Annotated in this window: 52 protein-coding genes and 1 rRNA gene (1 of these 53 cut by a window edge); 34 read left to right on the top strand and 19 right to left on the bottom strand. The window is 73.0% G+C overall.

The genetic code is table 11. From position 1 onward, the window contains the following. From rrf to IF27_RS11355, 6 genes are all read left to right on the top strand, one after another. A 5S ribosomal RNA gene (rrf, locus tag IF27_RS32135) occupies positions 1–70 on the top strand; the annotation flags it as partial. A gap of 96 nt (positions 71–166) precedes the next feature. Further along, complete coding sequence (locus IF27_RS11370) at positions 167–1,336, top strand: acetoin utilization protein AcuC (RefSeq protein WP_052849338.1); 1,170 nt, start codon at positions 167–169, stop codon at positions 1,334–1,336. Between the two features lie 608 nt (positions 1,337–1,944). Beyond that, on the top strand, positions 1,945–2,151 hold the full coding sequence (locus IF27_RS11365) for a helix-turn-helix domain-containing protein (RefSeq protein WP_052849337.1): 207 nt from the start codon (positions 1,945–1,947) through the stop codon (positions 2,149–2,151). A gap of 187 nt (positions 2,152–2,338) precedes the next feature. Continuing rightward, the gene (locus IF27_RS30140; protein ID WP_003948845.1) at positions 2,339–2,437 is read left to right on the top strand and encodes a 30S ribosomal protein bS22; all 99 of its coding nucleotides are present in this window, start codon (positions 2,339–2,341) and stop codon (positions 2,435–2,437) included. Between the two features lie 87 nt (positions 2,438–2,524). Beyond that, a complete protein-coding gene (locus IF27_RS11360; RefSeq protein WP_052849336.1) occupies positions 2,525–3,568 on the top strand; it encodes an NAD-dependent epimerase/dehydratase family protein in 1,044 nt (347 codons plus the stop codon). Next, positions 3,561–4,529 (top strand): lysophospholipid acyltransferase family protein, encoded by a 969-nt coding sequence (locus tag IF27_RS11355; protein WP_052849335.1) that lies wholly within the window; start codon positions 3,561–3,563, stop codon positions 4,527–4,529. The genes IF27_RS11360 and IF27_RS11355 overlap by 8 nt, the downstream gene beginning before the upstream one ends. A 4-nt stretch (positions 4,530–4,533) precedes the next feature. On the opposite strand, the gene IF27_RS11350 is transcribed toward IF27_RS11355, so the two are convergent. Further along, positions 4,534–5,295 carry an SDR family oxidoreductase gene (locus tag IF27_RS11350; RefSeq protein WP_052849334.1) on the bottom strand — a complete coding sequence of 254 codons (762 nt, stop codon included), beginning with the start codon at positions 5,293–5,295 and terminating at the stop codon, positions 4,534–4,536. 139 nt (positions 5,296–5,434) lie between these two features. On the opposite strand from IF27_RS11350, the gene IF27_RS11345 reads away from it, so the two are divergent. Next, positions 5,435–6,280 (top strand): helix-turn-helix transcriptional regulator, encoded by an 846-nt coding sequence (locus tag IF27_RS11345; protein ID WP_052849333.1) that lies wholly within the window; start codon positions 5,435–5,437, stop codon positions 6,278–6,280. 6 nt (positions 6,281–6,286) lie between these two features. Here the strand turns inward: IF27_RS11345 and IF27_RS11340 are convergent, their stop codons facing one another. From IF27_RS11340 to IF27_RS11325, 4 genes are all read right to left on the bottom strand, one after another. After that, positions 6,287–6,739, bottom strand: a complete 453-nt coding sequence (locus IF27_RS11340; protein WP_052849332.1) for a hypothetical protein — start codon at positions 6,737–6,739, stop codon at positions 6,287–6,289. Between the two features lie 147 nt (positions 6,740–6,886). Further along, positions 6,887–8,140: a DUF5667 domain-containing protein gene (locus IF27_RS11335; RefSeq protein WP_052849331.1), complete on the bottom strand. Its 1,254-nt coding sequence runs from the start codon at positions 8,138–8,140 to the stop codon at positions 6,887–6,889. A gap of 240 nt (positions 8,141–8,380) precedes the next feature. Beyond that, the gene (locus tag IF27_RS11330; protein ID WP_052849330.1) at positions 8,381–9,253 is read right to left on the bottom strand and encodes an ECF subfamily RNA polymerase sigma factor, BldN family; all 873 of its coding nucleotides are present in this window, start codon (positions 9,251–9,253) and stop codon (positions 8,381–8,383) included. 352 nt (positions 9,254–9,605) lie between these two features. After that, a complete protein-coding gene (locus IF27_RS11325; RefSeq protein ID WP_110945758.1) occupies positions 9,606–10,634 on the bottom strand; it encodes an HAD family hydrolase in 1,029 nt (342 codons plus the stop codon). Between the two features lie 74 nt (positions 10,635–10,708). Here IF27_RS11325 and IF27_RS11320 point away from each other — a divergent pair, with 74 nt between their 5' ends. From IF27_RS11320 to IF27_RS11280, 9 genes are all read left to right on the top strand, one after another. Beyond that, positions 10,709–11,023 (top strand): glutaredoxin family protein, encoded by a 315-nt coding sequence (locus IF27_RS11320; RefSeq protein WP_110945757.1) that lies wholly within the window; start codon positions 10,709–10,711, stop codon positions 11,021–11,023. A 235-nt stretch (positions 11,024–11,258) separates the two neighbouring features. Continuing rightward, the gene (locus tag IF27_RS11315; RefSeq protein WP_052849329.1) at positions 11,259–11,984 is read left to right on the top strand and encodes a redox-sensing transcriptional repressor Rex; all 726 of its coding nucleotides are present in this window, start codon (positions 11,259–11,261) and stop codon (positions 11,982–11,984) included. Continuing rightward, positions 11,981–13,444 (top strand): glutamyl-tRNA reductase, encoded by a 1,464-nt coding sequence (locus IF27_RS11310; protein WP_110945756.1) that lies wholly within the window; start codon positions 11,981–11,983, stop codon positions 13,442–13,444. The genes IF27_RS11315 and IF27_RS11310 overlap by 4 nt, the downstream gene beginning before the upstream one ends. Beyond that, a complete protein-coding gene (gene hemC, locus IF27_RS11305; protein WP_052849328.1) occupies positions 13,441–14,418 on the top strand; it encodes a hydroxymethylbilane synthase in 978 nt (325 codons plus the stop codon). The genes IF27_RS11310 and hemC overlap by 4 nt, the downstream gene beginning before the upstream one ends. After that, entirely contained in the window at positions 14,415–16,085 is a 1,671-nt protein-coding gene (locus IF27_RS11300; protein WP_052849327.1) for a bifunctional uroporphyrinogen-III C-methyltransferase/uroporphyrinogen-III synthase, read from the top strand. The genes hemC and IF27_RS11300 overlap by 4 nt, the downstream gene beginning before the upstream one ends. 42 nt (positions 16,086–16,127) lie before the next feature. After that, the gene (gene hemB / locus IF27_RS11295; protein ID WP_052849326.1) at positions 16,128–17,117 is read left to right on the top strand and encodes a porphobilinogen synthase; all 990 of its coding nucleotides are present in this window, start codon (positions 16,128–16,130) and stop codon (positions 17,115–17,117) included. After that, positions 17,114–17,449: a YnfA family protein gene (locus tag IF27_RS11290; protein WP_052849325.1), complete on the top strand. Its 336-nt coding sequence runs from the start codon at positions 17,114–17,116 to the stop codon at positions 17,447–17,449. The genes hemB and IF27_RS11290 overlap by 4 nt, the downstream gene beginning before the upstream one ends. 18 nt (positions 17,450–17,467) lie before the next feature. After that, positions 17,468–18,226, top strand: a complete 759-nt coding sequence (locus tag IF27_RS11285) for an SDR family NAD(P)-dependent oxidoreductase (protein ID WP_052849324.1) — start codon at positions 17,468–17,470, stop codon at positions 18,224–18,226. After that, positions 18,223–19,347 carry a serine hydrolase domain-containing protein gene (locus tag IF27_RS11280; RefSeq protein WP_052849321.1) on the top strand — a complete coding sequence of 375 codons (1,125 nt, stop codon included), beginning with the start codon at positions 18,223–18,225 and terminating at the stop codon, positions 19,345–19,347. The genes IF27_RS11285 and IF27_RS11280 overlap by 4 nt, the downstream gene beginning before the upstream one ends. Before the next feature lie 38 nt (positions 19,348–19,385). Here IF27_RS11280 and IF27_RS11275 read toward each other — a convergent pair whose 3' ends face one another. Together IF27_RS11275 and argS are read right to left on the bottom strand one after the other, a co-directional pair. Next, entirely contained in the window at positions 19,386–20,591 is a 1,206-nt protein-coding gene (locus IF27_RS11275) for a S8 family peptidase (RefSeq protein ID WP_052849318.1), read from the bottom strand. Positions 20,592–20,832: 241 nt separating this feature from the next. After that, positions 20,833–22,596, bottom strand: coding sequence for an arginine--tRNA ligase (argS, locus tag IF27_RS11270; RefSeq protein ID WP_052849315.1), 1,764 nt, complete (start codon positions 22,594–22,596; stop codon positions 20,833–20,835). Positions 22,597–22,731: 135 nt separating this feature from the next. Between argS and lysS the strand changes: the two genes are divergently transcribed. Next, positions 22,732–24,450 carry a lysine--tRNA ligase gene (lysS, locus tag IF27_RS11265; RefSeq protein WP_052849313.1) on the top strand — a complete coding sequence of 573 codons (1,719 nt, stop codon included), beginning with the start codon at positions 22,732–22,734 and terminating at the stop codon, positions 24,448–24,450. 35 nt (positions 24,451–24,485) lie between these two features. On the opposite strand, the gene IF27_RS11260 is transcribed toward lysS, so the two are convergent. The 4 genes from IF27_RS11260 to IF27_RS11245 all read right to left on the bottom strand — a co-directional run bounded on the left by IF27_RS11260 (position 24,486) and on the right by IF27_RS11245 (position 28,129). After that, positions 24,486–25,808, bottom strand: a complete 1,323-nt coding sequence (locus IF27_RS11260) for a DUF2637 domain-containing protein (RefSeq protein WP_223291007.1) — start codon at positions 25,806–25,808, stop codon at positions 24,486–24,488. A 126-nt stretch (positions 25,809–25,934) separates the two neighbouring features. Further along, positions 25,935–26,738 (bottom strand): hypothetical protein, encoded by an 804-nt coding sequence (locus IF27_RS30980; RefSeq protein ID WP_052849311.1) that lies wholly within the window; start codon positions 26,736–26,738, stop codon positions 25,935–25,937. A 67-nt stretch (positions 26,739–26,805) separates the two neighbouring features. Further along, positions 26,806–27,492, bottom strand: coding sequence for a DUF3558 family protein (locus IF27_RS11250; protein WP_052849309.1), 687 nt, complete (start codon positions 27,490–27,492; stop codon positions 26,806–26,808). A gap of 52 nt (positions 27,493–27,544) precedes the next feature. Then, positions 27,545–28,129, bottom strand: a complete 585-nt coding sequence (locus IF27_RS11245; protein WP_110945754.1) for a hypothetical protein — start codon at positions 28,127–28,129, stop codon at positions 27,545–27,547. Positions 28,130–28,255: 126 nt separating this feature from the next. On the opposite strand from IF27_RS11245, the gene hemL reads away from it, so the two are divergent. The 6 genes from hemL (at position 28,256) to ccsB (ending at position 34,707) form a co-directional block, all read left to right on the top strand. After that, a complete protein-coding gene (hemL, locus tag IF27_RS11240; RefSeq protein ID WP_420821997.1) occupies positions 28,256–29,560 on the top strand; it encodes a glutamate-1-semialdehyde 2,1-aminomutase in 1,305 nt (434 codons plus the stop codon). Between the two features lie 142 nt (positions 29,561–29,702). Continuing rightward, a complete protein-coding gene (locus tag IF27_RS11235; RefSeq protein WP_223291011.1) occupies positions 29,703–30,347 on the top strand; it encodes a histidine phosphatase family protein in 645 nt (214 codons plus the stop codon). 102 nt (positions 30,348–30,449) lie between these two features. Next, a complete protein-coding gene (locus tag IF27_RS11230; protein ID WP_052849306.1) occupies positions 30,450–31,040 on the top strand; it encodes a TlpA family protein disulfide reductase in 591 nt (196 codons plus the stop codon). A 6-nt stretch (positions 31,041–31,046) separates the two neighbouring features. Further along, positions 31,047–31,790 carry a cytochrome c biogenesis CcdA family protein gene (locus tag IF27_RS11225; RefSeq protein ID WP_052849305.1) on the top strand — a complete coding sequence of 248 codons (744 nt, stop codon included), beginning with the start codon at positions 31,047–31,049 and terminating at the stop codon, positions 31,788–31,790. 5 nt (positions 31,791–31,795) lie between these two features. Further along, positions 31,796–33,604, top strand: a complete 1,809-nt coding sequence (gene resB, locus IF27_RS11220; RefSeq protein ID WP_052849304.1) for a cytochrome c biogenesis protein ResB — start codon at positions 31,796–31,798, stop codon at positions 33,602–33,604. Continuing rightward, complete coding sequence (gene ccsB, locus IF27_RS11215) at positions 33,601–34,707, top strand: c-type cytochrome biogenesis protein CcsB (RefSeq protein WP_052849303.1); 1,107 nt, start codon at positions 33,601–33,603, stop codon at positions 34,705–34,707. Before resB ends, ccsB begins: the two co-directional genes overlap by 4 nt. An 80-nt stretch (positions 34,708–34,787) precedes the next feature. Here ccsB and IF27_RS11210 read toward each other — a convergent pair whose 3' ends face one another. Further along, complete coding sequence (locus tag IF27_RS11210; protein ID WP_052849302.1) at positions 34,788–35,198, bottom strand: PLD nuclease N-terminal domain-containing protein; 411 nt, start codon at positions 35,196–35,198, stop codon at positions 34,788–34,790. Between the two features lie 88 nt (positions 35,199–35,286). Between IF27_RS11210 and IF27_RS11205 the strand changes: the two genes are divergently transcribed. Further along, positions 35,287–36,738: a menaquinone biosynthesis decarboxylase gene (locus IF27_RS11205; protein ID WP_052849301.1), complete on the top strand. Its 1,452-nt coding sequence runs from the start codon at positions 35,287–35,289 to the stop codon at positions 36,736–36,738. Next, a complete protein-coding gene (gene mqnP, locus IF27_RS11200) occupies positions 36,735–37,643 on the top strand; it encodes a menaquinone biosynthesis prenyltransferase MqnP (RefSeq protein WP_052849300.1) in 909 nt (302 codons plus the stop codon). The genes IF27_RS11205 and mqnP overlap by 4 nt, the downstream gene beginning before the upstream one ends. A 43-nt stretch (positions 37,644–37,686) precedes the next feature. On the opposite strand, the gene IF27_RS11195 is transcribed toward mqnP, so the two are convergent. From IF27_RS11195 to IF27_RS11175, 5 genes are all read right to left on the bottom strand, one after another. Further along, complete coding sequence (locus IF27_RS11195) at positions 37,687–38,847, bottom strand: PQQ-dependent sugar dehydrogenase (protein ID WP_110945753.1); 1,161 nt, start codon at positions 38,845–38,847, stop codon at positions 37,687–37,689. A gap of 3 nt (positions 38,848–38,850) precedes the next feature. Next, positions 38,851–39,153, bottom strand: coding sequence for a hypothetical protein (locus tag IF27_RS11190; protein WP_110945752.1), 303 nt, complete (start codon positions 39,151–39,153; stop codon positions 38,851–38,853). A gap of 140 nt (positions 39,154–39,293) precedes the next feature. Beyond that, a complete protein-coding gene (locus tag IF27_RS11185; RefSeq protein WP_190232904.1) occupies positions 39,294–39,776 on the bottom strand; it encodes a hypothetical protein in 483 nt (160 codons plus the stop codon). A gap of 92 nt (positions 39,777–39,868) precedes the next feature. Further along, positions 39,869–41,653, bottom strand: coding sequence for an alpha/beta hydrolase (locus tag IF27_RS11180; RefSeq protein ID WP_052849296.1), 1,785 nt, complete (start codon positions 41,651–41,653; stop codon positions 39,869–39,871). Further along, the gene (locus tag IF27_RS11175) at positions 41,650–42,102 is read right to left on the bottom strand and encodes a hypothetical protein (protein ID WP_052849295.1); all 453 of its coding nucleotides are present in this window, start codon (positions 42,100–42,102) and stop codon (positions 41,650–41,652) included. Before IF27_RS11175 ends, IF27_RS11180 begins: the two co-directional genes overlap by 4 nt. A 146-nt stretch (positions 42,103–42,248) precedes the next feature. On the opposite strand from IF27_RS11175, the gene IF27_RS31545 reads away from it, so the two are divergent. From IF27_RS31545 to IF27_RS11160, 3 genes are all read left to right on the top strand, one after another. After that, entirely contained in the window at positions 42,249–43,841 is a 1,593-nt protein-coding gene (locus tag IF27_RS31545) for a serine/threonine-protein kinase (RefSeq protein WP_223291006.1), read from the top strand. A 48-nt stretch (positions 43,842–43,889) separates the two neighbouring features. Continuing rightward, complete coding sequence (locus tag IF27_RS11165; protein ID WP_052849293.1) at positions 43,890–44,879, top strand: C40 family peptidase; 990 nt, start codon at positions 43,890–43,892, stop codon at positions 44,877–44,879. A gap of 173 nt (positions 44,880–45,052) precedes the next feature. Then, entirely contained in the window at positions 45,053–45,742 is a 690-nt protein-coding gene (locus IF27_RS11160) for a phosphatase PAP2 family protein (RefSeq protein WP_110945751.1), read from the top strand. A gap of 44 nt (positions 45,743–45,786) precedes the next feature. Here IF27_RS11160 and IF27_RS11155 read toward each other — a convergent pair whose 3' ends face one another. Further along, on the bottom strand, positions 45,787–45,972 hold the full coding sequence (locus IF27_RS11155; RefSeq protein WP_052849292.1) for a hypothetical protein: 186 nt from the start codon (positions 45,970–45,972) through the stop codon (positions 45,787–45,789). An 80-nt stretch (positions 45,973–46,052) separates the two neighbouring features. Here IF27_RS11155 and IF27_RS11150 point away from each other — a divergent pair, with 80 nt between their 5' ends. Continuing rightward, entirely contained in the window at positions 46,053–46,889 is an 837-nt protein-coding gene (locus IF27_RS11150) for an SCO4651 family lipoprotein (RefSeq protein ID WP_052849291.1), read from the top strand. Between the two features lie 27 nt (positions 46,890–46,916). Here the strand turns inward: IF27_RS11150 and IF27_RS11145 are convergent, their stop codons facing one another. After that, positions 46,917–47,279 carry a metal-sensitive transcriptional regulator gene (locus IF27_RS11145; protein WP_052849290.1) on the bottom strand — a complete coding sequence of 121 codons (363 nt, stop codon included), beginning with the start codon at positions 47,277–47,279 and terminating at the stop codon, positions 46,917–46,919. 196 nt (positions 47,280–47,475) lie between these two features. Here IF27_RS11145 and pstS point away from each other — a divergent pair, with 196 nt between their 5' ends. The 5 genes from pstS to IF27_RS11120 form a co-directional block, all read left to right on the top strand. Further along, positions 47,476–48,579: a phosphate ABC transporter substrate-binding protein PstS gene (gene pstS, locus IF27_RS11140; protein WP_223291005.1), complete on the top strand. Its 1,104-nt coding sequence runs from the start codon at positions 47,476–47,478 to the stop codon at positions 48,577–48,579. Continuing rightward, a complete protein-coding gene (pstC, locus tag IF27_RS11135; RefSeq protein WP_052849288.1) occupies positions 48,576–49,535 on the top strand; it encodes a phosphate ABC transporter permease subunit PstC in 960 nt (319 codons plus the stop codon). Before pstS ends, pstC begins: the two co-directional genes overlap by 4 nt. Continuing rightward, positions 49,532–50,608 (top strand): phosphate ABC transporter permease PstA, encoded by a 1,077-nt coding sequence (pstA, locus tag IF27_RS11130; protein ID WP_052849287.1) that lies wholly within the window; start codon positions 49,532–49,534, stop codon positions 50,606–50,608. Before pstC ends, pstA begins: the two co-directional genes overlap by 4 nt. Before the next feature lie 69 nt (positions 50,609–50,677). Beyond that, positions 50,678–51,457, top strand: coding sequence for a phosphate ABC transporter ATP-binding protein PstB (gene pstB / locus IF27_RS11125; protein WP_052849286.1), 780 nt, complete (start codon positions 50,678–50,680; stop codon positions 51,455–51,457). A 114-nt stretch (positions 51,458–51,571) separates the two neighbouring features. After that, on the top strand, positions 51,572–52,209 hold the 5' portion of the coding sequence (locus IF27_RS11120; RefSeq protein WP_052849285.1) for an aldo/keto reductase. Its footprint extends 235 nt past the window's final position; only the first 638 of its 873 coding nucleotides appear in the window; its start codon is at positions 51,572–51,574; its stop codon lies beyond the right edge, outside the window.

Raw genomic sequence — 52,209 nt, 5'->3', positions numbered from 1 at the left:
GGAAGCTAAGCTCTCCAGCGCCGATGGTACTGCATGGGGGACCGTGTGGGAGAGTAGGACACCGCCGGACAATTATTGAAAGAGTAGGGCCCGTTGAACATCAACGGGCCCTACTCGTATGTGTGCCGCCGTTTTTGCGGGAGCCGTCGGACGATAATGTGTCGTCATGAGCGGCAGAACGCGACTGATGTGGCATCCCGCGGTGACGGGGTACGACTTCGGTCCGAACCACCCCATGAACCCGGTCCGGCTGGCGCTGACCATGCGGTTGGTCGAGGCGTTCGGGCTCGACGGCAAGGTCGAGGTGGCCGCCGCCCCCAGGGCCGGCGAGTTCACGCTCGGCCTGGTCCACGAGGCCGACTACGTCGCCGCCGTGAAGCGCGCCGGAGCCGAACCCCGCGCCGCCGACGAGACGTTCGGCCTCGGCACCGAGGACACCCCCGCCTTTCCCCGCATGCACGAGGCGTCCGCGCTCATCGCGGGACAGACCGTGGCCGCCGCCGAGGCCGTCTGGCGCGGCGAGGCCACGCACGCCGTGAACTTCGCCGGCGGCCTCCACCACGCGATGCCGGGCGCCGCGTCCGGCTTCTGCGTGTACAACGACGCCGCCCTCGGCATCGCCCGCCTCCTGGAGCTGGGCGTCGAACGGGTCGCGTACGTGGACACCGACGCGCACCACGGCGACGGCGTCCAGGCCGCGTTCTGGGACGACCCGCGCGTCCTCACGATCTCCGTCCACGAACATCCGCGCACCCTCTTCCCGGGCACCGGGCTGCCCTCCGAGACCGGCGGCGGCGACGCGGACGGCACGGCCGTCAACGTCGCCCTGCCCGCCGGAACGTCCGACGGGGAGTGGCTCCGCGCTCTCCACGCGACCGTCCCCGAGCTGCTCGCGGCGTTCCGTCCGCAGGTCCTCGTCAGCCAGCACGGCGCCGACACCCACTTCGAGGACTGGCAGAGCAACCTCACCCTCAGCCTCGACGCCCAGCGCGCCGCCGCCGACGCCTGCCACTCCTGGGCCCACACCCACGCCGACGGCCGGTGGCTGGCCCTGGGCGGCGGCGGGTACGCCGTGGTGGACGTCGTGCCGCGCAGCTGGACCCATCTCGTCGCCATCGCCGCGCATGCGCCGATCCCGCCGGAGACCCTCGTCCCCGAGGAGTGGCTGCGGACCGTCTACGCGCTGACCCGCCAGCAGGGCCCCCGGCGCATGACCGACGGGCGCAGCCCCGCGCCACGTCCCTGGGCGGCGGGCTACGATCCCGCCAGCGTCGTCGATCAGGCGATCCTGGCCACACGGGCCGCCGTCTACCCCGCACATGGGCTCCTGCCCTGACGCGTCCGGACGGCCCACGCTCGCCCGCCCGGCAGGACCGGCGGGAATGCGCAGACAGCATCCCCCCGATGCACGGGTTTTCTATCGACATAGCGACCCTATTCGGCCTACGCAGCGGGGAGTTGTCCGCCCGGTTCTGTGAAGTGCGGGTTATGCGGAAGGCATATGCCATCGGTTGCCCGTGCGCCGGTGCGCCGGTCGGCCTTTCCGGGGAATGCGGCCGTCGGCCCGAGCGGGAGGGGCGGGTGGGCCGGACGTGGGGCGCGGCCGAGCGGCGCGGTGGATGCGCAGGTCAGCGGCGTCGGCGGGGCTCGTGCACGCGGGTGTCGGCAGGTGTCGCCTCGTCAGGCGATCTCCGGTGCAGCCGAGTTGTCGCCGTTGTGTGAATGGTATGGACGGCGCACGGCGGTTCTTCGCGAGCCCCCACGCGCTATGTGCTCAATCAGGCTTCTCTGTCACGGTAAGAACCCCCTCGCAGTAAAAGGGTGGTTGCGGCACCTCTTCCCCACTCGCATCACCCGCCCCTAATCTGGGGAGGAGCGCACATGCGAGAGGGAGTCACCGGAGGGGAAGCCGGTGTCCGACATGTGCGGAAGGTCAGGTGTGGCATGGCTGCTGAAAGGCTTCTGAGCGAGGCCAAGTTCCTGACCGTGGCGGAGGTCGCCGCGGTGATGCGAGTCTCCAAGATGACTGTGTACCGTCTGGTGCACGCCGGTCATCTGCCCGCGATCCGGGTGGGAAGGTCCTTCCGGGTACCCGAGCAGGCCGTCCACGAGTACCTCCGGGAGTCCTTCGTGGGCGTCGAAAGCGCCTGAACACGGAATACCTCCGGCCCGCGGTGACCGTGGAAACCCCGCGCGCGGCGTGACGCGGCGCCGCGGCCGGAGCTCTCCTCGACCCCTCGATTAACCCGTATCACTCGGTGACCGGTAGGCTGGGCGCATGTAGGTCGTGTGGGCTCCGACGCCCCGCACCGGGAAAGCGAAGTGAGCGAGGGTAGTCGTGGGCTCTGTTATCAAAAAGCGGCGCAAGCGAATGGCGAAGAAGAAGCACCGCAAGCTTCTGAAGCGCACGCGCGTCCAGCGCCGCAACAAGAAGTGAGCGAGCGCCGCTGACCGGCCCTCCCGTCCGAACGGCGACGGGAGGGCCGTAGGCTTGGTGCCCGGAAGCCTGGGGCAGGGGGGTTTCATGGGCAGAACCGTGCTCGTGACGGGCGCCGCCCGGCAGCTCGCCGGCCGGTTCCTGCGGCGGCTCGTGAAAGAGCCGGACGTGGAACGGGTCATCGGCGTGGACGCCGTGCCGCCGGATCGGCTTCCCGGGCGAGCGGAATCGTTCCGCTTCGTCCGGGCCGACCTCCGGCAGCCGTCGATCGTCGCCGTCCTCGCCCAGCACGCGGTGGACACCGTCGTGCACCTCGACGTGCACGCCACGGCCGGGCCGCACGGCGGCGGCCGGGCGGCCGTCAAGGAGATCAACGTCCTCGGGACGCTCCAACTGCTCGGCGCCTGCCAGAAGATCCCCACCCTGCGCCGCGTCGTCGTCGCGTCCAGCACCCTGGTCTACGGGAACTCCCCGCGCGACCCGGCCGTGGCGGACGAGACCAGCCGCCTCGCGGCCCCCGCCGGTGGCGGCTTCGCACAGGACGTCGTCGAGATCGAGGGGTACCTGCGCGGCTTCGCGCGCCGCTGCCCCGACGTGGCGGTGACCGTCCTGCGACTCGCGCACGTCCTCGGGCCTGGCGCCGAAGGACCGCTCGCCGCGTACTTCAGGCTCCCCGTGCTGCCGACCGTGTTCGGCTTCGACCCGCGCCTCCAGTTCGTGCACGAACAGGACGCGGTGGACGTCCTGTGCCGGGCCGTACGGGGCCAGGGCCGCGGCGCGTTGGCCCCCGGCACGTACAACGTGGCCGGGGACGGCGTGCTGTTGCTCTCCCAGGCCGCCCGCCGTCTCGGACGGCCGACCGTCCCGGTGGCGCGGCCCCTGACGCCCTGGCTGGGGCCGGGACTGCGCGCGCTGGGCGTGCACGGCCTGTCCGGCGAGCTGTTCAGGACGCTGACGCACGGCCGCGTCGTCAGGACCGACGCGCTGCGGGCCGCGACCGGCGGTCCGCTCGAATACACCACCGCCGAGGCGTTCGCCGACTTCGCGGCGGTCCACGGCCCCGGGCTCCTGCCGCCCGCCCTGCTGGGACGGGCCGTCGAACGTGCCGAGGAGGCGCTGCGCCGTGGCTGACGCGAAGGTCATCCCCTTCGAGGAGGGCGCCCGCAGGACGCGGGAGCGCGCCGCGGGCGGGGCCGTGCCCCGGCAGGCGGACGGCGAGGGCGCCGGGGGCGCCGCGGCCCCCGCGGAGGCGGGCGGGCTCGACCGGGCGGTGGCGCGCGGTCTCGCGTTCCTGCGCCGCCGCGTCACCGGCGACTACGAGGTGGACGACTTCGGCTTCGACCAGGACCTCACCGACGAGGTCCTGATGACGCTGCTGCGGCCCCTGTTCGAGAAGTACTTCCGCGTCGAGGTGCGCGGCATCGAGAACATCCCGGCGGACGGCGGCGCCCTGATCGTCGCGAACCACTCGGGCACGCTGCCCTGGGACGGGCTGATGCTCCAGGTCGCCGTCCGCGACACGCACCCGGCGCAGCGGCACCTGCGGCTGCTGGCCGCCGACCTCGTCCTCCAACTGCCCGTCGTCAACGGGTTGGCGCGCAAGGCCGGGCACACGCTGGCCTGCGCCGAGGACGCCAGGGAACTCCTCGACAGGGGCGAGCTGGTCGGCGTCATGCCCGAGGGCTTCAAGGGGCTGGGGAAGCCCTACGCCGAGCGCTACAAGTTGCAGCGCTTCGGGCGCGGCGGCTTCGTCGCGACGGCGCTGCGCGCGGGCGTCCCGATCGTGCCGTGCGCGATCGTCGGCGCCGAGGAGATCTACCCCATGCTGGGCAACTCGCGGGTGCTCGCACGGCTGTTGGGCCTGCCGTACTTCCCGGTGACGCCGACGTTCCCGTGGCTCGGGCCGCTGGGCGCGGTGCCGCTGCCGACGAAGTGGACGATCCAGTTCGGCGAGCCGGTCGAGACCAGGGACCGGCCCGCGGAGGCGGCCGAGGACCCGATGCTGATGTTCCAACTGACCGACCAGGTGCGCGAGACGATCCAGCACACGCTGTACAAGCTGCTGGTCGGGCGGCGTTCCGTCTTCTTCTGACGGGTCACGCCTGGCGGGTGGGCAGGGCGACGATCTGCCGCAGGTTGACGTGCCGGGGCCGGCTGACCGTGTAGGTGACGAGGTCCGCGATGTCGTCGGCCGCCAGGGTGCCGAACGCGTCGGCCATGCCGTCCAGTTGCCCGGCCAGGGCGGCGTTGTCCACGTGCCCGGCGAGCTCGGAGTCGGTCAGGCCCGGCTCGATGTTGGTGACGCGCACGTCGCGCGGGCCGAACTCGGTGCGCAGCGACTGCGCGAGGTAGGTGAGGGCGGCCTTGGTGGCGCCGTAGACGGCGTAGTCGGCGAAGGGGATGTGCGCGCCGATCGAGGAGACGGTCACGACGTCGGCGGGCGCGCCGTCGGCCGCGGCGGCGACGAGGTCGGGGGTGAGGGCGCCGATGACGTTGAGCGCGCCGGTGAGGTTGGTGTCGATCATGCGCCGCCACTCGTCGGCCCGTCCGGCGGCGATGGGGTTGGGCAGCATGACACCGGCGGCGGCGACGACCAGATCGACGCGGCCGAACGCGTCGTGCGCCCGGTCGGCGGCGGCCCGTACGGCGTCCGCGTCCGTGACGTCGGCGGCGACGGCCAGGGCCCTGCCGCCCGCCGCCTCCAGCTCGGCGGCCAGGGCGGTCAGCCGCTCGGCGCGGCGGGCGGTGAGGACGACGCGGACGCCGTGGGCCGCCAGGGCGCGCGCGGTGGCGGCGCCCATGCCGCTGGCGGCTCCGGTGACGAGGGCGGTGCGGCCTGCGAGGTCTGCGTAGGACATGGCGTGCTCCGTGTGCGGTGGGTGCGCCGGGGGTGTTCCGCCCGGCGTGGACCACCCTCGTACGCCGCGCCCGGCCGAGGCAGGGGGACGGTTTTCCTGGGTCTGCCGGAACCACCCTGGCCCGTCTACGCTCGGGCGTATGCCTACGGACGCACACATCGGGGACTTCCTGCGCTCACGCCGCGCGCGCCTGCTGCCCGGGGACGTGGGGCTGCCGGAGCACGGCAGGCGGCGGGTGCCCGGCCTGCGCCGCGAGGAGGTGGCGCAACTGGCCGGGGTGAGCGTGGACTACTACGTGCGCCTCGAACAGGGGCGCGGGCCCAGCGTCTCGGACGCGGTGCTCGACGCGATCGCGCGGGTGCTGCGGCTGGACGGCGCGGAGCGTGAGTACCTGTACGCGCTGGCCCGTCCCGCGCGGCGCGGTGGCGTGCCGCCGGGCGCCGAGGAGGTGCGGCCGGGGCTGCGGCTGCTGCTCGACGGGATGGCGGGGACGCCCGCGTTCGTCCTGGGGCGCCGGATGGACGTGCTCGCGTGGAACGCGGCGGGGGACGCCGTGATGGGCTTCTCGGGGATGGGCCCCGGCACGCCCGACATCCCCCGGCACTGCTTCCTCGATCCCGCGTCCCGCGTCCTCTACCCGGAGTGGCCGCTGGTGGCGGCGGAGTGCGTGGCGTTCCTGCGGCTGGCGGCGGGGCGGCATCCGCAGGACGGGCGACTCGCCGCGCTGGTCGATGAACTGGCCGTGCTGAGCGAGGACTTCAGACGGCTGTGGGCCGACCAGGGCGTGACGGAGAAGACGTTCGGCGTGAAGCGGCTGCGGCATGCGACGGCGGGCGACCTGACGTTCGCCTACGAGACGCTGCGCGCGCCCGCGGACGAGGACCAACTCCTCGTCGTCTACACGCCCGAGCCGGGCACGGGCACGGCGGAACGGCTCGGGGCGTTGACCGTACGGACCCCGGCCGCCGCGGAACGGCTCGCCTGAGCGGCGTCAGGCCGGACGTGCCGCGGTGAGGGCCGTCCTGCCGTCCGTCCAGGTCGGCAGGCGCGCGGCGAGCTTCCGCAGCGACGGGCCCCTCACATGGTGGAGGTGCACCGCGAGCGGCGTGCCGAACAGGGCTGTCAGGTGCACCGCGAGACCTGGCCCGACGCCGGTCCACAGCTCTCCTGGCGCGATGGCGGGCCCGGGTAATTCGTGGAGCGGGTACACGCACAGGGCGGAACGGCCCTCGACCGGTCCTGGCAGGACGGCGACCGCCCGGACGTCGTTCCAGCTCAGGCGGGTGGTCGGGCCGCGTCCGTACGACTCGTGGTGTTCGACCCCTTCGGGGGAGAAGCACACGGCGGGGTCGTCGCCGCGGCTCGGTGTCGGCCCGCCCAGGTAGGCGCGGATGGTGGTCGCCAGCGAGTTCCTCGGTCGGTAGAACAGTGATTCCCCACCCACGGGACAACTCCTTCGCGAAGCCGGTCCTACGAGTCTCGACGGCGAGGCGGCGTCGGCTCAAGGGGTCAGGGACGCGGGCGTGCGGACGCCCTCCCCGGGGGAAGGCCCGGGGAGGGCGCGCCGCGCGGGCCAGTACTGCAACACGCTTCAGTCCTGGTCGCGCTCCCCGACGTCCAGGCCGAGGCCGGGCAGCAGGTCGTCCACCAGTGGGGGGATGGTGATGTCCGGCTGCGGGAGTTGGGCGCGGGGTGTCGTGGGACGGCTGCTCGGTGCCTCCTCGGTGGATTCGCCCGGTGTGCCGGGCTCCGGGTCGAGGAGATCGACTCCGCCGAGGAGCCCGTCCCGTTCCGCCGGGGTGCGCCGTTCGTCCGGGCCGGCCGCCGGGCTGTCGTCACCGCTCGGGGGGGTGGGTGACGACGGGGTGGTGGACGCGGAGGCGTCGGCGTCGGTACCGGCGGGCGGGCCGGTGCCCGCGTCGGCGGCTGCCGCGCGCCGTGGCTCGGCGGGCAGCAGGGACTGGAGCGGTGCGATGTCGTCGTCCATGCGGTCGAAGACGTGGCTGACCTCGGTGCCGACGTCCCGCAGTTCTGGCGGGAGCTGGCGGCGGATCAGGGTCCAGGTGTTCCGGTGGCCTTCCGAGAAGGCGGACAGCGACTGGATCGGCCCGAGCGAGCCGTCCGCCGCGTACGCCTGGGAGAGCAGCCGGTGGCCCGCGGCCACGTCGTCGCACATGCTGGACAGGGCACGGCGGATCTCGGCGAGGTCGTCGAGGTCCAGCGGGCCGGACCGTCCGCGCTCCAGGAGGCGGCGGGCCTCGCTCATCCGGGTGGAGGCGAGGTCGAGATGGACGCGGCCCCGGTCGGTGTCGCCGTCGGCGAAGTCGAGCCGGAGGTCCTCCATCCCGCGCTTGAGGCCGTAGAGCGTGTCACCGGGGAGCGCGTCGGTGCTGGCGGCGGCGACACCGCCGAAGGCACCGGCCGCGACCCCCATGGTGAGCCCACCGGCCGCGAGCCCCTTCGTCAGGCGGGATCTCGGCCGCAGTCTGGCCAGCGCGCCGCCCTGGACGGCGCGGTGGAGTCCTCGGCCGCCCCGCGGGCGCCGCTGGGCGGGGACCTGCTCGGCGCGCGGCGGGCTCTCGGCCGCCGTCCCATCGGCGAACGCCTCCTGCATCGCGGCGAGCAGTCCGGCGCGCTGGGCCACCTTGGTCTCGGGGGCCAGCTCCGGCCGTGGCAGGGCCGCCAGCCGGTCCGCGACCGCCAGCAGCGCGGTCTGGTCGCGGGCGTCCGCCGGGATGTCCGCCGCCGTCGCCGGATCCCCTGACCGCGGCTCGGCGAGCCGCGGTTCGTCGAGGAGATGGGCGAAGGCGTTGGCCCGGCGGTTCGCCGACACGGAACCGATCACGGGCGGCACCTCCTCTCGTCACAGGCTTCTCATCACAAGAACGACTCCCTACACAGGACAGAGGTTTCGGGTCCTGGCCATGTCCACCCGGACGGGTGAAAGCCATGGCCAGGACCCGGCTGTAGGAAGCCCACGAACCCGACAACGAGCGGACAGGCACTCGGGTTACGGCTGGCAGATTATGTGACTGATTGGTAGAGCTTGCTCACCAAGCGTGGGAAGGTGTGGCGGAAACGTCGCTCAGCGGGCGTCGTCGGGCAGCAGGCGGGCGAGGGTGCGGACGGCGCGGTACTGGAGCGTCTTGATGGCGCCCTCGTTCTTCCCCATGACCCGGGCCGTCTCGGCGACCGAGAGCCCCTGGAGGAAGCGGAGGGTGACGCACTCCTGCTGCTGTGGGTTGAGCTTGCGGACCGCGTCGAGGAGGGCGGAGTTGGCGAGGGATTCGAGGACGGACTCCTCGGGGCTGCGCTCGACCTCGTTCGCGTCGAGCATCTCGCCGGTGGTCACTTCGAGCCGGAAGCGGCTCGACTTGAAGTGGTCGGCGACCAGGTTGCGGGCGATGGTGACCAGCCAGGCGCCGAAGTCGCGGCCCTGCCAGGTGAACGTGCCGATGCGGCGCAGCGCGCGCAGGAAGGTCTCACTGGTGAGGTCCTCGGCCGTGGCCCGGCCGCCGACGCGGTAGTAGATGTACCGGTAGACGGTGTCGGCGTAGTGGTCGTAGAGGCAGCCGAACGCCTCCGCCTCGCCGCCCTGGGCGCGTTCGACCAGGTCCATCATGCGGCGGCTGTCGCTGTCGGCCGCCGGCCTGCGCGCGGTGGAGGTGCCGGCGGCTCCGGCGCGGGCACGTCTGCCCGCGGTGCCGGTGGCTGCGGTGTCCGCCGGGGCGGGGGCCGGGGTGCCGGTGTCCGCCGCCTGGTCGGCGAGCGCGTAGGCGGGGACGACGGGTGCGGGGGGTGCGGCGGGTACTGCGGGTACGGCTGGGATTGCGGCGATGGGTGTGGCGGCGAGGGGGGGGACGGCATACGCGGTGGGGACGAGGGCGCGCAATCGGTCGAGGACCGTTGAGCGCGGCGCAGCCAGGCCCGAGGCGTCAACCCCGACGTGTGGGTACACGGGACTCCCAGAGGCTTAAGCTTCCAACACGTGCAGTGGCGGGTCCGTCACCCGTCTCCTGGAGGGGAACGGCTGGGGACCGGATTGCGTCTGAGGAGAATAACGCTTCGTGCTGACGGTGCTACGCGTAGTTGCGAAAATCGCCGAATAGCTTTGAACTGTGACACGTTGTGTTCACATCGCCACGCATTCGCCATGCCATACCTGATCATTCAGTGATCGCAGGCGTGATCGGATGACCGAGATTGATCAATGGCGGTGGGGAGGTCTGCCGGGCGCCGCCGTGGGGTAAGGCACTCGGAATGCGGGGAAGCGCGGTGCGCGCGGCCCCCGGGCGGGCGGCGGACAGCCGCTACCGGCGGCGCCGTTGCAGGGCGAGCGCCGCCATCGCCCCACCGGCCACGGCACCCGCTCCCGCCGCCGCCGGAACCCCGACACGGACGGCCTTGCGGCCCGTGCGGTAGTCGCGCAGGCGCCAGCCCATTTCGCGGGCGTGCGCGCGCAACTTGCTGTCAGGATTGATCGCGTAGGGATAACCGACAAGCGACAGCAGCGGGATGTCGTTCGCCGAGTCGCTGTACGCGGCGCAGCGCGACAGGTCCAGGTCCTCGGTCTCGGCCAGCGACCGCACGGCGATCGCCTTGGCCGGGCCGTGCAGCGGTTCGCCGACGAGGCGGCCGGTGTAGACGCCGTCCACGGACTCCGCGACCGTGCCGAGCGCGCCGGTCAGGCCGAGGCGGCGGGCGACGATGCGGGCCGTCTCGACCGGCGCGGCGGTCACGAGCCAGACGCGCTGCCCCGCGTCGAGGTGCGCCTGGGCGAGGGCACGGGTGCCGGGCCAGATGCGGGCGGCCATGTACTCGTCGTAGATGTCCTCGGCGATGGCGGTCAGTTCCTCGACGCTGTGGCCGCGCACGATGGACAGGGCGCTGTCCCGCGCGTCCTGCATGTGGCCCGCGTGCTCGGCGCCCGCGAGGCGGAAGTACGCCTGCTGCCAGGCGAACTTCACCAGCTCGCGCTTCTGGAAGAACTTCCGCTTGTACAGGCCGCGGCCGAGATGGAAGATCGCCGCGCCCTGCATGACCGTGTTGTCGAGGTCGAAGAAGGCGGCGCCCCTGGTGTCCCCGGGGTCGGGGAAGGCGGACGCCGCGTTCTCGGCGACCTCGGCGTCCTGCGTCGCGAGTTGTTCACGCGCCGCCTCGGCGGACGCCTCGCCCGCGAGCTCCTGCCTGGCCCTGCGGGGGGCGGGCGGCGCGGAGTGGGGCCGCGCGGCGTCGTGGGCCGGTGTGCCGTCCGTGTCCGCGCGCCTGCGGAGGGTGAACCAGCCGCTCCGGGCGGCGGACCGGGAGGTGCGCGGCTCGATGGGGCGTGGCCTGGCCATGCGTCGAGCATAGCCACCGCCCCGGGAAGTCCTGGTTGCGTGGGCATGACCATACGGGGCTCCCGCGCGGCACAATGGGCCCCATGACTCCCTTGCTCCGCCCGCGCCGCGACCGTTCCACCGGCGCCACGCGTCCCGCCGTGGCGCCCGCAGACCGGCTCGTCACCCTGATCGGCCGCCCCGGCTGCCACCTGTGCGACGACGCCCGCGCCGTGGTCGCGGCGGTGTGCGCCGAGACGGGCGCGGCCTGGGAGGAGAAGGACATCACGGCCGACGCGGAGCTGCACCGGCTCTACCAGGAGCAGATCCCCGTGGTCCTCGTGGACGGCGAGCAGCACGACTTCTGGCGGGTGGACGCGGGGCGGTTGCGGCGCGCTTTGGCGGCTTGACCCGGTTTGGATTACGCTACGACGTCGTTTTATCCGCCCGTGAGGCAATCGTGAGGAGAGTGGCCCGGTGTCCCCGTTGATCCGTGTGGCACCGGTCACTTTGGGCGGACAAAATGGACACCATCTTTGTGCACGCGTTCACAAAGACATAGCCTGGTCACGACGGAACGGCCCCGGTGCACGCTCGCGCGCCAGGGGCGCCCGCCCTCCGCTTGGCCCGACCGGCAGGAGCACCGTGGCAACTGGCCGACAACACCGACCGGCGACCCGTAGCCGGGGAATCCCCGAGGCTACCGTCGCCCGGCTCCCGCTGTACCTGCGGGCACTGACCGCGCTCTCGGAGCGTTCGGTCCCCACGGTGTCCTCGGAGGAACTGGCGAGCGCCGCGGGCGTCAACTCGGCCAAGCTCCGCAAGGACTTCTCCTACCTCGGCAGCTACGGCACCCGGGGCGTCGGCTACGACGTCGAGTATCTCGTCTACCAGATCTCCCGCGAACTCGGGCTCACCCAGGACTGGCCTGTCGTCATCGTCGGCATCGGCAACCTGGGCGCCGCCCTAGCCAACTACGGCGGCTTCGCCTCCCGCGGCTTCCGGGTCGCCGCGCTGATCGACGCCGACCCCGCGATGACCGGCAAGCAGGTCGCGGGCATCGCCGTGCAGCACGTGGACGACCTGGAGACGATCATCCACACGGGCGGCGTCTCCATCGGCGTCATCACCACACCGGGCGGCGCCGCCCAGCAGGTGTGCGAACGGCTCGTCGCGGCCGGGGTGACGTCGATCCTCAACTTCGCCCCGACCGTGCTGACCGTGCCCGAGGGCGTGGACGTGCGGAAGGTGGACCTCTCCATCGAGCTCCAGATCCTCGCCTTCCACGAGCAGCGCAAGGCCGCCGAGGAGATGGGCGGGCAGGTCGGCCGCGAGCCCGGGGACGGCGAGCAGGCGGTGATGCCCGCATGACGCTGCTGGTCATCGGCATCAGTCACCGCAGCGCGCCCGTCAGCCTGCTGGAGCGCGCCGCGCTCGCGCCGGGGGAGCGGCCCGCGCTGCTGCACGCCGCGCTGGGCGCGGGGACGGACACGCCGCCCGCCGTCGAGGCCGCGGTCCTGTCCACCTGCAACCGCATCGAGCTGTACGCGGTGGTGGAGCGGTTCCACCACGGCGCCGACGGCCTCCTCGCGCTCCTGGCGCGGCACAGCGGCGTCCCCGCGGAGGACCTGGCGCCCTACCTCTACCGGCACCACGAGGACGACGCCGTCCAGCACCTGTTCGACGTCGCCTGCGGGCTCGACTCGATGGTCATCGGCGAGGGGCAGATCCTCGGCCAGATCAAGGCGGCCCTCGCCCTCGCGCAGGACGAGCACTCGGCGGGCCGTCTCCTCAACGACCTCTTCCAGCAGGCGCTGCGCGTCGGCAAGCGGGCCCACAGCGAGACCGCCATCGACCGCGCCGGGCAGTCGCTCGTCACCGTCGGCCTCGACCAGCTCGCGCCGCGCGGCGGCGGCGACTGGCCGCGTGGGCGCCGCGCCCTGGTGATCGGCGCCGGTTCCATGTCCTCCCTGGCCGCGACGACCCTGGCCCGCGCCGGTGTGTCCGAACTGGTGATCGCCAACAGGACCCTGGAGCGCGCCGACCGCCTCGCCACCGCCCTGAGCGCGGGCGAGGACGCCACCCGCGCCCGCGCCGTCCCCATCAACGCGATCTCCGTGGCCGCCGAACTGGCCCTGGCCGACATCGTCGTGTCCTGTACGGGCGCCACCGGCCTCGTGCTGACCGCCGACGCCGTCGCCGGAGCCCTGCGCGAACGCGCCCGCCGCGCCGCCGCCCGGCCCTGCCCCGCCGTCGAGGGGCACGCCGACCCGGCGCCGGAACTGGCCGTCCTCGACCTCGCGATGCCCCGCGACGTGGACGCCGACGTGCACGGCCTCACCGGCGTCCGGCTCGTGGACATCGAGTCGCTCGCCGCCGCCTCTGCCGACGCGCCGATGGCCGCCGACGTGGACGCCGTGCGGCAGATCGTCGCCGAGGAGGTCGCCGCCTTCCGCGCCGCCCGGCACGCCGCGCACATCACGCCCACCGTCGTCGCCCTGCGCGCCATGGCCGCCGACGTCGTCGCCGCCGAGCTGACCAGGCTGCACGGCAGGCTGCCGGGGCTCGACGACAAGGAGCGGGCCGAGATCACCAGGACCGTCCGCCGCGTCGTGGACAAACTCCTGCACTCGCCGACCGTGCGCGTCAAGGAACTGGCGGGCGAGCCGGGCGGCGCCTACTATGCGGCGGCCCTGCGGCAGCTGTTCGACCTGTCGGGCGCGGACAGCGTCACGGCCGACCCCTTCGGCGCGGACACCCTCGGCGCCGACATCCTCGCGGGACACGTCCCGTTCGCCCACCACGCTCACCCGGAACAGGAGCGGTCATGAACGCGACGCACCGGCCCCTGCGGCTCGGCACGCGGCGCTCCCAGCTCGCCATGGCACAGTCGGGGGGCGTCGCCGAACAGGTCTCCCGGCTCACCGGCCGCCCCGTGGACCTGGTCGAGATCACCACCTACGGCGACGTCTCCCGCGAGGCGCTCGCCAGCATCGGCGGCACCGGCGTCTTCGTCTCGGCGCTGCGCGACGCGCTGCTCGCCGGTGAGATCGACCTCGCGGTGCACTCCCTGAAGGACCTGCCCACCGCCGAGCCCGAGGGCCTGACGCTCGCCGCGCTGCCGACGCGCGCCGACCCGCGCGACGTCCTCGTCGCCCGCGACGGCCTGACGTTCGAGCGGCTCACCGCGGAAGGCCCCGTACGCATAGGCACCGGCTCGCCGCGCCGCGCGGCGCAGCTGGCCGCCTGGGCGCGCTCCCTCGGCAGGGCCGTGGAGACGGTCCCGATCCGCGGGAACGTCGATACGCGGATCGGGTACGTACGCTCCGGCGAACTCGACGCCGTCGTGCTCGCCGCCGCGGGGCTGCACCGCCTCGGACGCGCGGGGGAGATCAGCGAGGCGCTCTCCCCCGACATCATGCTGCCCGCCCCCGGCCAGGGGGCACTGGCCGTCGAGTGCGCCGCGTCCGACGCGGACCTCGTCACACGTCTCGCCGCTCTCGACGACCCGCACACCCGGATCGCCGTGACGGCCGAGCGCACCGTGCTCGCCACCCTCGAAGCCGGCTGCAGCGCGCCCGTGGGCGCGTACGCGGACGTGCTCCCGGGGGACGGCGGGCGATACGTCACCGAACTGCGCCTGCGCGGCGCCGTCGGCACCACCGACGGCACGACGCTGGTCCAGCTGTCCACCACCGGTCCCCTGCCGGCGTCCCCCGGGGAGGCGGCGGCCGTCGGCCGCGCGCTCGCCGAGGAGATGCTCGCGAAGGGCGCGGCCGGTCTGATGGGGGAGCGAGAACATTGAGCCCCACCGCCGCACGCACCACACGCGCCCAGCCGCACGTCACCGCGAAGCCGGCAGGCGAAGTCCACACGGCCCTCGGGCACGTCACCTTCCTCGGAGCGGGACCCGGTGACCCGGGTCTGCTGACGTTGCGCGCCGTTGACGCGCTGCGGCAGGCCGACGTGCTGATCGCGGACCCCGAGGCGTTCGAGGTCGTCCGCGAGCACGTACGGCCGGAGACGGCCACGCCGTTGCAGGCCGCGGCGGCCGTCGCCGGTGATGTCGCCGATCTTGTCATGCGGGCCGCGCGCTCCGGCAGCCGGGTCGTCCGTGCGGTCGCCGGTGACCCCGGCCTCGACACGGACACGGCCGCCGACATGCTGGCGCTCGCCGCCGAGGGCATCGTCTTCGAGGTCGTCCCCGGGATCTCCCACGCGGTGGGCGTGGCCGCCTACGCGGGGGTGCCGCTGCGGCACCCCGAGGGCGGCGACGTGCGCTTCGTGGACGGCCCCACGGCGGACGACCGCTGCTGGAACGAGGTCGGCGCCTCCGACGCGACCGTCGTCGTCAGCACCTCGCTGGAGGCGGTCGGCGTCACGGCGGCGCGGCTGATCGCGGCCGGACGCAAGCCCGACACCCCGCTGTCCGTCACCGTCGCGGGCACCACCACACGGCAGCGCACCTGGTCGGCGACGCTCGGCACGGTCGAGCGGACGCTGAAGTCCGCCAAGGTGCTGCCCTCGCCCGAGGGCGACCGGCCGGTGATAGCGGTCGTGGGCGCCGGGGGCGCGGCCGACCGCCGTGAGCGGCTGTCGTGGTTCGAGTCCAAGCCGCTCTTCGGCTGGCAGGTCCTCGTGCCGCGCACCAAGGAGCAGGCCGCGTCGCTCTCCGAGCAGCTGCGCTCCTACGGCGCGGTGCCGAGCGAGGTGCCGACGATCGCCGTGGAGCCGCCGCGCACGCCGCAGCAGATGGACCGTGCGGTCAAGGGCCTGGTCACCGGCCGCTACGAGTGGATCGCCTTCACCTCGGTCAACGCGGTGCGGGCCATCCGCGAGAAGTTCGAGGAGTACGGGCTCGACGCGCGGGCGTTCGCCGGGATCAAGGTGGCGGCCGTCGGCGAGCAGACGGCGCGGGCGCTGCGGACGTTCGGCGTACGGCCCGACCTGGTGCCGAGCGGCGAGCAGTCGGCCGCCGGGCTGCTGGAGGACTGGCCGCCCTACGACCCGGTCTTCGACCCCATCGACCGTGTGTTCCTGCCGCGCGCCGACATCGCCACCGAGACGCTGGTGGCGGGCCTGGTCGAGCTGGGCTGGGAGGTGGACGACGTGACCGCCTACCGGACGGTGCGCGCCTCGCCGCCGCCCGCCGAGACGCGGGAGGCCATCAAGGGCGGCGGCTTCGACGCGGTGCTGTTCACGTCGTCGAGCACGGTGCGCAACCTCGTCGGCATCGCGGGCAAGCCGCACAACGTGACGGTGATCGCCTGCATCGGCCCGGCGACCGCGCGGACCGCGGAGGAACACGGCCTGCGCGTCGATGTGATGGCGCCCGAGCCCTCGGTGCACAAGCTGACCGAGGCCCTGGCACAGTACGGTGCGGACCGGCGGCTCGCGGCCCTTGAGGCCGGTGAGGCGCTGAAGCGGCCGAGCGAGAAGCGCCCGCAGCGCAGGCGTACCCGTACCCCGTGACACGGGGTGCGGGCGCGCCGCGCGGGCGCGTGAGAGGACGTCATGAACTACCCCCAGGCGCGGCCACGGCGGCTGCGGACCACCCCCGCGATGCGGCGGATGGTGGCCGAGCACCGGCCGGACGCGGCTGATCTGATCCTGCCCGCGTTCGTGCGGGAGGGGATCGCCGAGCCGGTCGCCATCTCCACGATGCCGGGGGTGCGCCAGCACACCCTGGACTCGCTGCGGAAGGCGGCGGCCGAGGCGGTTGCGGCCGGGGTCGGCGGGATCATGCTCTTCGGGGTGCCGGAGGAGGCGAAGAAGGACGCGGTCGGCACGCCGGGCACCGATCCGGACGGCATCCTCCAGCGGGCCCTGCGGGCCGTGCGCGAGGAGGTCGGGGACGACCTGGTCGTCATGTCCGACGTGTGCCTGGACGAGGTGACCGACCACGGGCACTGCGGTGTGCTGGACGCGCGGGGCCGGGTGGACAACGACGCGACGCTGCTGCGGTACGCGGAGATGGCCGTCGTGCAGGCCGAGGCGGGCGCGCACGTGCTGGGCCCCAGCGGCATGATGGACGGCCAGGTCGGCGTGATCCGGCGGGCGCTGGACGCGGCCGGGCACCAGGACGCGGCGGTGCTGGCGTACACGGCGAAGTACGCGTCGGCGTTCTACGGGCCGTTCCGCGAGGCCGTCAACTCGTCGCTCAAGGGCGACCGCAGGACGTACCAGCAGGACCCGCCGAACGCGCGGGAGGCCCTGCGGGAGCTGGATCTCGATCTCGCCGAGGGCGCCGACATGGTGATGGTGAAGCCCGGCCTGCCCTACCTCGACGTGCTGCGGCGGATCGCGGACGTCTCGCCCGTGCCCGTGGCGGTGTACCAGATCTCCGGGGAGTACGCGATGGTCGAGGCGGCGGCGGAGCGCGGCTGGCTGGACCGGGAGCGGGCGATCGAGGAGACGCTGACGGCGTTCCGCCGGGCAGGGGCCGGGATGGTCCTCACCTACTGGGCCACGGAGTTCGCGCAGCGGCTGCGGGCCGCCGGGTGAACGTCGCGCGGTCGGTCGCGCTGTTCGTGCTGGCCGCGCTGTGCGAGATCGGCGGGGCGTGGCTGGTGTGGCAGGGCGTGCGGGAGCACCGGGGCTGGCTGTGGATCGGCGGCGGGCTGGTCGCGCTCGGGGTGTACGGCTTCGTGGCGACGCTCCAGCCGGACGCCGAGTTCGGCCGCATCCTCGCCGCGTACGGCGGGGTGTTCGTCGCCGGGTCGCTCGCCTGGGGGATGGTGGCCGACGGGTTCAGGCCCGACCGGTGGGACGTGGTCGGGGCGTTCATCTGCCTGATAGGTGTCGCCGTCATCATGTATGTGCCACGGGAGCACTGAGGTACGGGAGGCACACAGGTGACCGACACACCCATCGCCGTCGTCACGGGAGCGAGCAGCGGCATCGGCGCCGCCACGGCGCGGCGGCTCGCCGCCGAGGGGTACGAGGTGGTGCTCACCGCCCGGCGTGCCGAGCGGATCGAGGCGCTGGCCGCCGAGCTGACGGACGCGGGCCGCGCGGCGCGCGCGCACGCGCTGGACGTCACGGACCGGGCGGCGGTGGACGCGTTCGCCGCCGCGCTGGGGCGCTGCGACGTGCTCGTGAACAACGCGGGCGGCGCCCTCGGCATGGACCGCGTCGCGGACGCCGACCCGGGCGACTGGCGCACGATGTACGAGGTCAACGTCCTCGGCGTCCTGAACGTGACGCAGGCGCTGCTGCCCGCGCTGACCGCCTCGGGCGCCGGGACGGTCCTGGTGGTCTCCTCGACCGCCGGGCACGGCACGTACGAGGGCGGCGCGGGGTACGTGGCGGCCAAGCACGGGGCGCACGTCCTCGCGGAGACGCTGCGCCTGGAGATCGTGGACCGGCCGGTGCGGGTGATCGAGATCGCGCCGGGGATGGTGCGCACCGAGGAGTTCTCGCTGGTGCGGTTCGGGGGCGACGCGGAGAAGGCCGCGAAGGTGTACCAGGGCGTCGCGGAGCCGCTGACGGCGGACGACGTCGCGGACACGATCGCGTGGGCCGTGACGAGGCCGCCGCACGTGAACGTCGATCTGCTGGTGCTGCGCCCGCGCGCGCAGGCGTCCAACACGAAGGTGCACCGGGAGGCATGACGGAGCTGCGGTACGGGACGCCGGACGAGGCGGGGCTCGACGCGGCGGGGGTGGCGCGGATCGTCCCGGCGGCGCGGTCGTTCCTGACGGGCGGCGGCGAGGGGGAGGGCGGCGGCGAGCGCGGGGGCGCGTACCCCGGCTTCGTCGTCCTGGCCGCGCGGCACGGCGTGGTCGTCGCGCACGAGGCGGGCGGATCGGCCGTGCGGTACGGCGGCGAGGACGTCCCGGCGCGGCGCGGCACCGTCTTCGACCTGGCGTCCGTCTCCAAGCTGTTCACGGCGGTGGTGGCGGTCGCGCTCGCGGAGCGCGGCGCGCTGGACCTGGACGCGCCGGTGGCCCGCGTCCTGCCGGGCTTCCCGGACGCGCCGGGGATGACCGCGCGCGGGCTGCTGACGCACACGAGCGGGCTGCCGCCGGTGATCGACCTGGCGCCGTTCCCCGGCCGCGCCGGGTGGCTGGGCGCGATCGCCGCGCAGCCGCTGCGGCCCGGGTACGCGTACTCCGACCTCGGGCTGATCGCGCTCGGCGCCGTCTGCGAGACGGTCACGGGGCGGGGGCTCGACGCGTTGGTGGCCGAACTGGTCACCGGGCCGCTGGAGTTGAGAGACACGGGCTACCGGCCGTCTGCGGGGCTGCTGCCGCGCGTCGCCGCGACCGAGGTGCAGCCGTGGACCGGCAGGGGCCTGGTGCGGGGCACGGTGCACGACGAGAACGCGTACCACCTCGGCGGGGTCGCCGGGCACGCCGGGCTCTTCTCGACGGCCTGGGACGTCGCGGTCCTGGCGCAGGCGGTCCTGAACGGGGGCGGGTACGGCGGGCGGCGCGTCCTGGCGCCCGCGTCCGTACGGGAGATGCTGCGGCAGCAGAACGCCGGTCTCGGCCCCGAGGCGTCGCGCGGCCTGGGCTGGCAGCTCGACCAGCCGAACTGGATGGGGGAGTTGGCGTCGCCCACCGCGTTCGGCCACTCGGGGTTCACCGGGACGAGCGTCGTGGCCGACCCGGCGACCGGCGTGCTCCTCGTGCTGCTGACCAACCGCGTGCACCCGACGCGTGAGCAGGGCGCCGGGCACGCGTACCGCCGCGCCCCCGCGCGCGAGCTGGCACGTGCCGTGCAGCTCTGACGCGCGGGGGCGGGCGGCCCCTGCGGGGCGGTCGGGCGTCAGCTCACCTGGAGGAGCGTGGCCGTGGTGCTCGCCCCCGGGTTCGTGACGGTGTTGGGCTCGGACTGGGCGACGATCGCGTTGCGCACGGCCGCCGGGGTGGCGTTCGGGTTGGACGCGAGGTAGATGGCGGCGACGCCCGCGACGTGCGGCGTGGCCATGGAGGTGCCGGAGATGGTGCTCGTGGCGGTGTCGGAGTTGTTCCACGCCGAGGTGATGCCGGTGCCGGGGGCGTAGATGTCCACGACCGCGCCGATGTTGCTGAACGAGGAGCGGGCGTCGTTGCTCGCGCTGGAGGCCACGGTGATGGCCTCGGTGACGCGGGCGGGGGAGTAGTTCGCCGCGTTGGCGCCGTAGCTGTTGCCCGCGGCGACCGCGTAGACGACGCCGGAGGCTATGGAGGCGCGGACGGCCCGGTCGATGACCGGGTCGGGGCCGCCGCCCAGGCTCAGGTTGGCGACCGAGGGACCGTCGGCGTTCTCGGTGATCCACTCGACGCCGTTCGCGACGGTCTCGGTGGTGCCGTAGCCCGAGTTGTCGAGGACGCGGACCGAGACGAGGTCCGCGTTCTTCGCGACGCCGTAGCGGGTGCCGGCCGCGGTGCCCGCGACGTGCGTGCCGTGGCCGTAGCCGTCGCTGCCGTTGCCGCCGAAGGCGTCGTAGCCGAAGCTGGCCTGGCCGCCGAAGTCGCTGTGCGAGTAGCGGATGCCGGTGTCCACGACGTAGATCGTCACCCCGGCGCCGCCGTTGTCCGGGTAGCTGTAGGACTGGTTGAGCGGCAGGTCGGGCTGGTCGATGCGGTCCAGGCCCCAGGACGGCGGGTTGGGCTGGACGGCGGCGACGCGGTGGACCTGGTTCTGCACGACCTCGGCGACGGCGGGGTCGGCGGCGAGGGCCAGGGCCTCCGCCTCGGTGGCCTCGACGGCGAAGCCGTTGAGCACCGTGTCGAACGTGCTGGTGATCTCCGTGGAGTAGGAGTCGGCCAGCCGCTCGGCGCGGGGCGAGTCGGCGAGCAGGGCCGTCTTCTTGAGCAGGACGATGTAGCTGTCGTCCACGGTGCCGGGCGCGCCCGCGTTGGCGATCAGGGCGCGGGCGCCGGTCGCGGTGGTGTCCTGCTGGACGCCCGCCTCGGCGGGGAGGGTGAACGCGGCGCCGAGCGCGAGGGCGGCGGCGGCCAGTGCGGTGGTGCGGAGGGTGGTACGCATCACTGCCATTCGAGGGGTCTCCTCCTCATAGGTGGTGCGTTGCGGGGGGACGTGCGGGCGGGTACCGCACGGCTGCATGGCATGGGCATGACATTCCGGAGGCCGTTCCCGGGGTCCTGTACGCCTGTTCGCCGTTCGTTCGCCTGTCGGAAGGATTGACCGGCCGACAGGTCCCCTGCAAGGGGGCCTCCCGGCCGGTCATGGGAAGTTCATGCGGATCTGACGCTGAGCAACACGGCCGTTACAGCCGCTCGGGCGTCTCGATCCCCAGCAGCGCCATGCCCTGCGCCAGCGTCCGCGCCGTCAGCCCGCACAGGAACAGCCGGTTCGCCACCGTCGCCGCGTCCTCCGCGCGCAGCACGGGGCACTGGTCGTAGAACGTCGTGAAGTGCGAGGCCAGCGCGTACAGGTAGCCCGCCAGCTTGTGCGGCTCGTAGCTCGTCGCCGCCGACTCCACCGTCTCGCCGAAGCCGTCGAGGTGCAGCCCGAGCGCCCGCTCCGCCGGGGCGAGCGGCAGCTCCCGGTGCGCGACCGCGGGACCGGCCGACGCCTCCGCCGCGCGGCGCAGGATCGACTGGATACGGGCGTACGCGTACTGGAGGTAGACGCTCGTGTCGCCGTTCAGCGACACCATCCGGTCGAGGTCGAAGACGTAGTCACGCGCGCGGGACGTGGACAGGTCCGCGTACTTGACCGCGCCGATCCCGACCTCGCGCGCCCGCTCGGCGACCTCCTCGTCCGGCAGGTCACGCGCCTTGGACCGCACGACCTCGGTAGCCCGCTCGACCGCCTCGTCCAGCAGGTCCATCAGCCGCACGACCTCGCCCGAGCGCGTCTTGAACGGCTTGCCGTCCTTGCCGAGCACCGTGCCGAACGGCAGGTGGTGCGCGACGCCCTCCGGCAGCCAGCCCGCGCGCCGCGCCGTCTCGAAGACCATCTTGAAGTGCAGCGCCTGCCGGGCGTCCACGATGTAGAGCATGGTGTCCGCGCCGAGCACGCCGACCCGGTTGCGGATCGCCGCCAGGTCGGTGGCCGCGTACCCGAAGCCGCCGTCCGCCTTGCGCACGATCAGCGGCACGGGCTCGCCGTCCTGGCCGCGCACGTCCTCGAAGAACACGCACAGCGCGCCCTCGGAGCGCACGGCGACCCCGGAGCGCTCCAACTCGTCGGACAGCGCGGCCAGGTCGCTGTTGTACGCCGACTCGCCGACGATGTCGTCATCGGTCAGCAGGACGTCGAGCCGCCGGTAGACCGCGTTGAAGTAGACCGTGGACTCCTCCACGATCCGCCGCCACAGCGCCAGCGTCTCCGGCTCGCCCGCCTGGAGGTCCACGACGCGGCGCCGCGCCCGCTCCTTGAACTCCGGGTCGCCGTCGAAGATCGCGCGCGAGGCGCGGTAGAGCCGGTTCAGCCGGGACATCGCGGCGCCGCCCGCGTCCTCGTCGCCCGCGTGGTCCAACTCGCCCGGGTGCTCGATCAGGTACTGGATGAGCATGCCGAACTGCGTGCCCCAGTCGCCGATGTGGTTGCGCCGGATCACCTTCTCGCCGCGGAACTCCATGATCCGCACGAGCGCGTCCCCGATGACGGTGGAGCGCAGGTGGCCGACGTGCATCTCCTTGGCGACGTTCGGCTGGGAGTACTCGACGATCATCGTGCCGGGCGCGGCGGCCAGCGGGACGCCGAGCCGTTCGTCGGCGGCGCGCGCGGCGAGCGTCGAGATCAGGGCCTCGTCGGTCACCGTGACGTTCAGGAAGCCGGGCCCCGACACCTCGATGCCGCCGATGATCCCGTCACGCCCCACCCCGGCGGCGACCGTGGCGGCCAGCTCGCGCGGGTTGCCCTTCAGCCGCTTGGCGAGGGCCAGCAGGCCGTTCGCCTGGAAGTCCGCTCGGTCGCTCGGTCGCAGCAGCGGATCGGCGCCGGCCGCGTCGGGCAGGGCGGCGTCGATGGCGGCGGACAGGAGCCGGTGGACTGAGGCGCTGAGGGAGGGGACCGCGGTCATGGGCGCCAGTATCCCATGGGCGTCCCGGGCTCCACGGGTGGAAGAATGGGGGCCGTCGGCGCGCGCCGGGCACCCCAGGTCCCGAGCCTGTCCGCCGACCCCACCGCTCATCCCAACCGAGGAAGTGTTCCCACCGTGGCCCAGACCACCCCGGAGACCGCAGACTGGGTCTCCCGACTCGCGGACGAGGTCATCGCCGAGGCGGAGCGACGTGCCCCCGGCAAACCCGTCGTCTGCGCCTCCGGGCTGAGCCCCTCGGGCCCCATCCACCTCGGCAACCTGCGCGAGGTCATGGTCCCGCACCTCGTCGCCGACGAGATCAGGCGCCGCGGCATCCCCTGCGACCACCTGCTCTCCTGGGACGACTACGACCGCTTCCGGAAGGTCCCTGCCGGGGTCGGCGTGGACGCGTCCTGGAGCGAGCACATCGGCAAGCCGCTGACCGCCGTCCCGCCGCCGCCCGGCAGCCCGTACGCGAGCTGGGCCGAGCACTTCAAGGCGCCGCTGGTCGCCGCGCTGGACGAACTGGGCATCGACGTCCGCGCGATCAGCCAGACCGAGCAGTACACCTCGGGCGCCTACCAGGAGCAGATCCTCTTCGCCATGCGCGAGCGGCGCCGGATCGACGCCGTCCTGGGCCGCTACCGCACCAAGCAGGCCAAGGAAGGCCCCGAGGCGTCAGGCGACGCGGCCGAACAGGCGGCGGTCGAGGGCTCGGGCGCCGCCGTCGAGGACGACGGCAGCGGCGGCAGCGGCGACTACTACCCGTACAAGCCGTACTGCTCCGTCTGCGGGCGCGACACGACCACCGTCACCGCCTACGACGACGCGACCACCGAGCTGTCCTACGACTGCGCCTGCGGCCACCACGAGACCGTGAAGCTCGCCGAGCACACGCGCGGCAAGCTCGTGTGGAAGGTCGATTGGCCCATGCGCTGGACGTACGAGGGCGTGATCTTCGAGCCCGCGGGCGTCGATCACCACTCGCCCGGCTCGTCCTGGGTCGTCGGCGGGCAGCTCGTCAAGGAGATCTTCGGCGGCGAGCGGCCCCTCGGCCCGATGTACGCCTTCGTCGGCATCACCGGCATGGCGAAGATGTCCAGCTCGCGCGGCGGCGTGCCGACGGCGGCCGACGCCCTGGAGATCATCGAGGCGCCGCTGCTGCGCTGGCTGTACGCGCGACGGCGGCCCAACCAGTCGTTCAAGATCGCCTTCGACGGCGAGATCCAGCGCACCTACGACGAGTGGGACGCGCTGGACCGCAAGGTCACGGACGGCACGGCGCAGCCCGGCGACCTCGCCTCCTGGGTCCGCGCCGTCGGCACGGCGGCCGGTGAACTGCCCGCGACGCCGCGGCGGTTGCCGTACCGCACGCTCACGTCCGTCCTCGACATCACCACGGGGGACGAGGAGCAGACGCTCCGCATCCTCGCCGACCTCGACCCGGAGCACCCCGTCCGCGCGCTCGCCGAGGTCAGGCCGCGGCTCGACCGGGCGGCGCGCTGGGTCGCGACGCAGATGCCGCCCGAGGCACGCACCCGCGTGCGGACCGAGCCGGACGAGACCCTGCTCGCGTCGCTCGACCACCGGGAGCGCGAGTCCCTGGGGCTGCTGCTCGCCGGGCTGGGGAGCCACTGGTCGCTCGACGGGCTCACGTCGCTCGTCTACGGCGTGCCGAAGGTGCTGGCCGGGCTCACGCCCGACGCCAGGCCGACGCCCGAACTCAAGGCGGCCCAGCGGGCGTTCTTCGCCCTGCTGTACCGGCTGCTGGTCGGCGGCGAGACGGGGCCCCGGCTGCCGACGCTGCTGCTCGCCGTCGGCGCCGACCGGGTCAGGAGGCTGCTCGGCGGCTGACCGGCCGCCGGGGGTGGGCGCCGGCGCGGCGTACGTCAGACGCCGGTGCCCATCTCGCCGCTGTAGCGCTCCTTGAAACCGCGGGTGAACTCGCGCAGGTACTGCTCGCTCAGCAGCGCGCCCCGCTCGTCCGTGACGCTGAAACGTTCGTTCAGGAAGCGGGAGAGGAGCCGCGCGTTCGGGAACTCGCCGTTCTCCAGCGCGTACTGGCGGTAGGCCGTGTAGTACAGCTCGACGTCGGCCGTGGTCGCGGGCGCGGGCTCGGTGGCCGGTTCCTGGGCCTCCGGCTGCGCGACGGGCGGCGGCGCGGGCTGCTCGAACCGCTCCTGCGCCACGACGTGCTCCGGCCGCCGCTCCACGGGCTCGGCCTCGGGACCTGCCGCCGGACGGTAGTACTGCGCGCGGCCGTTGACCGGCACGCTGCCCAGCGGGCGCGTCCGGCCGCCCGAGCCCACCGGCACCGCCACCGGCGGCTGGTTGTCCACCCACCACGGCTCGCCGGGACCGCCCTCCTCCACGGGCGCGGGCGCCGGGGCGGGGGCGTCGGCGGGCGTCGGCGCGGGCTCGGCCGGGGCCGCCTGCGCGTGCGGCACGGGCGGCCCGTACGTCCGCTGCTGCGGTACGCCCGCGCCGCCCGCGGGCAGCGCCTCGCGCTCCACCGCAGCCGCCGGGGGCAGCCCGGCCGCCGCGAGGCCCACCGGCGCCGTCTCGTGCAGCGGCACGCCGTACCGCGCCAGCTTCAGCGGCATCCTGGCCTCGACGGGTGCCCGCCGCCGCCAGCCCCGCCCGTAGTCGGCCCGCAGCCGCGCCTGGTACACGAGACGGTCGCGCTCCATCCCGATGACCTCCTCGTAGCTGCGCAGCTCCCACAGCTTCATGCGCCGCCACAGGCGGAACGTCGGCAGCGGCGAGAGGAACCAGCGCCAGACGCGGACGCCTTCCATGTGCTTGTCCGCCGTGATGTCCGCGATGCGCCCGATGGCGTGCCGCGCGGCCTCCACGGTGATGACGAACAGCAGCGGGATGATCGCGTGCATCCCGACCGCGAGCGGGTCGCCCCAGGCCGCGGCGCCGTTGAACGCGATCGTCGCCGCCGTCAGCAGCCACGCCGACTGCCGCAGCATCGGGAACGGGATGCGCAGCCACGTCAGCAGCAGGTCGAGCGCCAGCAGGACGACGATCCCCGCGTCCACGCCGATCGGGAAGAAGGGCGAGAAGGCGCCGAAGCCCTTGCGTTCGGCGAGGTCACGCACCGAGGCGTACGACCCCGCGAAGCCGATCGCCGCGATGACGACGGCGCCGGCCATGACGATGCCGACGAGTATGCGGTGTGCGCGTGTGAGCTTGATCGCGGCCACCCGCGGTCCCTCCCGAGTCGAATGGGCGTCTGAACGACCGGAGCGAACTCCGGCCGCCAGACTGGCACATGCGTCAAGAGGGAGCGGCGGCGCATCCGCACATCTGAGCGAATTCGGGCCAGGGCGTCACCCGTTGTCGCCGCCACCGTCCTCGGCGGGGGCGTCCTGCTCGTTGCCCGGCGGCTCGTCGCCGCCGGACGTGTCGTCGCCGCCTTCGGCCTCCGCGCCCGTCCCGTCGCCCGAGGCGTCCAGCGCCGCCACGGCCTCGCGCGCCACCGCGATCGCGCCCGAGGCGATGCCGTCGGCGCCCGGCATGTCGTCGCCCTCCAGGCCCGCGCCGTTGTAGTCCACGGTCACGACGACGTTGCCGAGGCGCGCGACGACGCGGTGCTGCCGGTAGTCCTGCTCCTGGTCGTCGTCCGTCTTGGTGACGGTCCAGGCGAGGGAGGTGGCCTCCTCGCCCGTCTCGTCCAGCGGGCCCGCGTCCACGTCCTGGTTGGCGTCGTCGCCGGTGATCTCCTCGACGACCTGCTCCGCGTACCCGGCGGCGCGCTCGTCGCCGCTGCCGATGGCGAGGTCGGAGTCGTAGCGCCGCAGCGCGACCGTCAGCGAGCGGTACTGGTAGCCGTCGAGGCCGTTCCACAGGCAGGTCGCCGAGCTGGTGACGTCGGAGGAGGTGAGCGTCTGACCCGCCACCGGGTCCGCCTCCGGCACGAACTCCTCGACGGTGCTCTCCCTGACCGTCGCGCAGGACTCGGGCAGCGTGGTGAACCTGACCGGCTCCGGCGTCGGCGCCGCCTCGGCCGAGGTCTCGGCGCCCGCGTCGTCGTCCGGTTCTGACGCGTCCGAGGAACAGCCGGCGGCCAGCAGCACGGGCACGGCGGCCCAGGCCATCGCCCGCGCGGCGCGGCGCTTGGGGTTTCGGTCCATGAGGTGTCTCGCTCCTGTGGTTCGGTGGCGGGCCGGTCCGCGGCGGCGGGCCGCCGGACGTGACGCGTCAGGCGTCGAGGCCCTCGGCGAGCCGCCGGGCGACGCCACCGGCGCGCTGCTGGAGCAGCCCGCTCTCCGGCACGGCGTCCGGTGTGCTCGTCGCGACGGCGTACTTCACAGCGACGATAACGTTCGCGGTCCTGAAGGTCAGATCGATCTCGCGCGCCGGGCCGCCGTCTGACGCGATCAGCCGGTCGTCGAGGAACGCGGCCTGGCCGACGCCGTCGAGCATCCGCGGCCCGGTCGCGCCGTCCGCCGGGGGCTGCGCGGGGACGCCCGCGTCGGCGGCGCGTTCCCCGAAGTCCTCCTCGGCCTGGGCCTCGTCGCTGACGGCGGGGTCGTAGGAGACGACGCGCAGGAGGTCCACCGTCAGCCGGTACGTCTCGGCGCCGTCCGCCGTCCCCCAGGAGCAGCCGACGCGGCGGCCCGTGTCGTACGTCACGCGGCTGCGGCCCGCGTAGTCCTCCTCGGCGCCGCCGGGCAGCAGCTCGCGGAGCGTCTCGGGCGGCACGGCGCCGCAGGGCTCGGGCAGGCCGGTGAACCGTCCGGGGGCGGGCTCGGGGGCGGTGGAGGCGGCGGGCGCGTCGCCGCTCTCCGGCGTCTCGTCACCGCCGAGGCCGGGCGAGCACGCGGCGAGGCCCACGGCCGTCAGGCCCGCGAGGACCGCCTTCGTGATGGTCGCGGCGCGCTGCACCGGTCGCCCCCCTCGGTCGCATCGGCAGGGCCACCATGTCTACCGCATGGCGTCAGGGCCAGACCAGGCAGTACGGCTGGTGCCCGGCCTCGTGCAGCCGCCGGGAGAAGTCCTGCCACTCGTTGAGGAGCCGGTAGACGCCGAACGCGTCGCTGGGGCCGCTGCGGTCGGGGACCGTGGACCAGATGAACGCCGCGGCGCCGACCGTCTCGTCGCCGATGCCGCGCAGGGGGTCAACCGCCGTTGTGGGCAATTTCACGACCGCGTAGTCGGGGTGCAGCACGACCAGTTCCAGCGGGGGGACGCGGTGCAGCGGGATGCCCTCGATGCCGGTGAGGACCATGGCGGCCATCGTCTCGGGCTTGATGCGGGTGAACATGCCCTGGCCCAGCTCGTCGCCGCCCAGTTCCTCCGGCCGCATCGACAGCGGCACGCGCGCGGCGGTCGCGCCGTCAGGGGCGCCGAAGTACTTGTAGGTCACGGACATCCGCGCGCTCCGGCCCCGCAGCTCGAACTCGCCCGTGGCGCCGTCCGCGGCCTTGCGGCGATGACGGCCCCGGCGGCCCCGCGCGCGCGGTCCGGCAGGCTCCGGCCCCAGGTCCCCGGTTCCCTCGCCCACTTCGCCACCGCGCTGCATGTCACCACCTGACTACTCGCGACCCCCGCCGCGCGACCCGATCATCGTTTCGGAAGACCTCCCCCGTCAGACCGCGGCGAAACGCCCTGAGACGGACCTGTACGCGGCTCTGTCACCATGGATCGCGTGACGCCATCCTACGCAGAAGCCCCAGTCTCGCAGACGCTGTTCGCCCGCGCCTCCGCCGTGACGCCGGGCGGCGTGAATTCGCCGGTCCGCGCCTTCGGGGCGGTGGGCGGTACGCCCCGGTTCATGGCGTCGGGTGCCGGTCCCTACCTCACGGACGCGGACGGACACGAGTACGTGGACCTCGTCTGCTCCTGGGGGCCGATGATTCTCGGCCACTCCCACCCCGAGGTCCTGGCCGCCGTACGGGAGGCCGTCGGACGGGGCACGTCCTTCGGCACGCCCACCGTCGGCGAGGTCGAGCTGGCCGAGGAGATCACCGCCCGGGTGACGCCCGTGGAGAAGGTCAGGCTCGTCTCCTCGGGCACCGAGGCGACCATGTCGGCGATCCGGCTCGCACGTGGGTTCACCGGGCGGGCCAAGGTCGTCAAGTTCGCGGGCTGCTACCACGGGCACGTGGACGCGCTGCTCGCCTCGGCCGGTTCCGGCGCCGCGACGTTCGCCCTCCCGGACACGCCCGGCGTCACCGGCGCGCAGGCGGGGGAGACGGTCGTGCTGCCGTACAACGACCTCGACGCCGTGCGGGCGGCCTTCGCCGCGCACCCCGGGGAGATCGCCTGCGTGATCACCGAGGCGGTGCCGGGGAACATGGGCGTCGTCCCGCCGCTGCCCGGCTTCAACCAGGGGCTGAAGGACCTGTGCGCGGCCGAGGGCGCGCTGCTCGTCTCCGACGAGGTGATGACGGGGTTCCGGCAGAGCCGCGCGGGCTGGTTCGGCGTCGAGGGCGTCGTCCCCGACCTGATGACGTTCGGCAAGGTGATGGGCGGCGGCTTCCCCGCGGCGGCGTTCGGCGGCCGGGCGGACGTCATGGCCAGGCTCGCGCCCGAGGGGCCGGTCTACCAGGCGGGCACGCTGTCGGGGAACCCGGTGGCCACCGCCGCCGGGCTCGCGCAGCTGCGGCTGCTCGACGACGCGGCGTACGCGCGGCTCGACGCCACCGCAGCGGAACTGCGCGGCCTCGCGGGCGCGGCGCTCACCAAGGAGGGCGTGCCGCACGTCGTGTCGGCGGCGGGCAACATGTTCTCCGTCTTCTTCTCCGACGCGCCCGTCACCGACTTCGAGGGGGCGAAGGCCCAGCGCACCGACCGCTACACGGCCTTCTTCCACACGATGCTGGAACAGGGCGTGTACCTGCCGCCGTCCGCGTTCGAGGCGTGGTTCGTCTCGACGGCGCACGACGGGCAGGCGATGGAGCGCGTCGCCGCCGCGCTGCCCGCCGCCGCGCGAGCCGCCGCAGAGGTGTGAGCGGAGGACGACGGTGCGGAACGAGAACGGAATACCGGACGAACAGATGAGCACAGCAGAAGAGCCCACAGCGGAAGACCAGGCGGCACCGGAGAGCACGGCGCCGGAGAGCGCGGTGCGTGAGCGCACCGTCGTCCACGTCATGCGCCACGGCGAGGTGGAGAATCCGACCGGCGTCCTCTACGGGCGCCTCCCCGGCTTCCACCTCTCCGCCCTCGGCGTACGGATGGCCGAGCGCGTCGCGCAGCACCTCACCGGCCGCGACATCACCGTCGTCGTCGCCTCCCCCCTGGAACGCGCGCAGGAGACCGCCGCCCCCATCGCGGCGGCCCACGACCTGCCGGTCGGCACCGACGCGCGGCTCGTCGAGGCGGCCAACGTCTTCCAGGGCAAGACCTTCGGCGTCGGCGACGGCGCCCTGCGCCGCCCCGGCAACTGGCGCCACCTCCGCAACCCCTTCCGCCCCTCCTGGGGCGAGCCGTACGTCCAGCAGGCCGCCCGGATGCGTGACGCGCTCGACGCCGCCCGCGACGCGGCGCGCGGCCACGAGGCCGTCCTCGTCAGCCACCAGCTGCCCGTGTGGGTGCTGCGCTGCCAGGTCGAGCACCGCAAGCTGTGGCACGACCCGCGCTCCCGCGAGTGCACCCTCGCCTCGCTGACCAGCTTCCTCTTCGAGGGCGACGACCTCGTCGCCGTCACCTACGCGGAGCCGGCCGCCGACCTGCTGCCCGCCCACCTAAGGGCCGGAGCGCGCCCCGTCAAGGGGGCCAAGGGCTTCGGCGCCTGACGCGCCCTGGCCCGACCTCTCGGACAGCCCCTCCCACCTGGGCAAACATCCGGACAAGGGGGGCGCCAAAGATCGCCCGTCCCCGCATGGGAAACTTTTCACATGATCCAGTTCCGGTCCCTGGCCATGGGCGCCGCCGGTCTCGCGGCCGGTGCGCTGACGCTCACGGCCTGCACGGGCGAGCAGGCGGGTTCCTCCGGTGACAACACCAACATCGTCCACGGCACGGGCGAGGTCATCCAGGTCGCCGAGTCCGACCGGCAGGAACTGCCGGACATCGGCGGCGAGACCGTGGACGGCGATCAGCTCGACCTCGCCGACTACCGGGGCGACGTCCTCGTGCTGAACGTGTGGGGCTCCTGGTGCGCCCCCTGCCGCGCCGAGATGCCGCACCTCGTGAGCGTCGCCAACGACACCGCGGACCAAGGCGTCTCGTTCGTCGGGCTCAACCTCCAGGACCGCTCCAAGGACCAGGCCAACGCCTTCGAGGAACGGTTCGACGTGCCCTACCCGAGCCTGTACGACCCGGACGGCCAGATCCTCCTCGACTTCCCAGAGGGCAGCCTCAACCCGCAGGGCGTCCCGTCCACCCTCATCGTGGACCGCGAGGGCCGCATCGCCGTCCGCGCGCTGAAGGCCCTCACCGAGCAGGAACTGCGCGACGCGCTCGACCCGATCATCGCCGAGGGCTGACCGGCCATGGACCCGAACGAGACCATCGTCACCGGCGCGCTGCTCCTGGCGATCCCCCTGGCGGCGTTCGGCGGCCTGGTGTCGTTCTTCTCACCCTGCGTCCTCCCGCTCGTGCCCGGCTACCTCTCCTACGTGACGGGCGTCGGCGGCGCCGACCTGGAGAACGCCAAGCGCGGCCGGATGGTCGCGGGCGCCTCGCTCTTCGTCCTCGGCTTCTCCGCCGTCTACATCTCCTCGGGCGCCCTGTTCGGCGAGTTCAGCCGCAACCTGCTGCGCCACCAGACCGGGCTCCAGCAGATCTTCGGCGCCCTGACGATCGTGCTCGGCATCATCTTCATGGGCGTCCTGCCGCGCCTCGGACAGCGCGAGTTCCGCCTCCACCGCAGGCCGTCGATAGGGCTCGCGGGCGCGCCGATGCTCGGCGTCGTCTTCGGCATCGGCTGGACGCCCTGCATCGGGCCGACGCTCAGCAGCGTCCAGTTCCTCGCCCTCCAGCAGGGCACGGCAGAGCGCGGCGCGCTGCTCACGTTCGCCTACTGCGTCGGCCTCGGACTGCCGTTCATCCTCACCGCGCTCGCCTTCCGCCGGGCGCTCGGCGCCTTCACCTGGATCAAGAAGCACTACGTGTGGGTGATGCGGATCGGCGGCGGCATGCTCATCGTCACAGGGCTGCTGCTCGTCACCGGGATCTGGAACGACGTGACGTCAGAACTGCGCTACTGGACCAGCAACTTCACCCCAGGGGTCTGACCGCCATGACCGACGACGCCACCCCGCCGCCCGGCCGCAAGGGCCCCGAGACGGCCGCCGACGCCGACGAGACCACGGCGGGTGGCGGGCTGAGCACCGCGCCCGCCGAGGAGGAGGCGACGTCCGTCCCCGGCTCGTTCGGCGGCGCCCGCGCCCCCGGCGCCGGAGGGGCGCTCGCCTGGACCGCGCGCGAGGCCGTCGGCTGGGCCCGCTGGTTCTGGCGGCAGCTCACCTCCATGCGCGTCGCGCTGATACTGCTCTTCCTCCTCGCGCTCGCCAGCATCCCCGGCTCCCTCATCCCCCAGCAGGGCACCGACGAGCTGGGCGTCCGCGACTTCCGGCAGCGCAACCCCGGGCTCTCGGACGTCTACGACACCCTCCAGCTGTTCCACGTCTACTCGTCCGTGTGGTTCTCGGCGATCTACCTGCTGCTGTTCATCTCCCTGGTCGGCTGCATCCTGCCGCGCTCCTGGCAGTTCGTCGGCCAGCTCCGCGCCAGGCCCGCCCGCGCGCCCCGGCGGCTGGACCGCATGCCCGCGTACACCACGTGGCGCACGGACACCGCGCCCGAGCAGGTCCTCGACGCCGCGCACGGCCTGCTGCGGGGCCGCCGCTTCCGCGCCGACCGGCACGTGGGGGCGGCGGGCCGCCCCCACGTGGCCGCCGAGAAGGGCTACCTGCGCGAGGTCGGCAACCTCGTGTTCCACCTGTCGCTCGTCGTGCTGCTCGTCGCCTTCGCCATCGGCCGCCTCTTCTACGCGGAGGGCGGCAAGCTCGTCGTCGAGGGCACCAGCTTCGCCAACAACATCACGATGTACGACGACTTCGAGTCGGGCACCCTCTACGACCTGGACGACCTGGAGCGCTTCGGCCTCACGCTGAACGACTTCCAGGCCACGTTCGCCCGCTCCGGCCCCGACCTCGGCACCCCCACCGAGTTCACCGCCGACGTCACCTACCGCACCGACGACGGCCGCGAGCACGACACGACGATCGACGTCAACACGCCGCTGCGCATCGGCGACTCCCGCGTCCGGCTCATCGGCCACGGCTTCGCGCCCGACGTCACCGTCACCGACGGCCAGGGCGACGTCGTCTACAGCGGCCCCGTCCCGTTCATCCCGCAGGACTCGGCGCTCACCTCCACCGGCGTCATCAAGGTCCCGGACGCCGTCGGCCCCGACGGCGAACCCGACCAGCTCGCGTTCCAGGGCTTCTTCAACCCGACGTACAACGTGGACGAGGTGCGCGGCCCGCACTCCACCTTCCCCGAGCCCGACTTCCCCGTCCTCACGCTCAACGCCTTCCACGGCGACCTCGGCGTGGACTCCGGCCTGCCGCAGAACGTCTACCAGCTCGACACCACCAACATGGAGCAGTTCACCGGCCCCGACGGCGACCTGCTGCGCTTCGACATGCAGCCGGGCGACACCGTGGACCTCCCGGACGGCGTGGGCTCCATCACCTTCGAGGGCTTCGACCAGTGGGCCACCTTCCAGGTCGCCTCCCGGTCCGGCAACACCTGGGCGCTCGTCGGCTCGCTCGCCGCCATCGTCGGCCTCGTCGGCTCGCTCATGCTGCGCCGCCGCCGGGTGTGGGTGCGTGCGTGGACGGGCGACGACGGGCGTACCGTCGTCGAGATGGCCGCGCTGGGCCGCACCGAGTCGGCACGCGTGCCCGCCGAGCTGGCGGCGCTCGCCGACGCCCTGACGCGCGACGCGCCGCTCCTTCCGGACGACGCGCCGGACGGCGGCCCCGACAGTCCCGACGACCCCACCCCCGAGTCCGCCGCTGCCGAAGGAGCACGCACATGACTCTCGCCGCCGCCAACGAAGGGCTGGCCGACCTCAGCAACACGCTGGTCTACGCGGCCATGGCCGTGTACGCCCTGACGTTCCTCGCCTACACGGCCGAGTGGATCCTCGGCAGCCGCAGCAAGGTGGCGAGAACGGCGACGGCCCTCACCGCCGAGCGCGCCGGGCAGGACGACGCCGAGGCCGCCGTGCCCGCGCAGCGCCCCGCCGTCACGGTCCGCGAGGCCGGTGGCACGAGCGTGCTGGAGCGGCCCAGGATCGTCAGCCGCTCCACGACACCGGCGCGCGACGCCGTCCCCGACGGGCCAGGCGCGGCGGGCGAGGACGAGCAGGGCGACACGTACGGGCGCATCGCCGTCTCGCTGACGGTCCTCGCGTTCCTGCTGCACCTCGGGGCCGTGATCACACGGGCCGTGGCCGTGGGGCGCGGGCCGTGGGGCAACATGTACGAGTTCTCCGTGGCGCTCGCCGTCGTCGGCATCGCCGGGTACCTCGGCTTCCTCGCCGCCCGCACCCCGGTCCGCTGGCTCGGCCTGCCGCTGGTCACCACCGTGCTGCTCGACCTCGGCCTCGCCGTCACCGTGCTCTACAACGAGCAGACGCAGCTGGTGCCCGCGCTCGACTCCGTGTGGATGTGGATCCACGTGCCGCTGGCCATCGTCTGCGGCGGCCTGTTCTACCTCGGCGCCATCAGCGCCGTCCTCTACCTGTTCCGCGACCGGTACGAGACGAAGCTCGCCACGGGCGGGCAGCCGGGGCGGCTGGCCACCTCCGTCATGGAGCGGCTGCCGTCCTCCCTGACCCTGGACCGGTTCAGCTACCGGATCAACGCGGCCGTCTTCCCCGTGTGGACGTTCACCATCGTCGCGGGCGCCATCTGGGCCGAGACCGCCTGGGGCCGCTACTGGGCCTGGGACCCGAAGGAGACCTGGGCGTTCATCACCTGGGTCGCCTACGCCGCGTACCTCCACGCGCGGGCCACGGCGGGCTGGAAGGGGCGGCGCGCCGCGTACCTGGCGATCGCGGGCGTGATCTGCTTCCTGATCAACTACTTCGGCGTGAACATCTTCTTCGACAGCCTCCACGGCTACGGCGGCGTCTGAGCCGCACGGCGCACGCACGAGGAACGGCCCCCGCCGCGTGGCAGGGGGCCGTTCCTCGTGGTCGTGGACGGGGGAGGGGCTCAGCCCTTGCCGCCCGCCGGGTTGTCGTCGTCGGTGTCGTCCCGCTGCCGCAGCTCGTCCTCGCGGCGTCGCAGGTCCTCCTCCCACGTCTCCAGCATCTCGCGGTCCTGCTCCGCCTCGTCACGCCGTGCGGCGGGATCGGACGCGGAGTCGTCCCCGAGGGAGCGCAGGAACTCCGGGTTGTCGTCGGGGGCCACCCACTGCACGCCACCGCGCCTGCGCGCGGAGACGCCACGCCTGCGGCCGATCAGGATCCAGGCGAGGGGGCCGATGACCCACGCGAGTGCGATCAGCGCGATCCACACCAGCTTAGGGAGGTGCTTGACCTCGTCGTCCTTGGAGCTGATGCAGTCCACCAGGGCGTAGATGGCCAGCGCTAGCGGTACCAGAAACAACAGCACCCTGAGCATGGTAGTCCCCCTGGGTGAAGTGGGCCGGGGCCGGTGGGTGGGGCCCCCTGACCACAACCAGGGTAATGCGTCGGCAATACTGAGCGGCATGGCGTACGACGACCTGCGCGGCCTGCTGAAGGCCCTCGAACGCGACGGGGACCTCAAGCGGGTCAAGGCCGAGGTCGATCCGCACCTGGAAGTGGGCGAGATCACCGACCGCGTCAACAAGGCGGGCGGCCCCGCCCTGCTCTTCGAGAACGTCAAGGGCTCCGACCTCCCCCTCGCCATGAACGTGTACGGCACGGACCGGCGGCTGCTGAAGGCCCTCGGCCTCGCCTCCTACCAGGAGATCGGCGAGAAGATCGCCGGGCTGCTCAAGCCGGAGCTGCCGCACGGCTTCGTCGGCGTGCGCGAGGCGTTCGGGAAGCTCGCCTCGGTCGCGCACGTGCCGCCGAAGAAGGTGAAGAACGCGCCCGTGCAGGAGATCGTGCGGCGCGGCGACGAGGTGGACCTCACCCGGCTGCCCGCCCTGTTCACCTGGCCGGAGGACGGCGGCGCGTTCTTCAACCTCGGCCTCACCCACACCAAGGACCCCGACTCCGGCGTCCGCAACCTCGGCCTCTACCGCCTCCAGCGCCACGACCGGCGCACCATCGGCATGCACTGGCAGATCCACAAGGACAGCCGCAACCACTACCAGGTCGCGGCGCGGCGCGGCGAGCGGCTGCCCGTCGCCATCGCCTTCGGCTGCCCGCCCGCCGTGACGTACGCGGCCACCGCGCCGCTGCCCGGCGACATCGACGAGTACCTGTTCGCGGGGTTCGTGCAGGGCAGGCGCGTGGAGATGGTGGACTGCGTGACGGTCCCGCTCCAGGTGCCCGCGCACGCCGAGGTCGTGCTGGAGGGCTGGCTGGAGCCGGGGCAGGAACTGCCCGAGGGCCCGTTCGGCGACCACACCGGCTTCTACACGCCGCAGGAGCCGTTCCCCGCCCTCACCATCGACTGCGTCACCATGCGGAAGAAGCCGCTGTTCCAGTCCATCGTCGTCGGCCGCCCGCCGACCGAGGACGGCCCGCTGGGGCGGGCCACCGAGCGGTTCTTCCTGCCGCTGCTGAAGGTGATCATCCCCGACATCGTGGACTACCACCTCCCCGAGGCCGGTGGCTTCCACAACTGCGCGATCGTCTCGATCGACAAGAAATACCCCAAACACGCCCAGAAGGTCATGTCGGCCGTGTGGGGCGCGCACATGATGTCCCTGACGAAGCTGATCGTCGTCGTGGACGCCGACTGCGACGTCCACGACCTCCACGAGGTCGCCTGGCGCGCCCTCGGCAACGTGGACTACGGCCGCGACCTGCTGCTCACCGAAGGGCCCGTCGATCACCTCGACCACGCCTCGTACCAGCAGTTCTGGGGCGGCAAGGCCGGGATCGACGCGACCGCGAAGTGGCCGGGCGAGGGGTACACGCGCGACGGCGGCTGGCCGCGGATGATCGTCCCCGACCCGGGGACGGCGGAGCGGGTCAGCAGCCGGTGGAAGGAGTACGGGCTGTGACGGCGACTGTGGCGGGCGCCCCCGACGCGGGGCGGGTCCGCGCGTTCCTGCGGCTGGTGATGATCGAGCACTCGGTCTTCGCGCTGCCCTTCGCCTACATCGCGACGCTCACCGCGATGTTCCTGGACGGGCGGGACGAGACCGTCGAGTGGGGCACGCTGCTGCTCGTCACCGTCGCGATGGTGGGGCTGCGGACGTTCGCCATGGCGGCGAACCGGATCATCGACCGCGAGATCGACGCGCGGAACCCGCGGACGGCCGGGCGTGAACTCGTCACCGGCGCGGTGTCCGTGCGGACGGCGTGGACGGGCGCGGCCGTCGCGCTCGTCGTCTTCCTCGGCGCGGCGGCGCTGCTGAACCCGCTGTGCCTGGTGCTGGCGCCCGTCGCCGTGGTGCCGATGGTCGTCTACCCGTACGGCAAGCGGTTCACGGACTACCCGCACGCGATCCTCGGGCTGGCGCAGGCCATGGGGCCGGTCGGCGGCTGGCTGGCGGTGACCGGCGCGTGGTCGTGGGACGCGGTGATACTGGGCGCGGCGGTGGGGCTGTGGATCGGCGGCTTCGACCTGATCTACGCCTGCCAGGACGTCGCGGCGGACCGGGGGCAGGGCGTGCGGTCGGTGCCCGCGCGCTTCGGCGTCGCGGGGGCGCTGTACGGGGCGGGGGCGTGCCACGCGGTGACGATGGCGCTGTTCGTCTGGTACGCGGCGGCGACGGGCGGCGGGGTGTTCCTGTGGATCGGGCTGGCGGTCGTGGCGGGGGCGTTCGTCTACGAGCACTCGCTCGTGAAGCCGCACGACCTGTCGCGGCTGAACCGGGCGTTCTTCGCGGTGAACGGGTTCGTGGGGATGGCGCTGTTCGTCTTCGCGCTGCTGGACCTGGCGGTGCGCGGGCTGCGTGGCTGAGCCGGCCTCCGCGGTTCGGTGTGACGGACGGTGACGGTGTGAATCAGGACACGTCGGCGCGGAGCAGGTCGCCCGTGCCGCTGTCGAGCAGCCACAGGCTGCCGTCGCCCTCGGGGCCCGGCTGCGCGGCGGCGGGGGCCGTGAGGCCGTCGTCGGCGAGGAGGAGCTGCGGGTCGGCGGTCAGCGCGACGCCGTCCAGCGGGAGGCGCCACAGGCCGGGCTCACCCGCGGCGGGCAGCCACAGGGACCCGGCGGAGAACGCGAGCGCGCCGGGCTCGAACGTGCCCGCGGGCCAGGTGTGGACGGGGTCCATGGCGGCGTAGTCGCCGCCGGGGGCGATCGAGTTCAGCTCGACGCCGTCCGCGCCGCCCGCGTCCACGGCCCAGAGCCGGTCGAGGGTGTCGAAGGCGAGGCCGGTGACGTCGCCGTGGCCGGACGACCAGACGACGGAACCTTCCTGCGGGTTGCCCGGCGGGACGCGGCCGTCGGGTTCCATGCGGAGGATCTTCCCGGCGAGCGACTCGGGATCGGCGGCCTGCGCGGCGTCCCCGGCGTCACCGGTGCCGACGTACAGCATCCCGTCCCCCCCGAACCCGATCGCCCCCCCCTCACGCCCGGCGCCGAGGGGGATGCCCGTGAGCAGCGAGTCCGTCGCCGATCCGAGCTGGGCGCCCGGGTCGTTCCCGCCGTAGTAGGTGACACGGGCCAGGCGGGCGCTGCCGCCCTGTGCGTAGAAGAGGTACAGCCAGCCGTTGTCCGTCACGTCGAAGCCCGGCTCGACGGCGAGGCCGAGCAGGGAGGTGACACCGTTCACGCTGCCGACTGCGGTGACGTCGTCCTCTGCCGTGACGCGCTGGATGGCGCCGGTGTCCGCGGAGCCCGTCAGCACGCTCCCGTCGGGGAGAGCCACCAGGCAGCAGGAGGCGTCGGCGCCCGCGGGGAGGCGCTCGGCTATGACGGCGGTTCCCTCGGCGGGCGCGGGCTCTGGGGGTGGTTCCGGCGCCTCGGTCGGCGGGGGCGGATCGGGCGTGGGCCCGCCGCTGCCACCTCCTTGGGCATCGGCGCCGCTGTCGCCGCCGCCGTCGTCCGGAGGGACGACGGCCGTGCCTTCCCGTGCGGCGCGGTCCGAGGCGGGCCCGACCGAGCAGCCCGCGGCCAGCACGGCGACCACGGCCGCCGCCGCCACTCGTACCGGACCGCGCATGCCCTAGATCGACATCCCGTAGATGATGGTGAACAGCGTGCCGAGGGAGCCGATGATGAACACCCCGGTCAGCCCGGCGACGATCAGGCCCTTGCCCTGCTCGGCGCTGAAGCTGTCGCGCGTCGCGGTGGAGCCGATCCGCTGTTGGGCGGCCCCCCAGATCGCGAGGCCGAGACAGATCAGGATGGCGAGCGCCATGATCACCTGGATCATGGTCCGCGCCTGGTCACCCACGGCGGCGAACGGTCCCCAGTCGGGCGCGATCCCACCGATGATGCTGTCGATGTTCTCCTCGTTCTCATCCACCGAACTCACCGCCCTGGAGAAGCCTGTTGCCGTTGCTCCATCGGATTGTGCCACGCCCGGACGGCAGAAGCGGCCCCCTGGCGGGGCCGCTTGGCCAAGCTTCGTGACTCCTCGTCATCATGGCCTCGTGGCGGGCCCGATCAGTACTCTCCGCGGGGGCTCTCGCCCTCGGGTGTGCTGAGGCAGCCGGAGACGAGGGTGACGCTCAGCATGGGCTCGGAGTCCTCGTAGGCCCGGATGAATTCGACATTCACCCCGTACCCGGCCGCATGGTTGTCGGCGATGAAACGGGGCGTCCTCGCCGGGTTGTCGCGGAAACCGTCTTCGACGATTTCCCATCCCTCGCCCGGCAGTTGTTCGCGAAGCCGGTCCATGCCCGCAGTGAGTTCGCGCTCGGGGAGCCCGCTGACGGACCAGATGTGGCGGACGAGGTAGAGACGTTCCTTCCGTGGGTCCTCCTCACAGGTGGAGACCCCGGGACCGGGTTCGGAGAAGGTTCCCTCAAGTCCGGTGAGGTCGAGGACGGAACTGGACAGCTCACGGACCTCGGCCCTCGCATCGTCCACGGAGAGCACCCGGTACGACTCGGCGGGTCCGCCGCTTCCTCCGTCACCTTCTGTCATGCTGCACCCCAGTACGAGTGAGAGCACCGCACACACGCAGGCGGCGGTGCGGGCCATCGGGGAGCGCGCGTGTTCTCCCCGGGTCGTGTCAGTCATTCGAGTCCAACCTGGTCGTATTGCCCGAGAACGATCCACGCCTGATTGCGCAGGCTCTCGGAGTCCGGGCGCCAGTAGTCGCCGTGCCCGGTCGAGTCCGTGACGACGCGGTTCGCACCGAAGCTCTCCATCGACGGGACCTGGGGGCCCGTCTCGATTTCGAAGATCGGCAGGCCCAAGGGGCCGGGACGCATCCCCATGTCGATCCAGTCGGACCCGAGGAAGGGCGCTCCTATGAGGGGCACAGGGTCGTCGCCCACGCCCGCAGCCAGGGACCAGACGTGGCGGCTGCCCACGGCCAGGTCACTCGCGTCGTTCACCAACATTCCCGGACTGCCCGCGACCACGACGTCATCGACGGACAGCGAGTCGTGCTGGGAGGCTGCGCCGATGACCGTGCTCCCGTAGCTGTGGCCGATGAGGGTCGTGTGACTGTCCTCCGGGCCCTCGTGGCTCGTCCGCAGCCCAGATGTGAACGCCGTCAGGTCGGGTGCGGCGTCCCGTGCGTATCCTTCCGACGCCGCGTTGGGGAACACACTGTCCGGCGCGTCGTAGCCGAGCCAGGTGATGGTGGAGACCTGCCCGCCGGTCTGTGCGTCGGCCGCGCGCCACAGATCCGTCATCCGCGTCACCGGGTCACCCACCGAGTCCAGGTCCGCCGATGTGCCCGGGACGAAGACGGCGGTGTGGTCGGCTGTGTCGGGGTTGCCGTTGGCGAGGATCGCGCGGCCGTCGCCTTCCGTGCTGAAGCCGAGGAGGTACGCCTCCGGCAGGCCCTCCACCCCCGTCTGCTCGAAGCGGTCGTAGAGCGGCTGCATGGCCTGTAACCGGTTTTCGAGCGCGGTCCGGTCCTGATGCCACGTCTCCCACGCCGCGGAGTCGCGGTCGGCGGGTTCGTCGGCGCGCAGGGCGGCCAGGTCGGTGGTCGCCGTGCCGTGTTCCATGTCGAGGACCGTGCGGTTCGCCGTGTCCCGTACGGTCGCCGGGAGGCCGTCCAGCGCGCCGATGGCGGCGGGGTGCAGCGCGAGGAGTGTGTCGCGCTCCGACTGCGGGAGCCCGGCCCACCACGCGCGGTTCTCCTCCGGTGTGAGGCCGGTCGGCACGGCGTCGTCGTCCAGCGCCCCGACCGAGGCGTCGAGGACCGTGCCCTGGTCGTCCTGCGCGTCGGCCCACATGGCGTCGGTGACGGACAGGCCCGCCTCCGTGGCCAGTTCGCCCAGCGCCGCCGCGTACTCGCTGTCGATGGACTCCGCGTTGAGGAGGACGCCGCCGATGCCGTTCGCCAGGCGCTGGGCCACCTGTCGCAGTGGGTTGACCAACGGTAAGGAGAGTTCGGTGTGTTGCTCCAGCGGCGGCATCCACTCCGCGCCGGGCTCGGGGGAGACCGACCCGCCCGGGACCGGGTCGGCGCCCTCCCCGTAGGGGGACGCGGGATAGGTGACGCGACCGCTCGCGTGCACCGTGAGTCCGTACTCGGCCGCTTCGTCGCACAGGGCGGACAGCCGCGTACGGACGCCCTGTAACTCGTCCGCCAGGGTGTACAGCGCCACCTCGACGAGGCCGCACTGCACGCGGGCGTACTCGAAGTTCTCGGCCAGCCGCGTGAGGCTCAGCTCCGCCGCGGCGGCCGTGTCGCCCGTCTGCGTGCGGACCGTCGCGGCCATGCGGTGATCGACCACCTCCCACGCCGACCGCGCGGCGCGGCTCACCCTGCCCCAGTGGCTCGCCCTGGTGCGGATGATCTCCGGTCTGACGGCGTCCAGTTCCTCGACGGTGATCACCTGGCATCGCCGGCGGTGTGCCAGCCGGGCTGTCCTGACGGCGCGGCATACGGGCCGTACTGCCCGTCGCGCATACGCTCCCGGTTCGCCGCCTCGGTCTCCGAGAAGCTGTCCGCGCTCTCGGTGAAGAGCGACTGGAGCCGCATGCACTCGTCCTGGACGTCCCGCAGCCGTCGGCCCCAGGAGTCGGCGACGTCCCGCAGGCGCGTCACGGAGGCCAGCGGGCGCAGGCCCTGCGGCTCGCTGTCGTCCGGACGCAGGTCGGGTAACGCCTGGCCGAGCAGTTCGAACAACCGGGCCGCTTCCGAGGCGAGTTCGTACAGCGCGTCGGTGTCGATGTCGAGGTCCGCCAGCGCCCCGCCCCCGCCGTCGTCCTGGTTCAGTCGGGTGTGGACCGCCGGGGCCGGTGGTCCTTCCTCGCCGTAGGCGAGTCGGTACAGGTCTGACATCACGCCCCTCCCCAGGTACGCGTGCGCAGCAACTGTCCGCCGTAGCTGTCACCACGGCGTCACGCCAGGTACTTCCCGGCTTGCGGTGTGATCACACCGGCGACGGGCCCGCCCGTCCCGTGGGGTTACGGCCTACAGTGAGCCGCGTGGAGCCGTTGCGTGGGGACGATCCCGCCGCCGTAGGGCCGTTCGGCCTGCTCGCGCGGTTGGGAGCCGGGGGGATGGGGCGGGTGTATCTCGCCCGCTCGCCCGGCGGGGTGCTGACCGCCGTCAAGGTGATCAGGGAGGACATCGCCGAACGGCCGGACTCGCTCGCGCGGTTCCGGCGCGAGGTGGATCTGCTGGGGAGCGTACGCAGCCCCTACACCGCGCACTTCGTGGACGCCGGGCTCGACGCGCCGCCGTTCTGGCTCGCGACCGAGTACGTGCCGGGCCCGACGCTGCTGGCGGCCAGCCGGGACAGGCCGCTGCCGCCCGAGGTGTGCACCGGCGTCCTCGCCGCGCTGGCCGAGGCCCTCGCCGCCGTGCACCGCGTGGGCGTGGTGCACCGCGACGTGAAGCCGCACAACGTCATCCTGGCGTCCGGCGGCCCGCGGCTCATCGACTTCGGCATAGCCTGGGCCGCCGACCTCACCCCGCTCACCGACACGGGCCACACCCCCGGCACCCCCGGGTACGCCGCGCCCGAGGCCATGTCGGGCGGCCGGGCCGGGCCCCCGGCGGACGTGTTCGCGCTGGGCGCGACGCTCGCCGCGGCGGCCACCGGCCGGCCCCCGTTCGGCGCCGGTGACTGGGCCGCGATCGGCTATCGCGTCGTGCACGGCGAGATCGACGTGGACGGCGTGCCCGCGCCGCTCGCCGACCTGATCCGCGCCTGCGTGGCCAAGGACCCGGCCGAACGCCCGCCGCCCGACGAGGTCGTGCGCCGCTGCGCCGTGGACCGGCCGCTGGCGCTGCTGCCCGCGTACGTGCGCGTCGTCGCGAAGACGCCGCCGCCCGACGTGCCGGAGCCCGACACCTCCCGGGCCGCGCCGCCGCCGCGGGACGCCACCCCGCAGGACGCCGTGCCGCAGGACGCGCCGCCGCCCCGCTCGCCGAACGACTACCTCCCGCCCCCCGTCCCGCAGCAGCCCCGCCACCGCTCCCGGGCGCTGCTGGCCACGCTCGCCCTGCTCGCCGTCGTCCTCGGCTCGGCCGCCTTCCTCGTCCCCCGCCTGCTCGACGACGACGGCACGCAGGGGCCGGGGCAGGGGCAGGGGGCGCAGCCGGACGGCCAGCAGGTCGAGGAGACGGAGCTGCCCGACGTCGTGATCCCCACCCGGCCCCCGCTCGCGCAGGACCCGGCGGACTTCCTCAGCGATCTGACGTGGCTGTCCGACGACTACACGTGCGACAGCATGCCGGACGACCTCCTGGGCGGCCTGTCCACGACCGTCTCGCACCAGGCGGGCGAGCCCGACGTGTCGATCCAGTGGCGGATCACCCACGACGGCGGCGTGCCCGAGTCCCCGTACCACCTGCTGGTCGCCGTCCGCCCGCCCGGCACGCCGACGTTCGCGATGTCCGCGCCCGACGACCTGTCCGTCGAGCCGGGCGCGGAGCGCGAACTCACCTACCCCGACGACTTCCCCGGCGCCGCGCCGCTCCTCTCGGCGCCCGGCGACTGGACGGTCCTGTTCCTGCACCCGGGCACCGACGGCATCACCACCGTCGGCTGCAACGGTTTCACGGCGCCGTAGTTCCCGGGCCGGTAGCGCATCCCCCCTTCCGTAGGCGACAGTTGACGCATGCGGAAGGTCCTGTTGGTGGTGGGCGGCGGCGTCGGGCTGCTGGCCGGCTTCATGGCGCTGCTCGTCGTCGGCGTGTACGGCGCCGCCGCCGGTCTGCTCGGCGGTGGCGGCAACGGCGGGGCGGGCGGCGGGCGGTTGGCGCCGAACACGGTGCCCGCCGCGTACGCCCCGCTCGTCCAGCGGTACGGCTCCTCCTGTCCGACGCTCTCGCCCGCGCTGCTGGCCGCGCAGCTGAACCAGGAGAGCGGCTTCAACGCGACCGTCACCAGCTCGGCCAACGCCCAGGGCATCGCGCAGTTCATCCCCTCCACCTGGGCCGCCTACGGCGTGGACGCCAACGGCGACGGGGTCGCGAACGTCTGGGACCCGGCGGACGCCATCGCCTCCGCCGCCCGCTACGACTGCGCCCTCGCCGAGAACGTCGCCGACGTGCCGGGCGACCCGGTCGCGAACATGCTGGCCGCCTACAACGCGGGCCCCTACGCCGTGATCCGCTACAACGGGGTGCCGCCGTACCAGGAGACGCAGCACTACGTGGAGGTCATCACCAGCTCCGCCGCGAGCTTCGCCGCCCCCGACGCGGAGACCGGCGTCCCGCCCCTCGAACAGGCCGCGGGCGCCGTGATCTTCGCGCAGGACCGGCTCGGCACCCCCTACCTGTGGGGCGGCAACGGAACGCCGGAGCAGGACGGCAGGTTCGACTGTTCCGGGCTCACCAAGGCCGCCTACGAGTCGGTCGGCATCGAGCTGCCCCGCGTCGCCAACGACCAGTGGACGGCGGGCCCTCACCCCTCGCGGGACGAACTCCTGCCGGGTGACCTGGTGTTCTTCGCGTATGATCTACGCGATTCGCGGAGCATCCACCATGTCGGCATCTATGTCGGCGGCGGGTACATGATCAACGCCCCCTACACCGGGGCCGTGATCCGTTTTGACCCGATTGATTCCCCCGATTACTTTGGGGCGACCCGCCCGACGTCCGCCTGACGCACACGTCGCGCGACGCCCCCGTTGCTGTTCGATAACGCTGTCGCGCTCCTTCGGTGGCGGGCGGCACGAACGGGGACGTACTTGGCGTTACCTCCAGTGGTAACAGGGGCTCCTCGCCCTGCCACCCCCCGGCAGGGTTCCCCCACAGCATGAAGGGGCCGCATCGGCACATGGCTGCACTCGATAACCCCGACGTCGAGTTGGACATCCTCCACGGCATCAACGGTCTCGCCGACCGCCTACCCGGACCGGTCGCCGACACGGTCGCGTTCCTCGGCGAGTACGGCATCCCCCTCGCGCTCGTCGCCCTCGTCTGCTGGGCCTGGTTCCTCGTGCGCCGTCACGCCGACGCGGCGACCGCCGTGGCCGGGCTGCTGTGGGCGGGCATCGCGGCCGGTGTGGCGCGGCTGGTGAACATCCCGATCGCCGACTTCGTCGCCAGGCCACGCCCGTTCGTGGACCACCCGGGCGAACTCACCGTGCTGGTCGAGGGGAAGGGCGGCTGGTCCTTCGTCAGCGACCACGCGTCCGCCGCGATGGCCGTCGCCATCGCCCTCTTCCTGGTGCACCGCGGCGTCGGTCTGGTCGCGCTCGCCCTGGCGTTGTGCCAGGGCTTCACGCGCGTCTTCGTCGGCGTGCACTACCCGAGCGACGTGATCGGCGGCTTCGCGCTCGGCATGGCCGTCGCGCTGCTGCTCGCCCCGGCCGCCATGGCGGTGCTGACGCCGCTGGTGCGCGGGGCGGGACGGACGCGCGCGTTCGCCTGGCTGACGCCGCGTCCGGCGTCAGGCGGCGTGGCGGAGGACGACTCGCGGCCCGAGCCGCGCCAGAAGACCGCCGACCCGGGCCTCGCCGCCTGACGCCTGACGCCCGCCGCCTGACGCCCGCCGCCCGGCGGCGCGGCTCAGGGCACGGCCGCCGCCGCCACGTGGGCCGCCGCCTCGTTCCGCGCCAGCGGGCGGGAGCGGCGGGCCGCCCCGTACCAGCCGCAGCTGCACCGCGGCGCCAGGAACGGGCCACGCTCCGTCAGCACGACGCGGTGCCCACGGTCCGGTGCCGACGGTGTGCTGTCTTCACCCTGGTCCTCCACGTCTCCACCGTAACGGCCGTCCCAGGGTCTCGTTAGGCGTGACGAGTCCGATACGACGGTTATGGGGGTGTCGGCAGGCCATGGCTGCGCGGCGCACACTCAGGAACGGCACGGTCGCCCTGCTCGCGGCCGGGGTGACGCTGGCGGCCTCCGGGTGTTCCGGCACCGGCGCGGCGGCCGAGGGCGGCGGTGGCGCCGGAGGCGCGGCGGACGCGCGGGAGGTCGTCAGGCGGGCCCCCGACGTGCTCGCGGGGTCGGGCACCTCGCACGCGTTCACGGCGCTGCGCATGGCGTCGGGCGGGACGCGCATCACGATCGAGGGCGAGGGCCGTTTCGACTACGGGGAGCGGACGGGCGAGCTGCGCCTGACGCTGCCGGAGGGCGAGCGGGTCACGGAGGTGTTCGTGCCCGGGCTGCTCTACATCAAGAACCGGGGCGCGGGCGTGCCCGCCGACAAGTGGGTCCGCATCGACACCGGCGCCGTGCGGGACGGCAACCTGGTCACCGGCGGCGCCACCGACCCGATCACGGCCGCCGAGCTGCTGCGCGGGGTGACGTACGCCGCCGATCTCGGCTGGGCCGAGGTGGACGGCGAGCGGCTGCGGCACTACCGGGGCGTCACCGACATCGCGACGGCCGCCGAGCGGGCGACCGGCGGGGCGCGGGAGCAGCTGGCGACCGCCGTGGGCGGCTTCACGCGGACGCAGGTGCCGTTCGACGTCTACCTGGACGCGCGGGGGCTGCTGCGGAAGGTCAGGCATCAGTTCAGCTTCGCCGGGGGCGGCGGTGGCGGCGGGGGCACGGGCCCCGGCGGTGGTGTCGAGGTGGCGTCCACGGTGACCCTGCGCGATTTCGGGGCACCCGTGGACGTGGTGCTGCCCGCGTCGGACGACGTGTTCGCGGGAGCGGTGGTGTAACGGTTCAGCACGCCGGGCGGCGGCGTGTCAGGTGCGCAGCAGCCGTGCGATCGCGGCCGTCGCCTCCTCGACCTTGGCGTCGATGCCGGGCCCGCCCTCCTGGGCGGCGTGGGCGACGCAGTGCCGCAGGTGTTCCTCCAGGAGTTGGAGGGCGAACGACTGGAGGGCCTTGGTGGAGGCGGAGACCTGGGTGAGTATGTCGATGCAGTACACGTCCTCCTCGACCATCCGCTGGAGGCCACGGACCTGGCCCTCGATGCGGCGCAGCCGTTTGAGGTGCGCGTCCTTGTCCTTGCTGTACCCGTGCGGCCCCGACGGCGCCGCCGCCTCGGCGTCGGTCTCCGCCCCGGCCGCCGTACCCGACGCCGCGAAAGCGCTCGAACTGGTCATATCGGTACTCCCGGACTCTTATACCCCTGATGGGTATAGCGTAACGAATGCGCGCGAGGGCAGGCAGTAAGGTGCAGCTTCCGGGCAACCTGTCCGTCCGCTGGGGTTCATCTCCACTTCACTTACGGCCTTCGATCACTTCACCTTGGCTGCCTACTTTCGAACGTAAGTGGCAACGGGAAGGAACGACACGACAGTGAAGCTACGCCTCGGCGCGGCGGTCCTGGCCTTGAGTGCGCTGGGCCTCACTGCCTGCGGATCGGACGACAACTCCGGCCTTCCCGGTGCCGTGCGCTTCTCCCCGAAGGACGTGCACTGCGCCTCGGGCGACCGCACGCTCCTGGCGTCGGGCTCCAGCGCGCAGGCCAACGCGATGGAGGTCTGGGTGAACAGTTACCAGGCCAATTGTGACGGCGGCCGGATCAACTACAAGGCGACCGGCTCCGGCGCGGGCGTCCAGGAGTTCCTCCAGGGCACCACCGCGTTCGCGGGCTCGGACTCGGAGCTGTCCGAGGGGGAGATCGAGGAGTCGCGCTCCGTCTGCCAGGACGAGGGCCGCGCGATCCATCTGCCGATGCTGGCCGGGCCGATCGCCATCGGCTACAACCTGCCGGGCGTGGACGGCCTGGTGCTCGACGCCCCCACGCTCGCCGCGATCTTCGACTCCGCGATCGACCGCTGGGACGACCCGGCCCTCGCCCGCCTGAACCCGGACGTGGCGCTGCCCGACCTGCCGATCACCGCGTTCCACCGCTCCGACGGCTCGGGCACCACCGACAACTTCACCTCCTACCTGCGCGCCGCCGCCCCCGACGCCTGGCCGCACGAGCCGGACAAGGCGTGGCGCGGCCGGGGCGGGCAGTCGGCTGACGGCTCCTCCGGCCTCGTCGGGCAGGTGCAGCAGACCGAGGGCGCCATCTCCTACTTCGAGCTGTCCTACGCCCACCAGAACGGGGTGGACACCGCGCGGATCGACACCGGCGGCGGGCAGCCCGTCGCCGCCGACGTGGACACCGCCTCCAACGCCCTCGCGCAGGCGGACGTCGTCGGGGAGGACGGCGACCTGGTCCTCGACCTCGACTTCGCGACCCGTGAACCGGACGTCTACCCGATCGTCCTGGTCACCTACGAGATCGTCTGCGACCGGGGCAACGCCCCCGGCACCCTGCCGCTGACCAGGGCCTTCCTCGAATACACCGCCGGCGAGCAGGGGCAGCGCGACCTCGCCGACATCGACTACGCGCCGCTGTCGCCCGACATCGTCGAGCAGGTCCGCGCGCGCGTGGAGGAGCTGTCATGACGCGGACCGCCGAGCGCGCCGCCGAGCGGACCGCGGAACGTCCTGGCGACCGGATCTTCAGCGCGCTGTCCCGGGGTTCCGGCATCGCCCTGCTGGTGATCATGGCGGCCATCGCCGTCTTCCTCGCCATCAGGGCCGCGATCGCCATCTCCCGCGACGAGGGGAACTTCCTCACCACCTTCGAGTGGGACGCCAACGCCGATCCGCCGGTCTTCGGCATCGCCGTGCTCCTGTTCGGCACGGTCGTCAGCTCCGTCATCGCGATGGCGATCGCCGTGCCGGTGGCGACCGGGATCGCGCTGTTCATCTCGCACTACGCGCCCCGCCGCGTCGCCGCGACGTTCAGCTACCTCGTGGACCTGCTGGCCGCCGTGCCGAGCATCATCTACGGCCTGTGGGGGGCGCTGTACCTGGTGCCGCGCATGGGCGGGCTGTACGACTGGCTGGACCAGTTCTTCGGCTGGACGGGCATCTTCGCCTACGACGGGACGCCCGCCCGTTCCCTGATGACGGTCGGCATCCTGCTGGCGATCATGATCCTGCCGATCATCACCAGCGTGACCCGCGAGGTGTTCCGGCAGACGCCGAAGAGCAACCAGGAGGCGGCGCTCGCGCTGGGCGCGACCCGCTGGGAGGTCATCCGCATGACCGTCCTGCCGTTCTCCCGCTCCGGCATCATCAGCGCCTCGATGCTGGGCCTCGGGCGCGCGCTGGGCGAGACGATGGCGGTGGCGACGGTGCTCTCGCCCAGCTTCCTCATCAACGCCAGCCTGCTGGAGTCGGGCGGCGCGACCTTCGCGCAGAACATCGCGAGCCAGTTCAAGGAGGCGGGCTCCATGGGCCGTGACGCGCTGATCGCGTCAGGTCTGGTGCTCTTCCTCCTCACCCTGCTCGTCAATGGCGCGGCGCGGCTGATCATCGCGCGCCGCAAGGAGTACTCGGGGACAGCCGCATGAGCGAGCAGCACCTGGACACCACCGAGCGCGGCACCGCCGTGCCCCTGGCCACGCTGCGTCCGCCGCGCCTGCCACGCTGGGCGCCGGGGGCGCTGCTGGTCGGCTCGGTCGCGTTCGCCGTGGTCGTGGGCGTCGTGGGCCGCCTGCACAGCCATCTCCAGTGGGGCCTGATCGCGGCCGTCGTCTTCGTCGCCGCCACCTTCGGCCTCGCCTGGCGCGTGGAGGGCAGACGGCACGCCGTGGACCGGCTCGCGTCGCTCCTCGTCTGGGCGTGCTTCCTCGTCGCGCTGCTGCCGCTGGCGTCGCTGCTGTACGAGACGGTGCGGCGCGGAGTGCCGCACGTGGACTGGTACTTCCTCACCCACTCCATGAACGGCGTCCTCAGCTGGCAGGCGGGCGGCGGCATCTACCACGCGCTCCTCGGCACGGTGGAACAGGTGGCCATCGCCTCGGTCATCGCCATCCCGATCGGCCTGCTGACCGCCGTCTACCTGGTGGAGTACGGGCGGGGGCGGCTGGCGAAGGCGATCACGTTCTTCGTGGACGTCATGACGGGCATCCCGTCCATCGTCGCCGGCCTGTTCATCCTCAGCCTGTGGATCATGATGCTGGACTTCGGCTACTCGGGCTTCGCCGGTGCCATGGCGCTGTCGATCCTGATGATGCCGATCGTCGTGCGCTCCACCGAGGAGATGCTGAAGCTGGTGCCCGCCGAGCTGCGGGAGGCGTCGCTGGCGCTCGGTGTGCCCAAGTGGCGCACGATCCTGCGGGTCGTCCTGCCGACGGCCATCGGCGGCATCGCGACCGGCGTGATGCTGGCGCTGGCGCGCATCGCGGGCGAGACGGCGCCGATAATCCTCCTGGTCTTCGGCACCAACATGATCAACGGCAACGTGTTCGAGGGCGCGCAGTCGTCCCTGCCGCTGTACGTGTACGAGCAGTGGTCGTTCGGCACCGAGGCCGCGTACGACCGGGCGTGGGCGGCGGCGCTGGTGCTCATCGCGTTCGTCATGATCCTCAACCTGGCCGCCCGCGCCGTCGCCCGCTGGAAGGCGCCGAAGGCCAGCCGCTGAGGCCCCACCCGCCGACGCCCCGCCCGCCGCACGAGTCACCCCGAGAGACAGAGAGAAGCGACACCGATCATGGCCAAACGCATCGACGTGAACGGCCTCACCGCCTACTACGGGACGCACCGGGCGATCGAGGACATCACCATGCACGTGGAGCCCGGCGCGGTGACGGCCTTCATCGGCCCGTCGGGCTGCGGCAAGTCCACGTTCCTGCGCACCCTCAACCGCATGCACGAGGTCACGCCGGGCGGCCGGGTCGAGGGCAAGGTGCTCCTGGACAACGAGGACCTGTACGGCCCGGGCGTGGACCCCGTCTCCGTGCGCCGCACGGTCGGCATGGTCTTCCAGCGGCCGAACCCGTTCCCCACCATGTCGATCTACGACAACGTGGCCGCCGGGCTCAAGCTGAACGGCACGCGCTACAAGAAGTCCGAGCTGGACGACATCGTGGAGAAGAACCTCCGCGCCGCCAACCTGTGGAACGAGGTCAAGGACCGCCTCGCCCGCCCCGGCGCCGGACTGTCCGGCGGCCAGCAGCAGCGCCTGTGCATCGCCCGCGCCACGGCCGTGGAGCCCGACGTCCTGCTGATGGACGAGCCGTGCTCCGCGCTCGACCCCATCTCGACGCTGGCCATCGAGGACCTGATCGACAAGCTGAAGACGCGCTACACGATCGTCATCGTCACGCACAACATGCAGCAGGCCGCCCGCGTCTCGGACCGCACGGCGTTCTTCAACCTCGCGGCGATCGGCCAGCCGGGCAAGCTCATCGAGATCGACGCGACGCAGAAGATCTTCCGCAACCCGTCCGTGCAGGCCACCGAGGACTACATCTCCGGCCGCTTCGGCTGACCGGCGCACGCGTCCGGCGGCGTACGGGCGCACCGGCGCGCTGCTCCACCGGATCGGGGCGGGCGGTCGTTACGTTGCGTGGTGGCAGCCACCACACGAGGGGAACGACCACCCATGACCGACGACCAGCGTCCCGCCACCGCCTCCGGCAGCTTCCTGATCGGCGGCGACCTGCCCGTCACCCGCCTCGGCTTCGGCGTCATGCAGCTGCCGGGGCCCGGCGTCTGGGGCGAGCCGCGCGACCGGGACGAGGCCTTGCGCGTCCTGCGCCGCACGCGCGACCTGGGCATCACGCTCATCGACACCGCCGACGCCTACGGCCCCTTCACCGCCGACCTGCTCCTGCGCGAGGCCCTGCACCCGTACGACGACGAGCTGGTCATCGCCACGAAGGTCGGCTTCGTCCGGCAGGGCCCCGGGCAGTGGGCGGCGGTCGGCCGCCCCGCGTACCTGCGCCAGCAGACCGAGCTGAACCTGCGCCACCTCGGCGTCGAGCGCATCGACCTGCTCCAGCTGCACCGCATCGACGCCGAGGTGCCGCTCGCCGACCAGATCGGCGAGCTGGGCGCCCTGCGCGACGAGGGCAAGGTCCGGCACATCGGCCTCAGCCAGGTGAGCGTGGCCCAGCTGACGCAGGCGCGGGAGATCGCCCCGATCGTCTCCGTCCAGAACCGCTACAACCTGGCCGAGCGCGACGACGAGGACGTCCTCGCGTACGCCGAGGCCAACGGCATCGCGTTCATCCCCTGGCA

The sequence above is a fragment of the Streptomyces avicenniae genome (assembly GCF_000719135.1).
Taxonomy (GTDB): Bacteria; Actinomycetota; Actinomycetes; order Streptomycetales; family Streptomycetaceae; genus Streptomyces; species Streptomyces avicenniae.
The sequence above is the reverse complement of the archived record's forward strand: the minus strand, read 5'-3'. Positions and strand labels throughout refer to the sequence as shown.

Coding starts and splice junctions, on each gene's coding strand:
- IF27_RS11370 (WP_052849338.1), top strand. CDS start 167: ATGAGCGGCAGAACGCGACTGATGTGGCATCCCGCGGTGACGGGGTAC.
- IF27_RS11365 (WP_052849337.1), top strand. CDS start 1,945: ATGGCTGCTGAAAGGCTTCTGAGCGAGGCCAAGTTCCTGACCGTGGCG.
- IF27_RS11360 (WP_052849336.1), top strand. CDS start 2,525: ATGGGCAGAACCGTGCTCGTGACGGGCGCCGCCCGGCAGCTCGCCGGC.
- IF27_RS11350 (WP_052849334.1), bottom strand. CDS start 5,295: ATGTCCTACGCAGACCTCGCAGGCCGCACCGCCCTCGTCACCGGAGCC.
- IF27_RS11345 (WP_052849333.1), top strand. CDS start 5,435: ATGCCTACGGACGCACACATCGGGGACTTCCTGCGCTCACGCCGCGCG.
- IF27_RS11325 (WP_110945758.1), bottom strand. CDS start 10,634: ATGGCCAGGCCACGCCCCATCGAGCCGCGCACCTCCCGGTCCGCCGCC.
- IF27_RS11320 (WP_110945757.1), top strand. CDS start 10,709: ATGGGCCCCATGACTCCCTTGCTCCGCCCGCGCCGCGACCGTTCCACC.
- IF27_RS11310 (WP_110945756.1), top strand. CDS start 11,981: ATGACGCTGCTGGTCATCGGCATCAGTCACCGCAGCGCGCCCGTCAGC.
- hemC (WP_052849328.1), top strand. CDS start 13,441: ATGAACGCGACGCACCGGCCCCTGCGGCTCGGCACGCGGCGCTCCCAG.
- hemB (WP_052849326.1), top strand. CDS start 16,128: ATGAACTACCCCCAGGCGCGGCCACGGCGGCTGCGGACCACCCCCGCG.
- IF27_RS11280 (WP_052849321.1), top strand. CDS start 18,223: ATGACGGAGCTGCGGTACGGGACGCCGGACGAGGCGGGGCTCGACGCG.
- IF27_RS11275 (WP_052849318.1), bottom strand. CDS start 20,591: ATGCGTACCACCCTCCGCACCACCGCACTGGCCGCCGCCGCCCTCGCG.
- argS (WP_052849315.1), bottom strand. CDS start 22,596: ATGACCGCGGTCCCCTCCCTCAGCGCCTCAGTCCACCGGCTCCTGTCC.
- IF27_RS30980 (WP_052849311.1), bottom strand. CDS start 26,738: ATGGACCGAAACCCCAAGCGCCGCGCCGCGCGGGCGATGGCCTGGGCC.
- IF27_RS11245 (WP_110945754.1), bottom strand. CDS start 28,129: ATGCAGCGCGGTGGCGAAGTGGGCGAGGGAACCGGGGACCTGGGGCCG.
- IF27_RS11235 (WP_223291011.1), top strand. CDS start 29,703: ATGCGCCACGGCGAGGTGGAGAATCCGACCGGCGTCCTCTACGGGCGC.
- IF27_RS11230 (WP_052849306.1), top strand. CDS start 30,450: ATGATCCAGTTCCGGTCCCTGGCCATGGGCGCCGCCGGTCTCGCGGCC.
- IF27_RS11225 (WP_052849305.1), top strand. CDS start 31,047: ATGGACCCGAACGAGACCATCGTCACCGGCGCGCTGCTCCTGGCGATC.
- resB (WP_052849304.1), top strand. CDS start 31,796: ATGACCGACGACGCCACCCCGCCGCCCGGCCGCAAGGGCCCCGAGACG.
- ccsB (WP_052849303.1), top strand. CDS start 33,601: ATGACTCTCGCCGCCGCCAACGAAGGGCTGGCCGACCTCAGCAACACG.
- IF27_RS11210 (WP_052849302.1), bottom strand. CDS start 35,198: ATGCTCAGGGTGCTGTTGTTTCTGGTACCGCTAGCGCTGGCCATCTAC.
- IF27_RS11205 (WP_052849301.1), top strand. CDS start 35,287: ATGGCGTACGACGACCTGCGCGGCCTGCTGAAGGCCCTCGAACGCGAC.
- IF27_RS11195 (WP_110945753.1), bottom strand. CDS start 38,847: ATGCGCGGTCCGGTACGAGTGGCGGCGGCGGCCGTGGTCGCCGTGCTG.
- IF27_RS11185 (WP_190232904.1), bottom strand. CDS start 39,776: ATGACAGAAGGTGACGGAGGAAGCGGCGGACCCGCCGAGTCGTACCGG.
- IF27_RS11175 (WP_052849295.1), bottom strand. CDS start 42,102: ATGTCAGACCTGTACCGACTCGCCTACGGCGAGGAAGGACCACCGGCC.
- IF27_RS11165 (WP_052849293.1), top strand. CDS start 43,890: ATGCGGAAGGTCCTGTTGGTGGTGGGCGGCGGCGTCGGGCTGCTGGCC.
- IF27_RS11160 (WP_110945751.1), top strand. CDS start 45,053: ATGGCTGCACTCGATAACCCCGACGTCGAGTTGGACATCCTCCACGGC.
- IF27_RS11150 (WP_052849291.1), top strand. CDS start 46,053: ATGGCTGCGCGGCGCACACTCAGGAACGGCACGGTCGCCCTGCTCGCG.
- IF27_RS11145 (WP_052849290.1), bottom strand. CDS start 47,279: ATGACCAGTTCGAGCGCTTTCGCGGCGTCGGGTACGGCGGCCGGGGCG.
- pstC (WP_052849288.1), top strand. CDS start 48,576: ATGACGCGGACCGCCGAGCGCGCCGCCGAGCGGACCGCGGAACGTCCT.
- pstA (WP_052849287.1), top strand. CDS start 49,532: ATGAGCGAGCAGCACCTGGACACCACCGAGCGCGGCACCGCCGTGCCC.
- pstB (WP_052849286.1), top strand. CDS start 50,678: ATGGCCAAACGCATCGACGTGAACGGCCTCACCGCCTACTACGGGACG.